We start from the raw sequence: 52,142 nt of genomic DNA, 5'->3' as shown, positions 1-52,142 counted from the left end.
CGGCGGCCGGGTAGTCGGCGCGATCCAGTGGGAGGCCGAGGAGGAGCCCGACTACCGGCACGCGAGCATCGACGTCTTCGTGGACCCCGCGCGGGGTCCGCCGTCGCCGATGGGTTCAGCGGATCAGCTCCGCGGCGAGCAGGTCCATGAGCAGGCCGTCGTGCCAGGCGCCGTCGGCGCCGCGCTCGTACTGCCGCATCAGCCCGACCGGCCTGAACCCCACCTTGGCGTAGCACCGGATCGCGGCCGCGTTGTCCGCCGCCGGGTCGATGGTCAGCCGGTGGAAGCGGTGCGCGTCGACCAGGTGGGCGGCCAGGGTGCGTACGGCGTCCGTGCCGACGCCGCGGCCGTGCACCGCCGGGTCCACGAAGACGTCGATGCTCGCGTGCCGGTAGTCGGGCTCCTCCTCGGCCTCCCACTGGATCGCGCCGACTACCCGGCCGCCGAGCACTATCGCGAGGTAGTGCAGCCCCTCCTCCTCGATCGACTCGACGATCTCCGGGGTGGGGTCGTCGGCGCCACGCCAGCGGGCGCGCACCTCGGGGGTGGCGCGGACGGCCGCCAGCGCCGGCACGTCCGCCGCCGTGGCCGGGCGCAGGGTGACGACCGCGCCGGTCAGCACGGGATCGTCAGGAGTGGCGGACACCGTGCTCGACACAGGTCGCCGTCCAGCCCGTGGGTGTGACCTGCACCTTCATCCGGCGGCGGCAGTCCGGGCAGAACCGCGGCGGCTCCAGCTCGCGGGCCGCGGCGCAGGCCGAGTGATCGCCCTCGGCGGCGGGTGAGCCGCAACGGTCGCAGTACACCAGGACCGTCACAGCGTCGCCGACAGCGCCTTGACGGGCATCTTCAGCTCCTGCAGCAGCTCCAGGTCGGAGGTTGCCGGGCGGCCCAGCGTCGTCAGGTAGTTGCCGACGATGACCGCGTTGATGCCGCCGAGCAGGCCGTCCCGGGTACCCAGGTCGCCCAGGGTGATCTCGCGCCCGCCGGCGTACCGGAGGATCGTCCTGGGCATCGCCAGCCGGAAGGCGGCGATCGCGCGCAGCGCGTCCTTGCCCTCCACTACCGGGCGGTCACCGAGCGGGGTGCCCGGCCGGGGGTTGAGGAAGTTGAGCGGGACCTCGTGCGGGTCGAGCTCGGCGAGCTGTGCCGCGAACTCCGCGCGCTGCTCGACGGACTCGCCGAGGCCGAGGATGCCGCCGCAGCAGACCTCCATCCCGGAGTCGCGCACCATCTTCAGCGTGCCCCAGCGCTCCTCCCACGAATGGGTGGTGACCACGTTCGGGAAGTAGGACCGGCAGGTCTCGAGGTTGTGGTTGTAGCGGTGCACGCCCATCTCGACCAGCTCGTCGACCTGCTCCTGGGTGAGCATGCCCAGGCTCGCCGCGACCTGGATGTCGACGGCCTCCTTGATCGCCTTGACGCCCTCGCGCATCTGGGTCATCAGCCGCGCGTCGGGGCCGCGGACGGCCGCCACGATGCAGAACTCCGTCGCGCCCGTCGCCGCGGTCTGCTTCGCCGCCTCGACCAGCGAGGGGATGTCGAGCCAGACCGCGCGCACCGGCGAGGTGAACAGGCCGGACTGCGAGCAGAAGTGGCAGTCCTCGGGGCAGCCGCCGGTCTTGAGTGAGACGATGCCCTCGACCTCGACCTCCGGGCCGCACCACTTCATCCGGACGTCGTGCGCGACCTGGAGCAGCTCCGGGAGGTCCGCGTCGCGAGTGCGGAGGACCTCGAGGATCCCCGCCTCGTCGAGCCCGGCACCGTCGGCAAGAACCTGGGCCCGGGCCCGGTCGAGGATCTCTGGCATGCCCGTACCCTACAAGGCGTTCCGGCCGCCGGGGTTGCCGGAGCCGGGTGATAGTTTGCCCGGCGAGCGGGTCGGACAGCGAGGGTGAGGGTGCTTTGGCGGGCTGGCAGGAGGCGCTGGAGCGCCAGGCCCGCACGCGGGCGAAGGCCGGGCTCACCCGGACGTTGCGGCACCGCGCCGCCGACGACTCCGTCGTCGATCTGGCCGGCAACGACTATCTCGGCCTGGCCGTGCATCCCGAGGTGATCGCGGCGTCGGTCCGGGCGCTGCGGGCGTACGGGCTGGGTGCCACGGGCTCCCGGCTGGTGCGCGGCTCGACGGACGCTCACGAGGCCCTTGAGACGGAGCTGGCCCGCTGGCTCGGCGCCGAGCGGGCGCTGGTCTACTCCTCGGGCTACCTGGCCAACCTCGGCGCGGTCCGCGCGCTGGCCGGCCCGGAGACGCTGCTGGTCTCGGACCGCTACAACCACGCCTCCCTGATCGACGGCTGCCGGAGTTCGGGCGCGGAGGTGGTCGTCGCACCGCACGCCGACCCGGCCGCACTGGCGGCGATCCTCGCGGCGCACCCCGGCCGGGCCAAGGTGTTCGTCACCGAGTCGGTGTTCTCGGTGGACGGTGACCTGGCGCCGCTGGCGCAGGTGCATGCGGTGACCTCGGCACACGACACCCTGCTGCTCGTCGACGACGCGCACGCGATCGGCATCCTGGGCCGGGCCGGCGCCGGTGGCGTCGCGGCGGCCGGGCTGGCCGGCCGGCCGGACGTCGTCGTCACGGCGACCCTGTCGAAGTCCCTCGGCGGCGCGGGCGGCGTGGTCGCCGGCCCGGCGGCGCTGATCCGGCACCTGGTCGACACCGGGCGCACCTTCATCTACGACACCGCGCCGCCGCCGGCCGTGGTGGCCGGCGTGCACGCGGCCCTGCGGGTGACCCGCGCGGCGGACGACCGCCGGGCCGTCCTGGCGGCCCGCGGCGAGCTGACGGTCCGCCGGCTGCGCGCGGCCGGGTTCACGGTGTCGGCGCCGGCGGCGGGCGTGCTCTCGGTGCACGCCCCGGGCCCCGAGGCGGCGCTGAGCTGGGCCTCGGACTGCCGCGACCGGGGCATCGCGGTGGGCTGCTTCCGCCCGCCGTCGACACCGGACGGCTCGTCGCGCCTGCGCCTGACTCTGAACGCGGGCATCGCGGCGGAGGACTTCGACCGGGCCCTGGACGTGATCGTGGAGTGCGCACCGTGACGAGCGACGAGACCGCACCGGCCCGCTCACCAAGGGACCCCGCGGTGCCCGTGCCGGTCTCGCCGGGGGTCGGGCCCGCCGCGCCGCAGGACGCCGGCATCCCCGCCGAGGCCGTCGAGGAGATCGTGGCGGAGCCCGCGCCCGTCGCCCGGGCCGCGCCGCGCCGTGCGGAGGCCGGCGAGTGGCGCGGGGTCGTGCTGGTCACCGGCACGGACACCGACGTCGGCAAGACCATCGTCACGGCGGCGATCGCGGCGGCGGCGCAGGCCGCCGGGCTGCACGTGGCCGTGGTCAAGCCCGGCCAGACCGGCACGGCCGGGGGCGGTCCCACCGACATCGACCTGGTGACCCGCCTGGCCAACCCGCACACCGCACGCACCCTGGCGTCCTACCCGGAGCCGCTGGCGCCGCTGGCGGCCGCCAAGGTCGCGGGGTGTGCGCCCCTCGAGCTCTACGAGGTGGTCGACGCGATCCGCGCGGAGGCCGAGAAGCACGACCTGGTCCTGGTGGAGGGCGCCGGCGGCCTGCTGGTCCCGATGGGCGTGCGGCCCTCGGGCGAGGCGTGGACCCTGGCCGACCTCGCGACGACGCTGGGCGTGCAGACTGTCGTGGTGGCCCGGGCCGGCCTGGGAACGCTGAACCACACGGCCCTGACGCTGGAGGCGCTGGACCGCCGGGGCGTGCCCGCCAAGGTGGTCCTCGGCGCCTGGCCGGCCGAGCCGGAGCTGGTCCACTGGGCCAACCTGACCGAGTTGCTCCCCCACCTCGTCGGCGCCCTTCCGGACGGCGCCGGCGGCATGGAACCGGGCGTCTTCCAGCGTTCCGCGCCCGGCTGGCTGACCCCGGCCCTCTACGGCGTCCTCGACGACTGGCGGGTGTGGGCCGAAGAGGTCAGCTGACCGAGTGGGGTTTGCTCGGCTTTACCCGCCTGCCGCCGCGCGGCCGTAACGGAACGTCGCTAGCGTGTGGGACTCGTGATCCGTTCGCCGAGGGGCTGGGACTGTCGTGGATGGCATAGGCGGGCAGCTGGCGCTGGTGCTGGTGCTCGTGCTCGTGAACGCGGCCTTCTCCGGCAGCGAGATGGCCCTGGTGTCCCTGCGCGACAGCCAGGTGCACAAGCTCGAGCGCACGTCGCGCCGCGGCCGGGTGCTGGCCCGGCTGGCCCGCGACCCGAACAGGTTCCTGGCGACCATCCAGATCGGCATCACCCTGGCCGGCTTCCTGGCCTCGGCGGCCGCCGCGGTGTCGTTGTCCAAGCCCCTGGTCGAGCCGCTGAGCTTCCTCGGGTCGGCAGCGGAACCGACCGCCATCGTGATCGTCACTATGGCGCTGACCTTCGTCACGCTGGTGATCGGCGAGCTGGCACCGAAGCGGATCGCGATGCAGCGCACCGAGGGCTGGGCGCTGCTGGTCGCCCGCCCGCTGGACATCCTCTCGACGATCTCGCGGCCGGTGGTGTGGCTGCTCAGCGTCTCCACGAACCTGCTCGTCCGGCTGGCGGGCGGCGACCCGACGGCGCAGCGCGACGAGGTCAGCACCGAGGAGATCCGCGACATGGTGGCGGCGCAGCAGGACTTCTCCATCGAGCAGCGGACCATCATCAGCGGCGCGTTCGAGATCGCGGACCGGATCCTGCGGGAGATCCTGGTGCCGCGCCGCGACGTGCTGACCCTGCCGGCCGGGCTGGCCGCGCCCGAGGCGCTGACCCAGCTGATCGCCGGCGCGCACTCCCGGGCGCCGGTCGTCGGTCCGGCCGGGCTCGACGACATCTACGGGGTGGTTCACCTGCGCGACCTCATCGGCGCGCACGGGCCGGTCGACGCGGTGGCACGGCCGGGGCTGTTCCTGCCCGAGACGCTGCGGGTCTCCGACGCGCTGCGGCAGATGCGGCTCGAGCGCCAGCAACTCGCGCTCGTGGTCGACGAGCGCGGCGCGATCGACGGCATCATCACGATGGAGGACCTGGTCGAGGAGATCGTCGGGGAGATCTACGACGAGACGGACAGCGACGTGCTCTCGGTGGTGAAGGAGGCGGACGGCGCGCTGCTGATGCCGGGCTCGTTCCCGATCCACGACCTGCCGGACATCGGCTTCGACGACGCCGGCCCGGACGAGGGCGACTACACGACCATCGCCGGGATGCTGCTCGCCGCGCTGGGGCACATCCCGACCACGCCCGGCGAGGTGGTGACGCTGCCGCAGTTCACGGCCGAGGTCGTCGAGATCACCGGCCGCGCGATCACCCGGGTCCGGCTGCGCGCCCTGCCCCGCGACGACGACGAGGACTGAGGCGGGGCCCGTCCGGCCGGGCGGTGGCTCCATACCCGACAGTTTGTGCGACATAGCCGCCCCACGACGTTGATCGCCGCGAATTTGGCTTACCTGGCCATTGCGGACGACCGGGTCGCTTTCACTAAGCTCACAGTGACCGCGAGCGATCATTGCGTGAGGTGGTTCACCCGTGACGAACAGCAGCCCGGTGTCGGGCGATGCCTTCGAATATCTGGACAACGTCGGACCCGAGGAGCAGCGTCGCCTCGACGCGGTGCGCCGGTACCGGCTTGTCGACCAGCCCGTCGAGGACGCGTACGACCGGATCGCGTTCGTCGCCGGCGCCATCTTCGACACCCCGATCGCGACGGTCTCGCTCGTTGAGCAGGACCGGGTGTGGCTCGCCGCCTGCCACGGGCTCACCGGCGTCCGCGAGGTCGGCAAGGAGCCGGGCCTGTGCGCGTCGGTCATCGCGCAGGACGACGTCTACGTGATCAACAACGCGGCGGTCGACCCCCGGACGCTCGAGCATCCGCTGGTCCGCGGCGAGCTCGGCCTGCGCTTCTACGCGGCCGCCCCGATCCGCACCCACGACGGCTACCGGCTGGGCACGGTAAACGTGATCGACAACCGCCCGCGCGAGGCGACGCAGCGGCAGCTCGCCGCCCTGGAGCACCTGGCGTCGATGGTCTCGGACGAGCTGGAGCTGCGGCTGATGGTGATCCGCAGCGCCGCCGCCGAGCAGCGCATGCGCGAGTCCGTGCACTGAGCCCACCCGCGGCGGAGGCTGCACCCGGGGGACGCGCGTAGGAATCGGCGGCATCGGGTACGCCGGATGACATGCGGACTCCCCGGAAAGTCGCCGTGGTCGCCCACCGGCGCAAGACCCTGGGCGGTGGGCTCGACGAGCTGCGCCGCCTCATCACCGACGAGGGCGTCGATGATCTCGCCTGGTTCGAGGTACCGAAAAGCCGAAAGGCCCCCAAACGGGTGCGTAAGGCGCTTGAGGGCGACATCGACCTGCTGATCGTGTGGGGCGGCGACGGCATGGTGCAGCGCACGCTGGACACGCTCGCCGGCACCAAGGGCGGGGCGAAGGTGCCGGTCGGCATCATCCCGGCCGGCACCGCCAACCTGCTGGCCACCAACCTCGGCATCCCGCACGACCTGGCGCAGGCGGTGCGGATCGCCTTCCACGGCCGCCGGCGCCGGCTCGACCTCGGCGTGCTCAACGGCGAGCACTTCGCGGTGATGGCCGGCATCGGCTTCGACGGCGCGATGATCCAGGACGCGGACGGCGGGTTGAAGGACCGGATGGGCAAGCTCGCGTACGTCTGGACGGGCCTGCGCCACGTGGACGACCCGGCACCGAAGGCGAAGATCAAGGTGGACGGCACGCGGTGGTTCTCGGACGAGGCGAGCTGCGTGCTGGTCGGCAACGTCGGCATGGTGACCGGCGGCATCACGGCGTTCGACGACGCCCGGCCGGACGACGGCTGGCTGGACGTCGGCGTGGCGACCGCCCGCGGCGCGACGCAGTGGGCGCGCACGATGGGCTGGATGGCGGTGGGACGGTCGGAGGACTCGCCGTTCGTGCGCATGACCCGCGGCCGCCGGATCGACGTGAAGCTGGCCGAGCCGCTGAGGTACGAGTTGGACGGCGGCGCCCGCGAGGCGGCGCGGAGGATCCGGATCGACGTGGCGCCGGCGGCCGTCGAGATCTGTGTCCCGGACGGCGAATCGGACGAGCGATAGAAGGTTTGCGTGGGGGTTCGGCGAAATCCGCGGCATGTCCCGGTTGCACAGGTCTGGCCCGCGGCGGGCCGACCTGACAGAGTGCCCGCATGATCTGGAAGGGACGGCCCGGCGAGGTCGCCGCGCTCGGGCTCCTGCTGGACCGCACCTACGCCGAGGTCGCCGAGGCGGGCGCGCATCCGCACCGGCTGGACCGGCCCTTCCTGCTCGGGCAGTTCGACCTGTGGGACCTGCACCTGCTGCCCGCCGTGGCCGCCGCGGCCGCACCGGTCCGGGTGCGGGGCCGGGCCGCCCGCGCGGTGTGGCGCAGCCTCGGCGCACGCGCGCGGCCGGAGCACGGCGACTGGCTGCGGGCGCACCTGACCGGGCTCGGCATCGAGCCCGGTCCGCTGCTCGACCCCGCCGCGGGCGGCACGCACCCCGGCACCGCCGAGCCGGCCGGCCCGGGCGCCGGACGCCTCGGCACGCTGGCCGTGCTGCAGCAGCGCATCCTGAAACGGCTGAGCGGCATGAGCGACCTCGGCCGGCTACGCCGCTGGGAGCTGGCCGCGGCGGGCACGGTCTGCGCAGGGCTGGGCACGGAGACGATCCGCATCGCCGGGGGTCTCGGCGGAACGGCACGCCGCGAGCGTTCGGCGGACCGCCGGCTCCGGGCGCTCGTCGAGGACGGCGACGGCTGGACGCGCGCGTTCCTGCGGACCGCGGCCGCCGGCATCGACGACCTGGCCGTGCCGGAGGCGGCCGGCGTGGCCACCCCGGCGCCCGAACGGATCACGGTCGGCAACGCCGGCCGTCTCCTCGACGGCCTCGACTTCACCGGCGCGCGGATCCGCGCGGTCGACGGCACGGACCCGGCGCTCATCCACCTCGACCTGCGCCGGGCCGATCGGGACCGGGAGGCGATCTGCCTCATCGTCCTCAACGTGCCGCGGTTCCCGGCGCGCCCCGACGTGCCGCCGGACGGTCTCGCCCTCGCCGGCAGCCCGCGCATCGAGGCGGGCGCCGACGACATCGAACTCACGATCCCGCTCGCCGGCGGCGACTGGACCGTCCGGGCCGCCGCCGGCACCTGGTACGCCGACTGAGCGCGCCCGCCCGGCCGTCGGCCGATCAGGCGATCTGCTGCCACCAGCCGTCGACGGCCGGCGGGTCGTCGACGTCAACCCGCTCGCCCGGCCTCGGAACCGCCAGGCGCACGTCGCGCGCCTTCGCCTCGCGCCAGGCCCGGTCGGCCGGCTCCGGCCAGTCGTGCAGGGCCAGGTTGAAGGTCGCCCAGTGCACCGGGATCATCAGGCCGCCGCGCACGTCGACGTGGGTCGCGACGCCGTCCTCCGGAAACATGTGGATGTCCGGCCAGGCGTCGCCGTAGGCGCCGATCTGCACCAGCGTCACGTCGAACGGGCCGTGCTCCTCGCCGATCTCGGCGAAGCCCGGGAAGTAGCCGGTGTCGCCGCTGTAGAACGCCCTGCGGTTCGGGCCGGCGATCACCCAGGACGCCCACAGCGTCTCGTCGCGGGAGAAGCCGCGACCGGAGAAGTGCCGGGCCGCGGTCGCGACGAACTCGATCCCGGCCACCGTGGCCCGCTCGTTCCAGTCGAGTTCGATGATGCGGGTCGCCGGGACGCCCCAGCGCTCCAGGTGCGCGCCGACGCCCAGCGGCACCAGGAACGGCGCCGCCTGCAGGTCGACCAGGTTGCGGATCGACTCCATGTCGAGGTGGTCGTAGTGGTCGTGCGAGATCAGCACGGCGTCGATCGGCGGCAGTTCGCGCAGGGCGATCGGCGGCTCGTGCAGGCGCTTCGGGCCGGTCAGCCGCGACGGCGAGCAGCGCTCGCTCCACACCGGATCGAGCAGGACCCGGCGGCCCTCGATCTCGATCAGGGCGGAGGAGTGGCCGTACCAGGTGACGTAGAGGCCGCTCGGGTCCGTCCCGCCCGGCTCCGGCCGGACCAGCGGGACCGGCGCGGACGGGTACCGGCGGTCACGGTCGGTCAGGGCCGAGGCCAGGATCCGCGGCATCGCGGCGGCGGTCACCTCGCTCGCGCGGACCGTGTTGCGGAACTTGCCGTCGGCGAACTGCGGCGACCGGAGGTACCGCGCGCCGCGCTCACCGTCGGCCCGGGCGCCGATCCTGCGGGCGCCGATCTGCAGCGGGATGTCGCGCGCGGCCCACACCGCGGCGGCCCCCAAAGCCAGGGCGATCCATGCCCCGGTACGCCCCCGACGGCCGTCTGCCTGTTTCGCCATGCGCGATTCCTCCGTGTCAGTTCTGTCCCGACTGCCAAGTCTGACCGCCCGCGGACGCAAAGCGCCACCGTGGTGCTGTGGATCTCCTCAGCTAGGGGACATCGACGCCTCGACCGTGACCGTCGACACCTTCCGGAGGTACCCGGGCCCGGATGCGCCACGGGCCGGCCGGGCCGGATGCATTAGCGTCGGGCACATGGACGATCCACGCGCCCGGCGCCTCTTCGGCGACCGGCTCGTCGCCCCCGGCGACCTCGCATCCAGCCCCTTCCGCGTGGACCGCGACCGGATCGTCAGCTCGCCGTTCTTCGCCCGGCTGGGCGGAGTCACCCAGGTGATCAGCCCCGGCGGCGGCGGCCTGCTGGTGCACAACCGCCTCACCCACAGCCTCAAGGTCGCCCAGGTGGGCCGGGCGATCGCCGAGCGCCTGCTGCGCGATGAGCGGTACGGCGACGTGCTGGAGAAGCTGGGCGGCTGCGACCCGGATGTGGTCGAGGCGGCCGCCCTGGCGCACGACCTGGGCCACCCGCCCTTCGGCCACCTCGGCGAGCGGGTGCTGGACCGGCTGGCCCGGCAGCGGCTGCGGCTGCGGGACGGCTTCGAGGGGAACGCGCAGTCGTACCGGATCGTGACGAGCACGGAGATCCGCAGCCAGGCCACGATCGGCCTGAACCTGACGGCCGCGACCCGCGCGGCGATCCTTAAGTACCCGTGGACCCGGCGTACCTTCCCGACACCGCACCCGCGCCACATGGACCCGCCGCCACGCGGTGCGGCGGCGCCGCCGGACGACCCGGACGGCGGATCGCTGAAGTTCGGCGCGTACTCGACCGAGGTCGAGGACATGGTGCAGGCCCGGCTCCCGTTCGCCGGCCTGGTCGCGGACTGGCAGCAGACCGCGGAGGCCTCGGTGATGGACACCGCCGACGACATCGCGTACGCGATCCACGACCTCGAGGACGTGCACCGGGTCGGTGTGCTGCAGCAGGGCGCGGTGGCGGCGGAGCTGATGGCGTGGCAGCGCTCGGCGTTCCGCGACGTGCCGGACGAGGAGCTCGCGTCGTTCGGCCGCCCGGGCAGCGCCATCGAGGCGCTGCGCCGCCAGTTGCACCGCAAGGACGGCTGGATCAGCGACGACGACGCCTTCGCCGCGGCGGTGGAGCAGGTACGCGCGGAGCTGGTCGACGGCCTGCTGAGCGCGCCGTTCGACGGCTCGCTGGAGGCGGAGGCGCAGGTCGCGGCGTTCTCGGCGACCTGGACCCGGCGGCTGGTCGAGTCCATCGAGGTCACCGAGTCGCCGGCGGTGCGCTCGGGCCACGTGCTGCTGGCCCCGGCGCAGTGGCACGAGGTGCAGGTGCTCAAGTTCGTGCAGAACCGGTTCGTGCTGGCCCGCCCGGACCTGGCGCTGCACCAGCGCGGTCAGGCCCGGCTGTTGAGCTCGCTGGTCGAGGCGCTGCTGGCCTGGCTGGCGGACCCCGACGAGACCGAGCGGCTCCCCCGCCGGATCCGCGACCTGGTGGAGCTGGCGGAGGCGGAGCTGCCGGAGGGCACCGGGGACCGGCTGGGCCGGGCCCGCGGCCGCGCGGTGATCGACTTCGTGGCGGCCCTGACGGACAGCCAGGCGATCGCCCTGATGGAGGCCCTGTCCGGCCGGTCACGTCAGCTCTGGACAGACGCCTTCGTCCTCTGACAGCTGAACCGCCGCCGTGGCGATTCTCCAACAACGGTGTAAGTATGTAATCAACACCGAAGTTGGAGGTTGCCATGCGCTTCCGTCCGCCCTCCGGGGCCCGTACCGAGCCGCCGCCCGCCGATGACGCCGCCGCCTGGATCACCGGCGCCTCGCCCGACGGGTGGTTCACCGAGCCGCCGCGGGTCGTCGTCGATCGCGACGAGATCATCATCTGGGGCCGGGTGCCGACGCCGGAACTGGGCGACGACGCCACCGACGCCGACCGGTCCGCCGCGCAGGCCGGGCGGATCCACCAGTTCCGGGAGGACACCCGGGACGACCGGATCAAGGTCGCCCTGCAGGTCGAGCACCGCTACCAGCGCAAGGTCAGCTGGGGTGCGCGCTGCGGCGACACCGAGGAGCTGTTCACCCACCTCTCCGCGCCGGTCATGACGCGGCTGCGCCAGCCGGAGCGGCAGGTGCTCGACACGCTTGTCGACGCCGGCGTCGCCCGCAGCCGGTCCGAGGCGCTGGCCTGGTGCGTGCGCCTGGTCGGCGAGCACACCGAGGACTGGCTCACCGACCTGCGCGACGCCATGACCAAGGTCGAGGACCTGCGCCGCCGCGGCCCCGGCACCGCCTGAGCAACCGCCGGGTCGTGCGGAGGGCCCCCGCACGATCCGGCGTACGCGTGTCCCGCTACCGGCACGCACTAGGGTGAGCGGCGTGCTGCCCGAGGTCAATGCCACCCGATATGTCACCCCGTTGCGTGAGGGCGGGTCGCTGCCCGGCATCGTCGAGGCCGACAACCTCGGCACCTACGTGGTGAAGTTCCGCGGCGCCGGCCAGGGCCCCAAGGCGCTGATCGCCGAGGTGATCGCCGGAGAACTCGCCCGGCGGCTCGACCTGCCGGTGCCGGAACTGGCCGTCACCCACCTGGACCCGGTCGTCGCGCGCGCGGAGCCCGACGAGGAGGTGCAGGAGCTCATCAAGGCGAGCGCGGGCGCCAACCTCGGCATGGACTACCTGCCCGGCGCGCTCGGCTACGACCCGGTGGCGCACCCGGTCGAGGCCGACCTCGCCTCGCGCACGCTGGCGTTCGACGCCTTCGTGGAGAACGTCGACCGCAGCTGGCGCAACCCGAACCTGCTGATCTGGCACGGCGAGCTCTGGCTCATCGACCACGGGGCGACGCTCTACTTCCACCACAACTGGTCGCGGGCCGGCAGCGTCGCGCACCGGGCGTACACCTGGGACGACCACGTGCTGAAGCCGTACGCGACGACGCTGGCGACCGCGGGCCCGGCCCTCGCCGCCGATCTCACGCCCCGGTTGCTCGAGGAGGTCATCGCGCTGGTGCCGGACGTGTGGCTGGCTGAGTTCGACTTCCCGAGCGCCGACGAGGCCCGCGCCGCCTACCTGGAACACCTGCGGACCCGGGCCGCCGGCTCCGCGGCCTGGCTGCCGGGGGCGGCCGCATGAGGACCCCCTACGAGTACGCGATAGTCCGCGCGATCCCCCGGGTCGAGCGGGGCGAGCTGATCAACGTCGGCGTGGTCCTCTACTGCCAGCGTCTCGACTTCCTGGCGGCCCGCACGCACCTGCACGAGGATCGGTTGCTCGCCCTCGATCCGCACGCCGACCTGGACGGCATCCGGGCGGCGCTGAAGTCCTGGGAGACCACCTGCGCCGGCGGCGCGGACGGCGGCGCGGCCCGGAAGATGAAGCCGGGCGAGCGGTTCCGCTGGCTGGTGGCGCCGCGCAGCACGATCCTGCAGGCCGGCCCGGTGCACATGGGCCTGGCCGAGGACCCGTCCGCCGAGCTGGACCGGCTGGTGGAGCTGCTGGTCCGGTAAGCACCCGTGCGTCTAGGTAGTGGTGCTACCTTCTGGCGCGTGGATCGGCGGACGCAGTGGCTGCGCGGGGTGCTCGACCTCTGCGTGCTCGGCGCGCTCGCCCGCGGCGAGTCCTACGGCTACGAGATCGCCCAGCGGCTCGAGGCCGGTGGCCTCGGCGTCATCGCCGGCGGCACGCTCTACCCCGCCCTGCTCCGGCTGGAGCGCCTCGGCCTGGTCGTCGCCGACTGGCGCTCCGGGGCCGGCGGACCGGCACGCAAGTACTACCAGCTCAGCGACGAGGGCGTCGCGACCCTACGGAGCGCCGGCGCGGACTGGGCCGTCTTCGTGGGCAACGTCAACGCAATCATGGAGGTCCCGTGACCGTCGATGACTGGCTCGCCGCGCTCTCGGCCGAGCTGCGCCGCCGCCGGATAGACCCGTCCGGCCCGGTCGGCGAGGCCGCCGCGCACCTGCGCGACAGCGGCCAGTCGCCGCTGGAGGTCTTCGGGCCGCCGGCCGCCTACGCCCTGGCCGTCGTGGTCAGCCTGCGGGACGCGACCGGGGAGCAGCTCCGGCCGCCGTCGGGCGAGCCGCGCCTGCGGGCCACCGGCATCACCAAGCGGTACGGCCGCAGAACCGTCCTGGACGGCGTCGACCTGAGCGTGCACGCCGGCGAGGTGCTGGCGATCATCGGCGCCAACGGCAGCGGCAAGAGCACCCTGCTGCGGATCTGCGCCGGGCTGCTCTCGCCCGACTCCGGTCACGTCCGGCTCCGCGGCACCGTCGGCTTCTGCCCGCAGAGCGGCGGCACGTCCGACTTCCTCACCCCCGACGAGCATTTCGTGCTGGTGGGCGCCGGACGCGGCGTCGGCCGTACGGAGGCGAAGGCGCGCGGCCGCTCGCTGGCCGCCGCCCTCGACTGGGCCGGGGCGCCGCGGGCCGGGGAGACCCGGCACCTGTCCGGCGGCACCCGGCAGAAGCTGAACCTGATCCTCGGCCGGCTCGGCGACCCGGACGTGCTGCTGCTCGACGAGCCGTACCAGGGCTTCGACAATGGCACCTATCTGGACTTCTGGCAGCAGGTGCTGCGGTGGCGCGACGCCGGCAAGGCGGTCGTCGTGGTCACCCACCTGCTCAACGAGCTGGACCGGGTGGACACGGTGCTGGACCTGACACCGGGCGGCATGCGATGAAGAAGACCCTGGTCGTGGCCGAGATGGCGCTGCGCGAGATCTCCCGGCGCCGCGGCGTGCTGATCCTGCTGGCGCTGCTGCCGCTGGCGTTCTACTACAGCCGCCGCGGCGAGGCCTACTGGCAGTCGGTGCGCTTCGTGTCGCTGGGCATCGGCTGGACGCTGAGCACCGCCGCCCTGTTCGCGGGCAGCGCGGCGCGCGCCATCGAGCCCCGGCTGCGGATCGCCGGTTACGCCACCCATCAGCTCTACCTGGGCCGGCTCGGCGCGCTGTGGACCGTCGGGCTCACCCTCGCGCTGCCGTACTTCCTGCTGATCCGCTTCGACCTCGACACCGTTCGGTACGACGCCATCGCGCTGATCCTCCTGCTGACCGTCGCGGTGGCGCCGCCGCTCGGCCTGGCCGTTGCCGCGCTGCTGCCGCGCGAGCTGGAGGGCATGCTGGTGCTGCTCACGATCGTCGCCATGCAGATGATGCTCGATCCGGACAAGACCGCGGCGCAGGCGCTGCCGTTCTGGTTCACCCGCGAGATCGGCACCTACGCCGTCGAGAGCGGCGCCGGCGCCGACCACGTGGGCCGCGGCCTCGTGCACGCCGCCGCGACCCTCGCCGTGTTCCTCGGCGTCGTGGCGCTGGCCACGACGCTGCGGCTCAGGCGCCGGTCGCACGTCTCCATCGTCTGAGGCTGCCCGCCCCGGCGGCCGGGGCGCGACCCCCGTCCCGCCGTACCGGCAGAAGCGTGCCGGTCCGGGCCCGACAATCGGCCCCGAGCAGGCACACTGTGCCGATGGACCTGCCGATCAACCCGCCCGTCAAGCCGATGCTGGCCAAGCCGATCGCCGCCATCCCGCCCGGGCAGCTCTACGAGCCGAAGTGGGACGGCTTCCGGTCGATCATCTTCCGCGACGGCGACGAGGTGGAGATCGGCAGCCGCAACGAGAAGCCGATGACCCGGTACTTCCCCGAGGTCGTCGAGGCGGTGCTGGCGAACTTCCCGCCGCGGTCGGTGATCGACGGCGAGATCATCGTCGCCGACACGGCCCGCAACACCCTCGACTTCGAGGCCCTGCAGCAGCGCATCCACCCGGCGGCCAGCCGGGTCAAACTGCTGTCCGAGCAGACCCCGGCCGGCTTCGTCGCCTTCGACCTGCTGGCGCTGGGCGACGAGGACCTGACGTCGCTCCCGTTCGCCGAGCGCCGGGCCCGGCTCGAGCAGTGCCTCGCCACCGCGAAGCCACCCGTCTATGTCACCCCGGCGACGGACGACCTGGAGACGGCCCGGCGGTGGTTCGCCGAGTTCGAGGGCGCCGGCCTGGACGGGCTCATCGCCAAGGGCAAGGAGCTCGGCTACGAGCCGGACAAGCGGGTGATGTCCAAGATCAAGCACAAGCGGACGGCGGACTGCGTGGTCGCCGGCTACCGCGTGCACAAGTCGGGCGAGAACCGGATCGGCTCGCTGCTGCTCGGCCTGCACGACGAGCGCGGCGTCCTGGTCTCGGTCGGCGTGATCGGCTCGTTCCCGATGGCGGTACGCGAGGAGCTGTTCGTCGAGTTGCAGCACCTGGTCACCACGTTCGAGGGGCATCCGTGGAACTGGGCGGCGCACGAGCAGGGCGAGCGCACCCCGCGCCGTAACGAGGTGAGCCGCTGGAACAACGGCAAGGACCTCTCGTTCGTGCCCCTGCGCCCCGAACGGGTGGTCGAGGTGCGCTACGACTACATGGAGGGCCCGCGCTTCCGGCACACCGCACAGTTCGAACGCTGGCGGCCGGACCGGGAGCCGGCCTCGTGCACCTACGAGCAGCTCGAGCGGCCCGTGCGCTTCAACCTGGCGGACGTGCTCACGAGCCGCTGACGCTCGCTGTCCGACCCCTCGCGTAGCCTCGTGCGAGCAAGAGCCGATCGAGAAAGGCCGCGCATCGTGCCGCGTACCCCCCGCCTGGTCCTGGCCGCACTGATCGCCGCGGTCGTCGCGACCGCCGGTTGCACGCTGCCGGTGTTCGCGCCCGATTCCGACGGCGCCGCGCCCGCCGCCACCGGCGGCAAGGCGCCGCCCGCGGTGCCCGGCACGCAGGCGCAGTGGGCGGCCTGCCCCGAGATCCCGCAGAAGCTGGTCGGCCGCGGCGCCTCGGGCATGACCTACGACTGCGCGTCCGTGGCGGTGCCGCGCGACTGGGCGGCGCCGCGGAGCGGCCAGACCTACGACGTCGCGATGATCCGGATCCGCTCGCGCACGCAGCGCGACCGGATCGGCTCGCTGCTCATCAACCCGGGCGGCCCCGGCGGCTCCGGCATCGACACCGCCGTCTACCTCTCCTTCGGCCAGGCGCTGGGCGGACTGCCCACCGAGGTCACCGACAGGTTCGACATCGTCGGCTTCGACCCGCGCGGCGTCGGCCGGTCCAACCCGGTCAAGTGCATCAGCAACGAGGACCAGGACGAGTCGTTCGCGGCCGAGCCGGACCCGAGAACCGAGGCCGAGTTCCAGGAGATCGTCGCGCTCAACAAGCGCGTCGCGGGCGGCTGCGGCGTCAAGTACGGCGAGCAGCTGCCGCTCTTCTCCACCGAGCAGGCCGCGCACGACGTGGACGCGATCCGCGCGGCCGTCGGCGACCCGAAGACGACCTACCTCGGCTACTCGTACGGCACGCTGCTCGGCGCGACCTACGCCCAGCTCTACCCGGACAAGATCCGCGCCCTCGTGCTGGACGGCGCGGTCAACCCGAAGCAGGACTTCGTGGCCGGCTCCGAGGCGCAGGCCAAGGGCTTCGAGCGCGCGTTCGCCAACTTCACCACCTGGTGCAAGACGAACCCCGCCAAGTGCCCGATCGGGCCGGACGCCCGCGGCGCGGTCACCGACGCAATGGCCAAGGCGGACGCGTCCCCGGTCGAGGGCGACGACGGCCGCACCGCCACCTCCGGCTGGATCTTCGTCGCGGTCATCTCGTCGCTGTACACCGAATCGGGCTGGCAGCAGCTCGCCAAGGCGGTCGACGACCTGCGCCGCGGCGACTCCTCAGGCATCTTCGACTTGGCGGACCAGTACGCGGACCGCAAGGCGGACGGCACCTACTCCAACCTGTTCGACGCGAACCTCGCGGTGAACTGCGCGGACACCGACGACGCGCCGACGGTCGAACGGATCCGGCAGCTGCAGAGCGACTGGCGCAAGAAGTACCCGCTGTTCGGCGCGCCGCTGGCGATCGGCATGATGCCGTGCACGTTCTGGCCGGGCGCCAAGGACCCTTACCCGGTCGGCCGGGCGGCCGGCGCACCGCCGATCGTCGTGGTCGGCACGACGGGCGACCCCGCCACGCCTTACGAGAACACGGCCGAGCTGGCCTCCATGCTGGGCACCGGCCGGGTACTCACCTGGGAGGGCGAGGGCCACACCGCGTACCCGAGCACGAAGTGCATCGTGGAGGCGGTGGACGGCTACCTCATCGATCTGACGGTGCCGAAGGAGGGTCTGCGCTGTCCACCGCAGTGACGCCCTCGCGGGCGGCGAGCTCCTCGAGGAGCCGGCGCACGTGCCGCAGGTTGTTCTTCAGCTCCTCCTGCTCCTCGTGCTGGAAGGCATCGTGATCGACGATGAGCTTGCTGGCGAAGTGCGCCGTGATCAGCGGCACCACGATCAGCACCATGACCGAGATGAGCAGGGCGGCCATGAACCGCCCCTGCAAGGTCTCCGGTGAGAAGTCCCCGTAGCCGACCGTCGAAGCGGTCACCACGGCCCACCACAGGGCATCGCCGTAGGACTCCTCCTCGAAGAAGTGGTAGAGCACGCTGCACGTCACGATGAGGAGCAGGTAGGAGAGGATCAGGTTCCGCGGGGAGTTGGCGAGCCGGACCAGCCCGCGGTAGATCGCCCGGAAGGGTGTCAGCAGCACACGCATCCGGACATCGTGCACCGGCCGGCCGGCCGGCGGCTCAGCCCGACGGGCGTGTCAGGATGGCCGGGTGGCCCAGACGATCTTCCGAACTGCGACCAGGGCGGACGTCCCGGCGATCCTCGACCTCCTGACAAACGACGACATAGCCCGCTCCCGCGACTCGGCGCCCGGCAGGTCCGCGTCCGGACAAACCGGGGTCTCCGAGGAGGCCGACGCGGCCTGCTGGGCGGCGTTCGAGGCGATCGACGCCGACCCCCGCAACGAGCTGATCGTCGCGGACGAGGCCGGCGCGGTGGTCGGGACCTGCCAGTTGACCTTCGTTCCGTCGCTGAGCCGCCGCGGCGCGGAACGCATGATCATCGAGGCGGTCCGGGTCCGCGATGACCTGCGCGGCCGGGGCGTGGGCCGGGCCATGATGCTGTGGGCCCTCGACCGGGCCCGCGAACGCGGCTGCGGGCTCGCCCAGCTGACCACGGACAAGCGACGGACCGACGCACACCGCTTCTACGCGGCCCTGGGCTTCGAACCGTCGCACGAGGGCTTCAAGCTGAGCCTCTGACCAGGGCCACGACCGCGGCTACCTACTCGCCGTTTTCCCAGTTCGCGGCGTTCTTGCGGCTTGGCTGGACCCGCGGGGGCTCCCCCGGCATCTTCGGGTGGTCGGGCGGATAGGGCAGGTCCCCGGACCCGGCCGCGGCATCGCGATCGGACCACTCGAGCAGCGGCGCGAGGTCATGGGCGACGTCGTCGATCGCCGCGTGCGGGTCCCCGGCGGCGGCGAACCGCGCGGGCACCGTACGCAGGTCGAAGTCGTCCGGCTCGACCCGGGTCAGCTCATCCCAGGTGACCGGCGTGGAGACCGTCGCCCGGGCGTTGGCCCGCAGCGAGTACGCGCAGGCGATCGTGCGGTCCCGCGCCATCTGGTTGTAGTCGATGAAGACCCGCTCGCCGCGCTCCTCCTTCCACCAGGCCGTGGTGATCCGATCGGGACTGCGCCGCTCGACCTCGCGGGCCAGCGCGATGGCCGCCCGCCGCACGTCGACGAACGGGTGTTCGGGCGCGATCCGCACGTAGACGTGCACCCCTCGGCCGCCGGAGGTCTTCGGGTACCCGGTCCAGCCGAGGTCGTTGAGGACCTCGCGGACCACGCCGGCCGTGGCCACCACGTCGCCGAAGTCGGTGCCGGGCTGCGGGTCCAGGTCGATGCGCAGCTCATCCGGGCAGTCCACCGCGTCGCCGCGGACCGGCCAGGGGTGGAAGACGACCGTGCCCATCTGCGCCGCCCAGGCCACGTGTGCGAGGTCCGCCGGGCACAGCTCGTCGGCCTGGCGGCCGCTCGGGAACGAGATCGTCGCGGTCTCGATCCAGGGCGGCACCCCGCGGGTCGGGATCCGCTTCTGGAAGAACGCCTCCCCCTCGATGCCGTCGGGGAAGCGTTGCAGGGTCGTCGGGCGCCGGCTCAGGGCGCGCATGATGCCGTCGCCGACCGCGAGGTAGTACTCGAACACGTCGCGCTTCGTGTAGCCCGGGCCGGGAAAGACGATCTTGTCAGGGCTGCTCAGCCGTACCGGACGACCGGCGACCTCGATCTCGACGGCGGGTGACTTGGCAGATGGGGCCATGCGATGACCTTAAGCCGGCAAGGGCGAAGGCCGCCCCCGGTGATGATCCGGGGGCGGCCTTCGGCCGGAGATACGTGGGGGCTGCCTTCGGGAAGCCCGCACGGGTCAGGCGCCGCGGCGACGCCGGCTGTAGTAGACGGCGGCCGCGCCGCCGGCCACCAGCAGGCCACCGATCGACATGGTGAGGCCCATCGGGGCGCCGGTGAGCGGGAGCGTGCCACCCGCGCTGACCCCGGCCGGCGTGCTGGGCGTGGCCGCGGGAGAGGTCTCCGGAAGCTCCCCGCCCGGCGGGACGGTCAGGGCGCTGGCGGGCGGCGTCGACGGCACGGGGCCGTAACCGCTGTTGCCGCGGGCCGGAGCGACATCGGCGTCGTCCGTGGCGACGGGCACGACAGCGGCCGCGCTCGGGTTGTCGCACTGCTCGCCCTGCTGCACATCCGAACACGGGGTGGTCATCACGGCGGGGTGCTTGGCCACGGCGGCGGACTCGTCGCCCGTCGCGGCGGCCGGGGACCCGGTAAGGGCCAGAGCGGCGATGACGGTGACGCCGGCCGCGGGTAGTCCAGCGGCCAACCGGCGCGTCAAACTCATGAAGGGAATCCGTTCTGTTGCGAAAAGTCGTCAAGGTCCGATGTGAGCTTAGCGGCTTATGCCCGAATTTGTCGCATCTTCCCTCAGCGGGTCTTTTCAGCTCGGAACGCCTCCGAAGCGATGACTGCGCCACAAGTGCGACAAAGCGAAGACCTTCAGCTCGAACTGCGGGTCCGCCGCGAAGAACTCGCCGCTGTACGGCGCGCGCAACTGCACGCTCGCCCCGGACTCGAGGTAGACGGAGACGACCGTGCGGCCACCGCGCCGCTCGGCGCGCAGATCGACGACCCGGCTCCACGGCTCGACGCCCTCGCGGAACGGCGTCATGGTGTGGATGCCGCCCGCGTCGACCGCGGTGCCGAGCCGGGGCCGCAGCAGGACCCCGGCCACCGCCCCGGCCAGCGGCGGCCCGAACGCCAGCAGCGGCCAGGCCCAGTGCGGTGGCGTCGCGCGAGTCCAGCCCAGCGCACCCAGCGTGACGAGGAGTCCCACCGCCGCGGCGAGAACGCCGAGGTACATGCCGTGGGCGAGGGCCTGCTGCCAGGTGGGGCGGAATCGCGTTGCGTCCATGTCTGTTCAACGGCGCGGGTCACGACCGGGCGCCGCACTGGCGGTGCGCCGCGATGCATCGACGTAACGTTGAGGGCATGGCAATCGACAAGACCACCCTGCCCACCACCGAGGACGAATGGCGGGTCCGCCTCAGCCCCGAGGAGTTCCGGGTGCTGCGCGAGGGCGCCACCGAGCCGGCCTGGCGCGGCGAATACGTCGACACCAAGACCGAGGGCATGTACGCGTGCCGCGCCTGCGGCGCCGAGCTCTACCCGAGCGACACGAAGTTCGACTCGCACTGCGGCTGGCCGTCGTTCGACGACGCCGTCCCGGGTGCGATCAAGGAGATCGAGGACCGCAGCCTCGGCATGGTCCGCACGGAGATCCGCTGCGCCCGGTGCGACAGCCACCTGGGCCACGTCTTCAAGGGCGAGATGATGACGGCGAAGAACACGCGGCACTGCGTGAACAGCCTGTCGATCAAGCTGGACCCGAAGTAGGGACCCGGGTGAGGTCCTCCACCGTGTAACGCACGCCGGTGCCCGGCGCCTGCGCGTCGGCACCGGCGGTGACCCGCCACTGCGGACCCAGCGCCGGTGCGAACGTGTCGCCCTCGACGGCCAGGTCGATGCGGGTCCGCACGATGTGGCCGGCCATCGGGAGGAAGGCGGCGTAGATCGCGCCCCCGCCCATCACCCAGAAGTCGTCGTGGACCTTCAGCAGGTCGTCGACCGAGCCGAAGACCTCCGCGCCCGCCGCGCTCCAGCCCGGCTGCCGGGTCAGCACCACGTTGCGGCGGCCGGGCAACGGCCGGAACCGCTCCGGCAGCGAGTCCCACGTGGCCCGGCCCATCACGACGGTCGAGCCCATCGTGCGCTCCTTGAAGATCTTCTGCTCGCCGGGCAGGTGCCAGGGGATCCCGCCGTCCGCTCCGATCACCCCGCCCCGGGCCTCCGCCCAGATCAGGTGGACGGTCATACCGCCACCGGGGCGCGCAGCGCCGGGTGGTGCTGGTAGCCGGCCAGCGAGAAGTGCTCGAAGGTGTAGTCGAACAGCGACTCCGCCGGCGCCATCTCCAGCTTCGCGAACGGGTATGCCGGCCGGCTGAGCTGCTCGCGCACCTGCTCGACGTGGTTGGAGTAGACGTGGCAGTCGCCCCCGACCCAGATGAAGTCGCCGGGCACCAGGCCGACCTGGGCCGCGATCATCTGGGTCAGCAGGGCGTAGCTGGCGATGTTGAACGGGACGCCGAGGAACATGTCCGCGCTGCGCTGGTACAGCTGGCAGGAGAGCCGGCCGTCGGCGACGTAGAACTGGAACATCGCGTGGCACGGCGCGAGCGCCATCTCCGGCAGCTGGGAGACGTTCCAGGCGGAGACGATCATGCGGCGCGAGTCCGGGTCGCTGCGCAGCGTGGCGAGCAGGTCGGTGATCTGGTCGACGTGTCCGCCGTCGGGGGTGGGCCAGGAGCGCCACTGCCGGCCGTAGACCGGGCCGAGGTCGCCGTTCTCGTCGGCCCACTCGTCCCAGATGGTCACACCCCGGTCGCGCAGCCACCGCGTGTTGCTGTCGCCGCGCAGGAACCAGAGCAGCTCGACCGCGACGGACTTGAAGTGCACCCGCTTGGTGGTGATCAGCGGGAAGCCCCGCGACAGGTCGTAGCGCAGGCGCTCGCCGAAGAGGCTGACCGTGCCGGTGCCGGTGCGGTCCGCCTTCGGGGTGCCGGTCTCGAGGACCCGGCGCAGCAGATCTTCGTACTGGGTGTCGACCATGACCGCCACGCTAGCGCCTCGGGGCGCCCGGGGCCGCACACGACCCCGGGCGTCGCGGGTCACATGCCTTAGTGCGCCCAGGACTCGCTCATCGCCGAGATCTGCTGGTTGAGCTGCTGGAGGTCGCGGTTGGGCTCCTCGCCCTTCTGCTTCGCCGGGTCGACCGCGGTGAAGCCGAGCTGGGAGCCGAGCTGTTGCCACCGGGCGAACAGGATCATCTCGATCAGGACGTCCTTGACGTCCTCGTGGGCGGCCTCGAGCTCCTTCACGGCAGCCTCGTACCGCTCCACCTTTTTCAGCAGGTCAGAACTATCGCGAGTGGTCATACCGGCAGGTTACCCAAATATGAACCTTTTTCAGGTTGATATCCGGAAAGACCGGCATGCCCCTGTTCACCACGCTACAGGTCGAACTCGCCGTCCTTGGCGCCCCCGACGAATGCGTCCCATTCGGCCGGGGTGAAGAACAGCACGTCCCCCTCGGGGTGGCGGGCATCCCGCACGGCAACGCCGACATCGAGCAGGGCGACCTCGACGGCGGCGGCACCCGCCTTCTCGGACGCGGCGCTGCGGCGCCACACGGCGTTGGACAGGTCGGCCTCGAACTTCTCCACGCGCACAGTCTGCCAAGCGACCGCACCGGACGGAAGGGAGGTAACCGGTACGAGTTCACGACGCGGCGCGGCCGCCGAGAGTCAGAGGACCAGTTCGCTGCCGTTCGGCCCGACGGCGTCGGCGTGCTCGTCGTCCATCCAGATGCCGTCGCTGGCCAGGTAGCGGAAGCTGTAGCGGCCCGGGTCCAGCCGAACGGTGACCGTGCGGGTGCCGTCCCGGCGCACCTTGAGCTCGTGCAGCCCCGGCTCCCAGTCGTTGAAGGTGCCGACCACGCTCACCTGGCCGGAGGGCGCATCCTTCGGCAGGCAGAACGTCACCCGGGTCTTGTTGCCGAAGAGCTTGCTTCGCTTGATCATTTTACCCTCCAGACTCCGCGTCACCTCCTGTCCCAACCGCCCGAGGGCGCGTTGGGTGACGCATAAAATCTGATTCATGTATCCGGAGCCCCGCGAAGAGATCCGGGTGGCGTCGTTCCGCGATCTACCCGCCACCACCCTGTACGCGATCATGAAGCTGCGCGTCGACGTCTTCGTCGTGGAGCAGAAGTGCCCGTACCCGGAACTGGACGGGCGCGACACCGAGCCCGGCACCCGGCACGTGTGGCTGGCCCGCGGCGACGAGGTCCTCGCCTACCTGCGGATCCTCGACGACGGCGAGACCGAGCGGATCGGCCGGGTGGTGACGGCGCCGAACGCCCGAAAGGACGGTTACGCGAGCCGGCTCATGGAGCACGCCCTCACGGTGATCGGCGCCCGACCCAGCACGCTGGAGGCCCAGGCCCACCTGTCCGGCTTTTACGCCCGGTTCGGCTTCACCGTGGCCGGGCCGGGCTATCTGGAGGACGGCATACCGCACGTACCGATGCGGCGGGCTTGGCCGGACCGGTGCCGGTCCGGCCAAGCCCGGCGGTGACGCATCATGCAAGCGCTAGCTAGCCGACCAGGGGAGCCCGGTCGACGTACGCAGCCGCACGTGCCCGGCTGAGCGCCAGGACCGTGAGCGCGCATAGCAACGAGGTGGCCGTCGCTGTCGCGATCAGGTGTTGCGGGCCGAAGCTGAAGTATTCGACCGGCTTGAGCGGGGCGTGCAGGACGTGAACGGCGAAATCGGAGTCGTCGAGATGGCTCAGCAGTAGCCGGGTGTTGGCGGCGAAGGCGATCACCGGCAGGGCCGCGCCCGCCAGGCCCGCCCCGGCCAGGAGGCCGACCGCCGCGCGGCGCAGGGTCGACAGGTTCCGCATGCGGTACGAGACACCCGCGGTCAGCAGCCACCCGATGACGGCACCGACGAACGCCCCGGCCACAGTCGATGGCAGGTAGGCGCCGCCGCGCTCGGCGAAGATCGTGGTCTTGACGGAGACGCCGTCCTCGCCGCGGCACTCATCGGCGCGCAGGACGAGGCCGTCGTTGCGCGCGGCGACGAATCCGCCGGAGCAGCCGAGCTCCGTGACCGCGGCCGGTTTGCGGGAGCGTAGCTCCCATCCCTGGTCCGCGAGCCGTGCCAGTGCCTGCTGCGCCGTCCAGCCGGGCGTGGAGATCAGGCCGGTGCCGCCACCGACCATCTCAGCGGTCGACGAGGTCAGCACCGGGCCGGCGGGCAACTTGTCGGACGCGCCTTCAGGCCCGCCCGCGATGACGTCCGAGAGCCGGTCCACCTGCACCGTGGACGGCAGGGCGGCGAACGTCCGCTCGCCCAGCCACGATCCGGCCGCCGCGCCGAACCCGCCAAGCGCCAGCACCGCCAGCACCGCCGCCAGCAGGACCGCCGGTCGCTCACCCGGCAACCGGAACCGCTGGCGCAATCCGCCGAGGAGCAGGTCCGTCATCTCGGCACGGCTCGGGCGCCGACGCTCCGGCTCGGACGTCTCCATCAGGGTCGTGAGGATCTCGACGCCGTGCTGACGCCGGTAGTAGCCGGGGTAGGCCAGCAACAGCCGGCGATACCAGTTCTCGAGGGAGGCGTTCGGGGCGGGCCAGGCAGCCTGGGTCATGCGACCGCCTCCGCCAGGGCCGACATGCCCGGAGCCAGTCGGCGGCGCAGCTGCGTCTCGGCTGCCGCGGCGTGCCGCCGCAGCCGCTCGGCCTGGTCGGCGAGTGCGGCGGCGCCGCTGTCGCTGAGCCGGTAGTAGCGCCGCAACCGCCCGTCGACTTCCTCGCTTCGGTCGATCTCGATGAGGCCCTGGCCGGTGAGGCGGTCGAGGGCGCCGTAGAGCGTGCCGGCCCGCAGTCGCACGTCTCCGTCCGACAGGTCGGCCACGGACTGGATGAGCCCGTAACCATGAAGCGGCTGGGCCGCCAGAGCGGTGAGGATCAAGAAGGTTGGCTCTTGCATGATCGACAACATACGCCTGCCGATATATATCGTCAACCGTACTATGGCGCCGGGCTGAACCGCCGGGCGCTACGGGAGCGAGGCGACGATCTCGGTGAGCGAGCGGCGGCGGCCGGTGTAGAACGGCACCTCCTCGCGGACGTGCCGGCGCGCGGTCGAGGCCCGCAGGTCGCGCATCAGGTCGACGATGCGGTGCAGTTCGTCCGCCTCGAACGCCAGCATCCACTCGTAGTCGCCGAGCGCGAACGACGCGACCGTGTTGGCCCGCACGTCCGGGTAGCCGCGCGCCATCCTGCCGTGCTCGGCCAGCATGGAGCGCCGCTCCTCGTCCGGAAGCAGGTACCACTCGTAGGACCGCACGAACGGGTAGACGCAGACGTACGGGCGTGCCTCCTCGCCGGCCAGGAAAGCGGGCAGGTGGCTCTTGTTGAACTCGGCCGGCCGGTGCAGCGCCATCTGCGACCAGACGGGCTCGAGGTGGCGCCCGAAGGCGGTACGCCGCAACAGCCCGTACGCCTCCTGCAGCGCGTCCGGCGACTCCGAGTGCCACCAGACGAGGAGGTCGGCGTCGGCGCGCAGGCCGGAGACGTCGTAGGTGCCGCGCACCACCACGTCCTTGCCGAGCAGCTGCTCGAACAGCGCGTCGACCTCGCGGGCCAGATCCTCGCGCAGCGCGGGAAGCGGCGACACGGCCCGGAAGACCGACCACATCGTGTAGCGGATCGTCGCGTTCAGCTCCTTGACCCGCGCGGCGTTGCTCTGCGGCTGATCGGTCATCGCTCCTCCAGGTGTCTCAGGACGTCATCTGCGGCGCTCTCGCCGCTGGCCACGCAGGCCACGATGCCGACACCGTCGTACGCGGCACCGGCCAGGGCCAGTCCGGGACGGTCGGCGAGCGCGGCCCGGGCCCGGGCGACCCGGTCGAGGTGGCCGGGCGCGTACTGCGGCAGCCCGCCGCCCCAGCGCTGCACCCAGGAGGCGACCGGCGGCGGCAGCGGGCCGCCGATCAGCGCGCCCAGCTCGGCGTGCGCGGTCGCGGCGAGCGCCGCGTCGTCGTGCTGCAGCCGCGCCTCCTCGCCGGCCCGCCCGAGCGACGCCCGGACGATCACCGGACCACCGGCGCGGCGCAGGTGCGGCCACTTGTGCGTGACGAACGTGGCCGCCTTGACCAGGGTGCCCTCGGTCGGCGGGACCAGGAACCCGGACAGGTCGGGCAGCGGTGTGCCGGGCGGCAGCGCGAACGCGACCAGGGCGACGCTCGCGTAGTCGAGCGACTCGACGCCGGCGGCCGCGGCGGCATCGAGGCCAGCGAGCAGCCGCGCGGCCGGACGGGCGGGCACGGCCAGCACGACGGCGTCGAACTCCTCGGTCCGCGGCGCCGGCACCGGGCCGAGCAGCAGCCGCCAGCCGCGCGGGGTGCGCTCCAGCTCACGGACGGGCAGGCCGAGGCTGATCCGGGCGCCGGCGGCGTCCTCGGCGGCGTCGATCAGGCGGCTCATGCCGCCGTCGACCGCGGCGAAGACCGGGCGGCCGGGCACCCGCACCGCCGCGGCCTGTGCGGCACGGACCGCGCCGGCCAGGGTGTGCTCGGTGCGGGCCGCGCGGGCCAGCGCGGGCATCGTGGCGGCCAGCGAGAGCCGGTCGGCTCGGCCCGCGTAGACCCCGCCGAGCATGGGGTCGACGAGCCGGTCGGCGACCTCGTCGCCGTACCGGGACCGGACCAGGGTGCCGACGGCGACGTCGGCGCCGGGTGCCAGCAGCGGGCGGCCACCGTCCCGGTCGGCGTCGGCCGCCGGCCGGGCGACCGGGCCCAGCGTGCGCAGGTCACCGGGCACGCCGACGAGCGTCCCCTTGGGCAGCGGCTCGAGGCGGCCCCCGATGGCCAGCGCCGCTGGGACAGCGGCCGGGTGCACGAGGGCGTCGCCGAGGCCGACCGCCCGCGCGAGGCGCACCGCCGCGGACTCGCCGCCGTCCGGCCCGCCGGCCAGGAAGGACTCGGCGCCCCGCTCGACGAGCGTGCCGGAGAGCTCACCGGTGCGCAGCTTGCCGCCGAGGCGGTCGGACTGCTCGAACACGGTGATCTCGGTGCCGGCGGGCGCCCGGTCCCGAATCCGGACGGCGGCGGCCAGCCCGGCGATACCACCGCCGACCACCGCCACCCGCTTGCGCACGAACCCGAGCCTAATGGCCGCGCCGCGCGCGGCCGGATCGCGCCCCCGCGGCAGTTGTCGATGTCACCGAAGCACCCGCGGGCGTCCGGCGATCAGCCGCCGTGTACGAGTTCGACCAGGCGGGTCAGGACGTCGGGGTCGGTCTCCGGCATCACGCCGTGGCCGAGGTTGAAGACGTGGCCCGGTGCCGCGCGTCCCTCGGCGACCACCCGCCGGGCCTCCCGCTCGACCACCTCCCAGGGCGCGAACAGGATCGCCGGGTCGAGGTTTCCCTGCACGGCCCGGCCCGGCCCGATCATCGTCGTGGCCCGGTCCAGCGGCGTACGCCAGTCCACCCCGACGACGTCCGCACCGGCCTCACCCATCGCCTCGAGCAGGACGGCGGTGCCGACGCCGAAGTGGATCCGGGGCACCCCCGCGTCCTCAAGGCCGCGCAGCACCCGCGTCGAGTGCGGCAGGACGAACCGGCGGTAGTCGGCCTCGGACAGCGCGCCCGCCCACGAGTCGAAGAGCTGGATCGCGCTGACCCCGGCGTTCACCTGCACCCGCAGGAACGCCAGCGTGATGTCGGCCAGCCGCGAGCACAGCGCGTTCCACAGGTCCGGTTCGCCGTACATCATGGCCTTGGTCTTCAGGTAGGTCCGTGAAGGGCCGCCCTCGATCAGGTAGCTGGCCAGGGTGAACGGCGCGCCGGCGAAGCCGATCAGCGGGATCGGGCCGAGCTCGGGCACCAGCATCCGCACGGCCTCGTCGACGTATCCGACGGCGCCGGGCTCCAGGGTGCGCAGGCCGGCGACGTCCGCGGCCGTGCGGATCGGCGAGGCCACCACCGGGCCGGTGCCGGCCACGATGTCGAGGTCGACGCCCGCGGCGGCCAGCGGCACCACGATGTCGCTGAACAGGATCGCGGCGTCGACGCCGTGCCGGCGCACGGGTTGCAGGGTGATCTCGGTGACCAGGTCGGGGCGGCCGCAGGATTCCAGCATCCCGACGCCCTCGCGGATCTTGCGGTACTCGGGCAGTGAACGGCCCGCCTGCCGCATGAACCAGACGGGCGGGTGCGGCACCGGCAGGCCGCGGCAGGCCCGGACGAACACCGAATCGTGGAGAGACTTGGTCACTCGCGACATCGTGCCATGTGAGTGAACGGCGCCGTGCGGCGCGCCGCGCGGCACCGGATCGAGGTGATCGGCATAGGCTTCGTCCCATGGGGCCCACGTCCGCTGCACCCGAGGCGTTCACCCGCGCCGTCGCCGGGCTGCGGGCCGCCGCGCCGCGCGAGGAGATCCTGCTCGAGGAGATCGCCGCGCCGCAGCGGCTGGCCCCGTACGGCTTCGCGCTGAGCGCGACCGTGCTGCGCGAGGGTGACGAGGTGGCGAGCGGCCGGCTGATCCTGCTGCACGACCCGGCCGGGCACGACGCCTGGCAGGGCAACCTGCGGCTGGTCACGCTGATCACGGCCGAGCTGGAGTCCGACATGGCCGGGGACCCGCTGCTGCCCGCGGTGGCCTGGACCTGGCTCACCGACGGGCTCGACCTGCACTCGGCGCTCTACACGGCGATCGGCGGGACGATCACCCAGACCACGTCGACCCGCTTCGGCGAGCTGGCCGGCCCGGCGCCGACCGCCGACCTGGAGATCCGCGCGTCGTGGACGCCGACCTCGGACGACCTGGGCGCACACCTGCAGGGCTGGTGCACGATGCTGGCCTCGACGGCGGGCCTGCCGCCCCCGGGCGTGACGGCCCTCAACAACCGCCAGCGCGCGGGAGCGAACTAGCAGACCTTGAAGGCCTCGCAGGCCGTCTTGATCGGTACGCCGATGCCGATGCCCTCGGCGTCGCGGGCCTTGGCCGTGGCCAGCCCGATCACCTCGTCCTTGCTGTTGACCACCGGTCCGCCGGAGTTGCCGGGATTGATGGGCGCGTCGAACTGGATCGTCGGTCCGCCCGCGTCGTCCGGCCGGTAGGCGCTGACCACCCCGGTGGTCACGGTGTCCTCGAGCCCGAGGGGCGCGCCGACGACCACGACCTGTTGTCCGGGCTTGACCGTCGCGGGCGCCGTGTCCAGCCCGGCGATCTTGCGGTTGGCCCGCAGCAGCGCCAGGTCACTGCCCTTGTCGACCTTGATGATGGTCGCGGAGAGCTCGTCCTTGCCGCGCTCCAGGAAGACCTTCCGGGCGCCGGACTCCCACACCGTCTCGATCACGTGGTAGTTCGTCAGCAGGTTCGCCTGCCCGTCCGCGGCCTTGTCGCCGACCGAGAACGCCGTACCCGTGAAGTTGCCGGCCCGGACCCGGAAGACGCTCGGCAGCACCGTCCGCGAGATGGCCTCGGGGTCGAAGACCCCGGCGAGCTGCTTCTCCAGCCGGTCGGCCCGGTCGGCGAACTGGTCCTGGCGGTCGAGCGCGGTCGCGAGCTGATCGGTGCTGGCGGCCAGCCGGCGGTCGACCCGGTCGAGGCGCCACGCCTGCCACCCGGCGACCAGCAGCAGGACGACGACCAGCAGCATGGTGGCCAGCCGGCTGCGCCCGCGACCGTTGAGCACGGCCGGTTCGCTCGCCGGCTCGGCGACGAGCGGGTAGGGCGCGCCGCCGGTCGGCGACGCCAGGTGCGGCCCGGCGCCCTCACGCGCCGGGCGCGGGTGCCCGATCCGGGGCACGGCCCGGGAGGCGGTGGCCCACTCACCGGACGGGTGGTCGGGCAGGCTCAGGAGCGGATCCCGTGGTTGCCTGCGCGGGATCGGCGCCCCGAAGGGGTCGTAGGCGGTCGTCATGCGGCGCAGGCCTCCCGGGTATCGACGCTCCGGCCGGTAGTACGGACGAAACGGGGTCCGCGGACGGGCGCCGAACGGCTTTCTTGAAACAACCGGTCGGATTTATGGAAACGGCCGAGTGGATCGAGCGCCGACGCGCCGGGACCCGGCTGCGCGCCAGGGAGGCGGTACCCCCGTACGGTTACGGAGTGACCGACGAAGAACCCCTGCGCCGTCGGGACGCGCCGGACCAAGCAGGGGACGGACCGCACTCCGTGCCGCCCGACCTGACGTCTGGCGGTCCCGAGCCCGAACCCTCCCGCACGTCGATTCCCCTCACGGCGCCCAGGGAGGGCACGCCGCGGCCGGTGGAGACCGCCGCGGAGCTCGCCGAGATCGTCGCGCGGATGGCGGCGGGATCGGGCCCGGTGGCCGTGGACGCCGAGCGCGCCTCCGGCTACCGGTACACCCAGCGGGCCTACCTGGTGCAGCTGCGCCGGGCGGGAAGCGGCACGGTCCTGATCGACCCGATGCCCCTGGACGACCTGCACACGCTGGACGAGGCGCTCGCCGAGACGGAGTGGGTGCTGCACGCGGCGAGCCAGGACCTGGCCTGCCTGGCCGAGATCGGCATGAAGCCGAGGAAGCTCTTCGACACCGAGCTGGCGGCGAGGCTCGCGGGCTTCGAACGGGTGGGCCTCGCGGCGCTGACGGAGCAGCTGCTGGGCTACTCGCTGGAGAAGCACCACTCGGCGGCGGACTGGTCCACCCGGCCCCTGCCGGAGTCCTGGCTGACGTACGCGGCGCTGGACGTGGAGCTGCTGACCGACCTGCGCGATCTGCTCGCGGCGGAGCTGGACCGGCAGGGCAAGTCGGCCTGGGCGGCCGAGGAGTTCGCGGCCCTGGTGGCGAGCGCGGACCGCCCGCCGCGCACCCGGCCCGACCCGTGGCGGCGCACCTCGGGAATCCACCGCGTCCGCGGCGCCCGCGCGCAGTCGCGGGTCCGCGCCCTCTGGCAGGCCCGCGACGCGGTGGCGGCCCGCCGCGACTCGGCGCCGGGCCGCGTCCTGCCGGACTCGGCCATCATCGCGGCGGCCGAGCTGGACCCGAAGGAGGAACGCACCCTGCTGGGCCTGCCGGGCTTCGGCGGCCGGTCGGTGCGCCGCCTGGCCCGCGTCTGGCTGGACGCCCTCGACGGCGCCCGCGCCCTGTCCGACGACGAGCTGCCGGTGAACGTGCCGGTCGACGGCCCGCCGCCGCCGCACCGCTGGGCGGAGCGCGACCCGATCGCGGCGGCCCGGCTGCAGCGCTGCCGGCAGGTGGTGATCGGCACGGCGGAGGCGCACAACCTCCCGCCGGAGAACCTGATCAGCCCGGACTTCATCCGCCGGCTGGCCTGGTCCCCGCCGCCGGAGGTGACCGAGAAGACCGTGTCGGACACGCTGAAGGAGTTCGGCGCCCGCGACTGGCAGATGGGCCTGATCGCCGACAAGATCGCCGAGGCCCTCCCGGAGCCCTCCGACGACTGAGCGGTTCCCGATCGGGGCACGACACCCAGGTCAAGATCGACGACCGGGTGCCGTGCCCCTTTTTCGTGCGGCCTGGGCGGAACCCGCCACCAGGCACGACATCCCGATTCGGCGCCCGCGTCACGGGTCCTTCGCCAAAGATGTGAGAACGAGGACCCCGCACCCGGCTGGGCAACAAAGTTACCGACGAGTAGCATCAGGGCTCTAACTCCCTGGGTTCGCCTGCAAGGAGGCTTGTTGTGCCCCGAGTAAGCCGCGAGGTCGTCTTCGTTGACGGCGTACGCACCCCGTTCGGCAAGGCGGGCGGCATGTATGCCGAGACCCGCGCCGACGACCTGGTGATCCGCTGCATCCGAGAGCTGATGCGCCGCAATCCGCAGCTGCCGCCCGAGCGCGTGGACGAGGTCGCCATCGCGGCCACCACGCAGACCGGCGACCAGGGCCTGACCATCGGCCGGACCGCCGCGCTGCTGTCCGGCCTGCCCAAGACCGTGCCCGGCTACGCCATCGACCGGATGTGCGCCGGCGCCATGACCGCGGTGACCAACGTCGCCGGCGGCATCGCCATGGGCGCATACGACGTCGCCATCGCCGGCGGTGTCGAGCACATGGGCCGGCACCCGATGGGCGAGGGCGTCGACCCCAACCCGCGGATCCTGGCCGAGAAGCTGGTCGACCCGTCCGCCCTCGTGATGGGCTCCACCGCCGAGAACCTGCACGACCGCCTGCCGAACATCACCAAGGCGCGCGTCGACGCGTTCGGTCTCGCCTCGCAGGAGAAGACCGCGAAGGCGTACGCGAACGGCAAGCTGCAGCCCGACATGGTGCCCGTCGCCGTCCGCAACGCGGAGGAGGGCTGGGGCCTGGCCACCGTCGACGAGGCGCCGCGCGCCACGTCGCTGGAGAAGCTCGCCACCCTCAAGACGCCGTTCCGTCCGCACGGCCGGGTCACCGCGGGCAACGCGGCCGGCCTCAACGACGGCGCCACCGCCGCCATCCTTGCCGACGAGGACACCGCCCGCGAGCTGGGCCTGCCGGTCGCCATGCGGCTGGTCTCGTACGGCTTCGTCGGCGTCGAGCCGGAGATCATGGGCTACGGCCCGATCCCGTCGACCGAGAAGGCGCTGCGCCTCGCCGGCCTGACCATCGACGACATCGGCCTGTTCGAGCTCAACGAGGCCTTCGCCGTCCAGGTGCTCGCGTTCCTCGACCACTACGGCATCGCCGACGACGACCCGCGGGTGAACCCGTGGGGCGGCGCGATCGCCATCGGTCACCCGCTGGCCAGCTCCGGCGTCCGGCTCATGACCCAGCTGGCGCGGCACTTCGAGGAGCACCCCGAGGTCCGGTACGGCATCAACGCCATGTGCATCGGCATCGGCATGGGCGGCACGGTCATCTGGGAGAACCCCCACTGGGAAGGTGCGGACAAGTGACGGCTCTGCCTGCTTACCCGAACGAGGTCGTGACCAAGGCGCTCGTCCGCCTGGTCCGGGTGCCCGGGCTGGACAAGCCCGCCGCGATCATCACCCTCGACAACGGCCTGGACTACAAGAAGCCGAACAGCTTCGGCCCGGCCGGGCTGCGCTCGCTCGACGAGGCCATCACCAAGGCCACCGAGGCCGACCCCGCGTTCATCGCGCTGACCGGCAAGCCGTACATCTTCTGCGTCGGCGCCGACATCACCGGCATGCCGTTCATCACCGAGCGGGACCAGGCTGTCGCGCTCGGGGAGCTGGGCCACGCGGTCTTCGCCCGCCTGAAGAACTCCGCCATCCCGACGTTCGCGTTCATCAACGGCGCGGCGCTCGGCGGCGGCCTCGAGTCCGCCCTGCACTGCCACTACCGCACCGTCTCCAGCGGCGCGGCGGCCCTCGGCCTGCCCGAGGTCGCGATCGGCCTGGTGCCCGGCTGGGGCGGCAGCCAGCTGCTGCCCAACCTCATCGGCCTGCCGGGCGCGGCGCAGGTCATCCTGCAGAACCCGCTCACCCAGAAGGTGCTCCGGCCGAAGCAGGCCGCCGAGCTGGGCCTCGCCGACGCGCTCTTCGAGGCGGCCGACTTCCTCGAGCACTCGCTCGAGTGGGCCGCCGGCGTCGTCAAGGGCGAGATCACGGTCACCCGCCCCGAGGTCGACAAGGACATGTGGGAGGGCGTGCTCTTCTTCGTCAAGCAGCAGCTCGACGAGAAGCTGCACGGCGCGGTCCCGTCGGCCAACAAGGCCCTCGAGCTGCTCGCGCTGGCGAAGGACGCGTCGTTCGAGGACGGCACCGCCGCCGAGACCGAGGCGCTCGCCGACCTGATCATGGGCGACGAGTCCCGCTCCAGCCTGTACGCGTTCGACCTGGTGCAGCGCCGCGCGAAGCGCCCGGTCGGCGTGCCGGACAAGTCGCTGGCCCGCAAGGTCACCAAGGTCGGCATCATCGGCGCCGGCCTGATGGCCTCCCAGCTCGCCCTGCTCTTCGCCCGCCGCCTGCAGGTGCCGGTCGTGCTGACCGACCTGGACCAGACCCGGGTCGACAAGGGCGTCGGCTACGTGCACGGCCAGATCGACAAGCTGGTCGGCAAGGGCCGGATGGACGAGGGCACCGCCGCCAAGCTGCGCGGCCTGGTCAGCGGCTCGGTCGACAAGTCCGTCTTCGCCGACGCCGACTTCGTGATCGAGGCCGTCTTCGAGAACCTCGACCTCAAGAAGCAGATCTGGGCCGAGCTGGAGAAGATCGTCACTCCCGAGGCGATCCTGGCGACCAACACCTCGTCGCTGTCGGTGACCGAGATGGCCGCCGACCTCGAGCACCCCGAGCGGGTCGTCGGCTTCCACTTCTTCAACCCGGTCGCCGTGCTGCCGCTGCTCGAGATCATCAAGGGCGAGCGGACCGACGACGCGGCGCTGGCCACGGCGTTCGCCGTCGGCAAGGAGCTGCGCAAGTCGTCGGTGCTGGTCAAGGACGCCCCGGCGTTCGTGGTCAACCGGCTGCTGACCCGCTTCACCAGCGAGGTCTTCAACGCCATCGACGCCGGCACGCCGCTGGCGGTCGTCGACTCGGCGCTGGACCCGCTGGGCCTGCCCATGCGCCCGATCGCGCTGCTTCAGCTGGTCGGCCCCGCGGTGGCCTACCACGTGGGCGGAACGCTGCACGCGGCGTTCCCGGACCGCTTCGGCGACAGCCCCAACCTCAAGAAGATCGTCGACGCCGGCCTGCCGCTCATGGTCGATGACGAGATCAACCCCGAGGTGGTCAAGCTGGTCGAGGGCGGTTCCGCCCCCCTGACCGCCGAAGAGGTACGCACCAAGGCGCTCGAGGCGCTGGCGCAGGAGATCCGGCTGATGCTGGACGAGGGCGTCGTCGCCGAGGCGCAGGACATCGACCTGTGCATGATCCTCGGCGCCGGCTGGCCGTTCCACCTGGGCGGCGTCACGCCGTACCTGGACCGCAGCGGCACCTCGGAGCGGGTCACCGGCAAGCGGTTCCTGCCGCGCGGCGTGGCCAGCCTGCCCGCCTGACCGGTTTTCTCGGCACATCGTCCCCGCGTCGGTCCCGGCGCGGGGACGATGGTCTTTACGGCACTCGGTTCCTCGAGTGACGGGTTCGCGACGCCATGGGTCGTCCGGGGTCGGTAGGCTCCGGCGGCTGACGTCTTTAGTTCTGGAGTTTCCATGTCACAGCCGCCGTACCCGCCGCCCTCCCCGGGAGAACCCGGGCCCGAAGGTGGCTACCAGCCGCCGGCGGCCCCGGGCTCCTACCCGGCCCAGCCTTCCTACCCGCCGCCCGCCGACCAGGGCGCATACCCGCCGCCGCCCGGCCAGGGTTCCTACCCGCCGCCCGGCCAGCCCTCGTACCCGCCGCCGCCCGGCGAGCAGGGCGCATACCCGCCGCCCGGCGAGCAGGGCGCATACCCGCCGCCCGGCGAGCAGGGCGCGTACCCGCCGCCCGGCGACCAGGGCGCGTACCCGCCGCCCGGGGGCGGAGTGCCGCAGTACGGCATGGCCCCGCCCCCGAAGAAGAAGTCGTCGGCGCTGAAGATCGTGCTCATCGTGGTGGGCGTCATCGCGCTGCTCTGCGTCGGCGGTAGCGTCGCCGTATTCTTCGCCGCCAAGGACAAGATCACAGAGGTCGTCGACGCCTCCAAGATCACCGTGGTTGAGCCGGAGACGCTGGGCGGCCGCCCCAAGACCACCAACCCCGGCCTGCAGGACAGCGTCGAGGGCCTCGACGGCCAGATGGCCCAGATCCCGGGCGCCACCGGCTCGGTCGGCGCGGTCTACGGCGACCCGGTGGAGCAGGACCTCGTCATGGTCGCCGCCGCGTCCTCGATCAACGGCTCCGCGCAGAGCCGCTTCGACGACTTCACCTCCGGCCTCAGCGCGGGCGGCATCAACATCGACACCATGACCGACACCGACCCGGGCCCGCTCGGCGGCATCGCCAAGTGCGGCGACAGCGACACCGCGGGCGTGCCGATGGCGGTCTGCGTCTGGTCCGACAACGGCAGCGTCGGCATGATCACGATGATGTTCAAGAAGAAGGCCGACCTCGAGAAGGAGTTCGTCGCGATGCGCGGCGAGATCGAGCAGAAGTCCTGACCCGTGCCGCGAGCCCGCCGGACCGAGAGGTCCGGCGTGGCGCAGATCGCGGAAACGCGGACGCCACGGCGGCCGGCGGCGGTTTAGGGTCGGTGCTACCGATCGAGTCGTCGCCGGAGCCGGGGCCCGAGGTTTCACGTCACGCGCGTGACGAGGTCGGCTAACGGTGTCATGTCCGGCATGTCTGCACCACGCGGGCCGGGCCCGGCGCAGCCCCCTGCCGTTGCCCGATCGATGGAGCGTTGATGTCGCAGCCCCCGAACCAGCCCTACTCCGGGCAGCCCCACCCCGAACAGCCCGGCGCCGGCCAGCCGGGCCCGCCGGACCATGCACCGACCCAGCCCTATCCGAGCCAGGCCGGCGAGCCTTACCAGGGCCGGCCTAACCCGGACGTGCCGACCTCGGTCCCGCCACAGCCCGGCTTCCCGCCGCAGCCGCCGGACGCGCAGCCCACGTCCGGCCCGCCCGACTACACCCAGCCCGGCTATGCACCGCCCGGCTACGCACCGCCCACGCAGGCACAGCCCGGCTACGGACAGCCCACGCAGGCACAACCCGGCTACGGGCAACCCGCGCAGGCACAACCCGACTACGGACAGCCCGCGCAGGCACAACCCGGCTACGGACAGCCCGCGCAGGCACAACCCGACTACGGACAGCCCACGCAGGCACAACCCGGCTACGGGCAACCCGCGCAGGCACAACCCGACTACGGGCAACCCGCGCAGGCACAACGCGGCTACGGACAGCCCACGCAGGCACAGCCCGGCTACGGACAGCCCACGCAGGCACAACCCGGCTACGCGCAGCCGGGCTTCTCGCAGCCCGGTTACCCGCAGTCCGGGTCGCCGATGCCGGGCTACCCGCCCCCGCCGAAGGCGAAGTCGAGGGCGTTGCCGATCACCCTGATGTCGATCGCCGTCGTTCTGGTGCTCTGCGTCGGTGGCAGCACGGCCATCTACCTCGCGAGCCGCAACACCGCCAAGGACATCGCGGACGCCCTGGCGACGCCGACGCCCACGCCGACCGAGACCACCGCGCCGCCGCCGTCGTCCACGATCACCGTGGTGGAGCCGAAGACGCTCGGCGGCCGGCCCAAGCTGACCGACCCGAAGTTCTCGGGCGCGGGCGAGCAGCTGCGGCAGGGCCCCGCCAACGTCCGGGGCGCCACGCAGACGGTCGGCGCTCTCTACGGCACGCTGAAGAAGCGGGACATCGTCATCGTCGCGGCCGCCGCGGCCCCGGTCGAGGACCCGGAGCGCGACCTGGAGGCGTCGTTCGCCGACGCGGACGCCGACGAGCTGAAGCTGACCGGCATCACGATCGCCGACCCGGGCCGGCTCGGCGGCGTGGCCAAGTGCGGCAAGGGCGAGGCCGGCGGCGCCCCGATCGTCATGTGCGGCTGGGCCGACGAGGGCAGCGTCGGCTGGGTGATCTGGTACTTCACGTCGATGAGCAAGGCGAAGGGTGAATTCCCCAAGCTCAGGGCGCAGGTCGAGAAGAAGTCAAACTGACACGCCGCACGGCCACGTCACACGTTGGCCTCACTCCCGATACGAACGTGACGCGGTCAGTGGCGATCGCCTCACCGATGCCGTAACGAAACATCAAGCCGACAGGATGGTTCGCCGGGTCCCCACCGGGGCCCGGCTATCGGTTCGACTGGCAGAGGAGCGTCCGGTGTTACTCCCGCAACTTCGCCGTGTCCGCTGGGCCGTGCGAGCGACCCTCGTCCTGGGCGTCGCGGCCTCCGTGGTCGCGAACATCCTGCACGCACAGGACAACCCGATCAGCCAGGCCATCGCCGCCTGGCCGCCGCTCGCCCTGCTGCTCACGGTCGAGCTGATCTCGAGGGTCCCGGTACACCGCCGCTCCCTGGCCTTCGCCCGGCTGGTCGCGACCGCGACGATCGCGGGCATCGCCGCATGGGTCTCCTACTGGCACATGGCCGGCGTCGCCGCCCGGTACGGCGAGACGGGAGCGTCGCCGTACCTGCTGCCGCTGTCGGTCGACGGGCTGATCGTGGTCGCGAGCATCTGCCTGGTCGAGCTGGGCGGACGGATCTCGTCGCTGGAGGCCGAGACGACGAAGGCGGCCCGCGAGGGCACGCGGCCGGCCGCGACGCCCGGTGCCGCCGAGAGCGTCGCGCCGGGCCTGGTCCCCGTGCCGGCTCAGGCGGCTTCCGCCGCCGGCGGGCCGGCGGCAGCCGGTGTCCGGCGCAACCGCGCCACGGCGGCCGCGCTGGCCGAGGTCGCCGCCGCGCTCCCCCGGACGGGTCTGCCCAAGACCCGGGGCGCCGAGGTGTCCGCCTTCGCGCCGACGCTGACCCGCCAGACCGCCCGCGTCACCGCTCCCGCGCAGTCCGCGAGGGCGACCGGCCCGGGCCGGGCCGCCGTCGCGGGAACGGCCGGGGCCAAGACCGCCAAGGGCCCGGCACCGGCGAAGAGCGCCGGCAAACCCGCCGCGAGGACCCGCCGGACCCCCGCCGAGACGATAAAGGCCGCAGTGGAGATCAAATCCCGCCGCCCGGAGATCACCGAGGCGGAGCTGGCGACGGAGCTGGGCATCAGCGCCTCGCGCTGGCGCACCATCCGCCGCGAGGCGGGCCACGGCGACGACCTTCGCCTGGCGGCGTAGCCGGCTCAGCCGGGAGCGACGCCGAGTCCCTTGGCGCGAGGCACGGTAGCCGTGGCCGCCACCACCGGCGTCTTGTCCGCCGCCGGCAGGCTCACCGTCACCTCCAGGCCGCCGCCCTCCTGCGCCACGGCCGAAACGGTCCCGCCGTGCGCGTCGCAGACGGCACGCACGATCGACAGGCCGAGCCCCGACCCGCGCGATCCGGTCCGCTCCCAGCCACCGCGGCGGAACGGCTCGAACAGGCCCGGCACGTCGGCCGGGTCGACCTCGTAGCCGGTGTTACCCACCACCAGCCGGGCGTGGCCGTCCACGTTCTCCGTGCGCAGCCAGAGCCGGCCCATCAGGTGGTTGTAGCGGATCGCGTTCTCGATCAGATTTCCGGCCAGCCGGTCCAGCAGGCTCGGGTCGCCGACCACCGGCGCCGCCCGCAGGTCCGTGGTCACCTCGAGCTTCATCCGCTCCGCCTCGGCCTTCACCGCCGACAGCGCGTTGTAGACGCTGGTCGCCAGGTCCGCCGGCACCTTGCGCACCAGCCGCCGGCCGGACTGTGCCTCGCTGCGCGCCAGCACCAGCAGCGCGTCGACCAGGCCGTTCGCGCGTTCGGAGGCGTTGCGCACGACCTTGGCCATGCGGCGGTACTCGGCCACGTCGGCCTCGTCGTCGGTCAGCGTCACGTCGATCTCGGTGCGCATGACCGCCAGCGGCGTGCGCAGCTCGTGCGACGCGTTCGCCACGAAGCGCTTCTGCGACTCGAACGCACCGGCCAGCCGGTCCAGCATCGCGTCGAAGGTGCCGGCCAGCTCCGCCACCTCGTCGTCCGCGCCGGAGTAGCGGATGCGCTGGTCCAGCGTCTCCTCGCCGAGGCGCTGCGCGGTCGCCGTGACGAAGTGCAGCGGGCGAAGGGCCCGGCCGGCCACCGCGTACGCGCCCGCGATGCCGATCAGGCCGATGACGAAGAGCGCGATCAGGCCCTTGAGCAGCAACTCCCGCGAGGCGCGGTCGACCAGCTCGGTCTGCCAGGTGAGCGCTTCGACCCGGCTGCCGTCGGTGAGCACCACCTGGGTGCCCGCCTGCAGCTGGACCGCCGGGTGCAGGGCGTCGCCGACCAGGAGCCAGGCCAGCAGCACCAGGATCGCGCCCGCACCGACCAGCAGGATGCCGTTCAGCAGGGTGAGCCGCAGCCGCAGCGTCGGCCGCAGCCGCAGCCGTTCGCGCCGGCTCGCGTAGACGGTCACGCCCCGCCACCGGCGGGCATCACGACGACCGGTTCGGGGACGCGGTAGCCCGCGCCGACCACCGTCTCGATGAGCGGCGGGTCGCCCATCTTCTTGCGCAACGTCATCACCGTCACCCGGACCGTCGTCGTGAACGGGTCGGTGTTGGCGTCCCAGACCCGCTCGAGCAGCTCCTCGCTGGACACCACGCCGCCGCGGGCTTTGAGCAGCTCCTCGAGGACGCCGAACTCCTTGTTCGTCAGGTCGATCGGCACGCCGCCGCGGGTCACCACCCGGCGGGCCTGGTCGAGGATCAGGTCGCCGACGGTCAGCACCGGCGGCGCCGCCGGGGTGGCCCGCCGGCCCAGCGCCTGCACCCGGGCCACCAGTTCCTCGAAGGCGAACGGCTTGGGCAGGTAGTCGTCGGCGCCGAGCTGCAGGCCCTCGACGCGCTCCGCGACGGTGACGCTGGCCGTCAGCATCAGCACCCGGGTCAGCGCCCCGGAGGCGACCAGCGCCGCGCAGATCTCGTCGCCGTGCATGCCGGGAAGGTCCCGGTCCAGCACGACGACGTCGTAGCGCGTCACGTACGCCATCTCGTGGCCGGCCAGGCCGTCGTACGCGACGTCGACCGCCATACCCTTGCGGCGCAGCCCCCGCGCGATCGCATCGCAGAGGTTCCGCTCGTCTTCCACCACCAGCACGCGCACCCGCGGTCCTCCGAAGTCACAGTCAGTTCGCCGCCAAGCCTCCCCGCCAGTGTGTGAAGAGGCCGTAAGTGCAGGCTACCGGTCGGTCACGACTCGGTAAGGGGCCAGACCGCGACGGATGCATCGATGCGCCGGCAGACGAGCACCTCGGTGGTGGGCCGGCAGTCGCCGGAGACGAAGGTGGCCGAGCCCAGCACCCGCACGGCCAGCGTCGCCGGGTCGAGCAGCGCGTAGAAGACCACGTCGTCGGCGATCCGCTGGCGCAGGCCGACGACGGTGCCGTCGGCCCGGACCTCGCCGGCCGGACGCCACTGTCCGAAGTCGCCGTGCGGCACCCCGGTCTCCGGCTCGACGACGGTGAGCGGGTACCGCCCCTCCAGCCCCTCGTTGCGGTTGACCAGCAGGTAGCCGCCGGCCCGGTCGGCCGCGGTCCAGTGGTCGGCGGCCCAGCGCACCCGGCCGGTGACCGGGTCGAGCACCTGTACGCCGCCGCGGTACCCGAACACGCAGATGGCGACGCAGTCCTGAACCCAGCGGCCGGACAGGTCGACGCTGCTGTGCCAGCGCCGGCCCAGGTCGGCCATCGCGTACGCGGTGATCCCGCCCACGCCGCCCACCAGCACGAGATCGCCGGCGGGCCAGACGCCGACGCTGCGCCGCGACCACTCGGCCGGCGCGCGCACGTCGACCGCGGAGACCGGGGCGCCGGTGGTGGTGTCGCGTACCTCGAGGTGCCCGGCCGTGGTGGCGGTGATCAGCCGGTGCGGGAAGCCGGCGACGTACCCGGCCTCGGTCGTGTAGCCCTGCGCCGGCTGCTCGAAGGTCCACCGCGGGCGCCCGGTGGCCAGGTCGACGCCGTACCAGCGCGGGTCGCCGAGGTACGGGCGGTTCTCCCGCAGCAGGACCAGGCCGGCCCGCGGCGAGACGCTGAGCAGCCGGGCTGGCGCCCGCCAGAGGGCCCGGTCGGAGCCGGCCGCCAGGGCCACGGTGGCCTCCGCGCCGACGGTGTCGACCTGGTACGAGACCAGGACCGTGTCTCCCGCCGACGTGACCTGGAAGATCGCGCCGGTGACGGTGACGGTGGTGCGGGAGAGCAACCGCCCGGCGGGCAGCGCGTACGTGCTGACGATCTTGTTCTGCACGGCGACGCCGCGCGGCCCGGGTCCGGCGCTGACCAGGTACAGGCGGCTCTGCTCGACGAACATGTTGTCGCCGAGCCGGGCGGGCACGATGACCGGCGCGGCCGGGGCCGGGTACGCCGCCGCCCCGGTGAGAGTGGTCAACAGGGCGGCGGAGAGGGCGGCGAGGAAGGCCCGGAAGCGGTGCGGCCGGCGGCCCGGCCCGGCCGGGTCCGGCGGCCGTCCGTGCTGCTCACCCAGGTCGATCAGGACGTCACCCACGCCGTCATTGTGCGCCGGGGCGACGATGATCGGGCAGATCAGCCGCGGTACGCCCAGACCTCCAGGTGGTCCCGCGCCTGACAGGCGATGACCCCCGGAACGGGCTGGCACTGCTGGACGACGCCGGACAGCCGGCCGAGCGGCTGCACCGTGGCCCGGCCCGGCAGCAGCAGGCCGAAGGCGGTGCTCCCGTCCTTCTCCGGACGCCTCAGCACGTATGCGGAGCGGCCGTTGACCTGGTAGTACTCGCGCCACCCGGCCAGCTCGGCCCGGGTACGCCCGGTGTCGAGGCTGACGGTGCGCAGCGGGGTGCTCAGATTCCGCACCTCGAACGCCGCGCCGGTACCCAGCGACAGGACGTCGGTCCCGGTGACCCGCCAGCGGGGCGCCCCGGTACGGGGGTCGAGCACGGTGAGATCGTCGCGGCCCACCGAGCACGTCAGGCCGTAGCAGTTGGCGGAGTTGCCGGCCGGGTCGGACTGCTCGCGCCGCCAGCGCTCGTCGAGCGTGTCCGACGCGTACGCGATGACCCGGCCGCCCTCGCCGAAGACGCCGTAGTGGACCAGCACCATGCCGTCGGCGACCTCGCCCCTGGCCGGGCCCTGGCCGCCGACCCGGGGCACCGCCCGCTCGCGCAGTACCGCGCCGGTATGCGGCGACAGCAGGGAAAGTCTCTGCGCCGAGAGGACCACCAGGCCGGACCCGGGCGCGTCGGGCCACGCGGTGTACACGGAGCCGGGGACCGTGACGGACCAGAGCCGGCGGCCGCTGGCGAGTTCGACGCCGCGTAGCTCCGTGCTGAGCGCCGGCTCGGTGTGCAGCGAGCCGCCGTTCACGCCGTAGAGCCGGCCGGGATCGCCGGACTCCGGGTCGTACTCGGTGCCGGGCCGGAAGTTCTCCTGCCGGATCACGCCGACCCCGTCGGTGAGCCGCTGCACGCCGACGGCCGACGCCCAGCGGACCGCACCCGTGCGGGAGTCGCGCACCGTGACGCCGCGCCCCTCCTGCACGAGGACGAGGTCGGCGGTCGCGTCCCGGACGACGAACGGGTCCTCGTCCCCGGCGGCCGTGATGCTCCAGAGCCGGCGCACCGGGTCGGCCTGCCAGGCCGTGAGCACCCGCGGGACCGCCTCGAGATCCATGGTGTAGATCCGGTCGGCGGTCAGCTGGAAGTCGCCGCCGGCCGGCAGGGGCACCGCGCCGATGCGCCACCAGAGCGCCGACGAGGCCGGCGCGGCCCCGCCGAGCGCGAGCACCAGCAGGGCGGCGAGCGCCAGACCGAAGCGGCGATAGGAGTACGGGGGCGGCGGGGTGGCTGCTGCGGGCGGAACCGGCGTCTGCGGGCTCAGCTCGATCAGCGCCACACTCATCCCTTCCGTCGATACGACCAGACGACCAGGTCGCCGGAGGTGGAGCGGCAGACCAGCCGGCCGGGGGCGGCCTGACAGTCCCCGGTGCCCGCGGGCAGGTCGGCCAGCAGCTCGGGTCGCGCGTCGCCGGGACCGACGACCGCGACCATGGTACGGGCACCGGCGTCGACCAGCCTGGTCACGAGCATCCGGTCACCGCCGCCGGGTGCCGGGACGGGCCGCCAGCCGTGCAGGCCGGTCAGCACCGCACCGGTCGCCGGGTCGATCACGCCGACCGGATCGGTCTCGCCGGCCGCTGTCCCGTACGCGACGACCAGCCCGTTGCGCTGCTCGACGCTGCGCCACCCGGCCCTGAACCAGCGCTGCACGCCGGTGGACGGCTCGATCGCGCGGACGCCGTCGGGGCCGGTGAGACAGGCGAGTTCCCCGCACGGGGTCACGCCGAACGCGAAGCCGGCCGGCCGGGTCCAGCGCTGTTCGAGGGTGACCGGGTCGAAGGCGCTGACCATCCGGCCGCCGGGCGTCGGGTGGCGCAGCAGCAGGAACCGGCCGGTGACCACCGGGTTGTCCGGCCCGTAGTCGGCGGGCGGCAGCGGGGCCGTGGCGAGCAGGGCACCGGTGCCCAGGTCGTGCACGGCCGCGGTCCGGTCGTCGTGCATGAGCAGCATCCGCGACCGCTGCCCGGCCGGACCCGGGACGCCGAGCAGCACCGCGGTCGAGGGGACGTCCACCTGCCAGCGGGTGGTGCCGCCGACGGGGTCGACGGCGTCGACGGGCCCCTGCACCCGGCGGCCCGATCCGGAGATGCTGCGCACGCCGGACACGGCTAGCAGGGTGGTCGAGCCGGCGATCGTGACGACGTTGCCGGAACGCCGCCACTGCGCCGCGCCGCTGGCCAGGGAGAGGGCCGTGGTGCCGGGGTCGGCGCGGTCGGCGCTCCACGGGCGCAGCAGCACGAGGCCGCCGCCGGTGCGGAGCCGGTACGTGGGCGACGCCGACCCGGCCTCCCACCTCAGCCGGCCGTCGCTCAGCGCGTACGCGCTGAGGCGGCCGTAGGTCTGCGCGAGCAGGTCGCCGCCCTCGGTCAACACGAACGGGTCGCCCGGTCCTACGCGCAGGGTTAGCAGCGGCGACAGCGCCGGTGGCGGCGGCGCGGCCGACGCGGCGGACGACAGCAACACGAGCATGGCGATGATCATCGGGGCGAACCAGGCCGGCACGGTGGAACGCGCGGGCCGGGCGTATTCGTCCGGTTCGCCCCGGGCCAGGCCGAGGTCGATGACTACAGTCGCGCCGCCGAACGTCTCCGCCGCCATCCATCAAAGATAACGGATGGATAACGAAACGGCTTGTCGGCCATCAGCCCTGCGGCTGATGCTCCGCGGCGGGGTCCTCCAGCTGCGAGACCCACTCCGTCACGTCGCGGGCGATGTCCTGCGCCGTGAGGCCGAGCGCGGTCAGGATCTCGGCCCGGCTGCCGTGCGGGTGGAAGCCGGCCGGGACCCCGAAGTCGCGCAGCGGCACGGCCACGCCGGCGTCGCGCAGGGCGCTGGCCACCGCGTCGCCGACGCCGCCGGCCCGGATGCCGTCCTCGAGGGTCACCACGAGGCGGTGCCCCCGGCTCAGCGCGGCGAGCTCGATCGGGACCGGACGGACCCAGCGCGGGTCGACCACGGTCACGCCGTAGCCCTGCTCGGCGACCCGGTCGGCGACCTCCATGCCCAGCTTGGCGAAGGCACCCACCGCGACCAGCAGGATGTCCTTGCGGTCGTCCTCGCGCAGCACGTCGACCGGGCCGACCCGGCGGACCGCGGGCAGGTCCGCGGCGACCGAGCCGGTCGGGAAGCGCACGATGGTCGGGCCGTCGTCGACGGCGACCGCCTCGCGCAGCTCCTCGCGCAGGGTGGCCGCGTCGCGCGGGGCGGCGATCCGCAGCCCGGGCACCGCGCCGAAGACGCTCATGTCCCAGATGCCGTAGTGACTCGGGCCGTCGGGGCCGGTGATGCCGGCCCGGTCGAGCACGATCGTCAGCGGCAGCCCATGCATCGCCACGTCGAGCAGGACCTGGTCGAACGCGCGGTTGAGGAAGGTCGCGTACACCGCGACGACCGGGTGCAGGCCGCCCATCGCCAGGCCGGCCGCCGACGTGATGGCGTGCTGCTCGGCGATGCCGACGTCGTAGGTGCGCTCCGGGTATTTCTTCTGCAGCGCGGCGATGCCGGTCGGCTCCGCCATCGCGGCGGTGATGCCGACGACGTCGGGCCGCTCGTCGGCGATCGCGACGAGCTCCTCGGCGAAGACGTGGGTCCACTTGACGCTCGGCGCGGCGAGCAGCTTGCCGGTCTCGATGCTGAACGCGCTGCCGGGGCCGTGCAGGCAGTCCGCCTCGTCGTCCTCGGCCGGCCGGTAGCCGTAGCCCTTGCGGGTCACCGCGTGCACGATGACCGGGGCGTTGAAGCCCTTGGCCCGGCGCAGCGCGGACTCCATCGCCTGGATGTCGTGCCCGTCGACCGGGCCGATGTACTTGATGCCCAGGTCCTCGAACATCGGCTGCGGGCTGACCGCGTCCTTGATGCCCTTCTTGACCGCGTGCAGCACCTCGTAGACCGGCTTGCCGACCACCGGCGTCGAGCCGAGGGCGTCCTTGACCAGGTCGAGGACGCGCTCGTAGCCGGGGTTGAGGCGCAGCGTGGAGAGGTGGTCGGCCAGGCCGCCGATGGTCGGCGCGTAGGACCGGCCGTTGTCGTTGACGACGATGACCAGGCGGTTCTTCGCCGACGCGATGTTGTTGAGCGCCTCCCAGCACATGCCGCCGGTCAGGGCGCCGTCGCCGACGACCGCGACCGTGTGCCGGTCCTCGCCGCGCAGCGCGAAGGCCTTGGAGATGCCATCCGCGTAAGACAGGGCGGTGGAGGCGTGCGAGTTCTCGATCAGGTCGTGCTCGCTCTCGGCCTGGCTCGGGTATCCGGAGAGCCCGCCGCGCTGGCGCAGCCGCTCGAATCCGTCCTGCCGGCCGGTCACGATCTTGTGCACATATGCCTGGTGGCCGGTGTCGAAGAGAATCCGGTCGCGCGGCGAGTCGAAGACCCGGTGCAGCGCGAGGGTCGTCTCCACGACGCCGAGGTTGGGGCCGAGGTGGCCGCCGGTGCGGGACACCTTGGCGACCAGGAAGTCGCGGATCTCCGCTGCGAGCAGGGTGAGCTGATCGGGACCGAGGCTCTTGAGGTCGCCGGGAGTCTTGATGCCCGGGAGGATGCCGGCCGTCGTCTGATCACTGCGCTCGCTCATGAGGAGTCAGTCTATCGGCGGAACGCTCCCCCGCATCTGGCGCGAACGGATACAGAGACCTCCTCCACAAAATCTCCACACCCGCGCACATGTGTCCCAGGTCACCACCCGGGGTAGGGACAGGCCATGACCGTCGATGCATCGAAAGCGGGGCGCCGCGACCGCAGCCACTACCTCTACATCGCCGTCCTGATCGCCATGGCGCTCGGCATCGCGGTCGGTTTTCTCTTCCCGGAGGTCGGCAAGGCGCTGCGCCCGCTGGGCACCGGCTTCGTCGCCCTGATCCAAATGATGATCGCGCCGGTGATCTTCTGCACGATCGTGCTGGGCGTCGGCTCGATCCGCAAGGCCGCGCAGGTCGGCCGGGTCGGCGGCTTGGCCCTGGCCTACTTCCTGATCATGTCGACCGTGGCGCTGGCGATCGGCCTGGTGGTCGGCAACCTCCTACACCCGGGCGCCGGGCTGAACCTGGACGAGGAGCTCGCCGCCACCGGCGCCGCCCAGGTGAGCACGGAGGCGGAGTCGGGCGTCGACTTCGTGCTCGGCATCATCCCGGAGTCGCTGTTCGGCGCGATCGCCACCCAGGAGGTGCTGCAGACCCTGCTGGTCGCGCTGCTGGTGGGCTTCGCGGTGCAGTCGCTGGGCGAGAAGGGCGAGCCGGTCATCCGGGTGGTGGCGGTCCTGCAACGGCTGGTCTTCAAGATCCTTTCGATGATCATGTGGCTGGCGCCGCTCGGCGCGTTCGGCGCGATGGCCGCCGTGGTCGGCGCGACCGGCTTCGACGCGCTCAAGAGCCTCGCCGGGATCATGGTCGGCTTCTACGTCACCTGCGTGCTCTTCGTCTTCGTCGTCCTGGGCCTGCTGCTGCGCCTGGTGGCGCACATGTCGATCTTCAAGCTGTTCCGCTACCTGGCCCGCGAGTTCCTGCTGATCCTGTCCACCTCGTCGTCGGAGTCGGCGCTGCCGCGGCTGATCGCCAAGATGGGGCACCTGGGCGTGAGCCGCCCGGTCGTCGGCATCGTGGTGCCGACCGGCTACTCGTTCAACCTGGACGGCACGGCGATCTACCTGACCATGGCGTCGCTGTTCATCGCCGACGCCATGGACGACCCGCTGTCGGTCGGCGAGCAGATCTCCCTGCTGCTCTTCATGATCCTCGCATCCAAGGGCGCCGCGGGCGTGACGGGCGCGGGCCTGGCGACCCTGGCCGGCGGCCTGCAGAGCCACCGCCCGGAGCTGGTGCCCGGCGTGGGCCTGATCGTCGGCATCGACCGGCTGATGTCCGAGGCGCGGGCGCTGACCAACTTCTCCGGCAACGCGGTCGCGACCGTGCTGGTCGGCACCTGGACCGGGGAGATCGACCAGGAGCAGGCCCGGGCGGTGCTGTCCGGCGCGGCGCCGTTCGACGAGACCACCTACGACGACGATCCGCACGACGCACACCGGCCCGAACCCGAGCCGGAACCCGAACCCGAGCCGGCGCGCTAGCCCTCGGGCAGCAGAAGTGCGACGCACTCGATGTGCTGCGTCATCGGGAAGCAGTCGTACGCCCGCAGCTCGGCCAGCCGCCAGCCCTCGGCCGCGAAGGTCTGCACGTCGCGGGAGAGCGCCGCCGGGTCGCAGGCCACGTACGCCACCGCCCGGGGGCGCGCCGCCGCGATGGCCCGCACCACCTTGGCGCCCGCGCCCACCCGCGGCGGGTCCAGCACGACCAGATCCACCGGGGCGGTGATCCGGCGCCGGCTCAGCGCCACGTCCACCTTCGCCGCCACGACCTCGACGCCGGTCAGGTCGGCCAGGTTGCGCCGCGCCGCGGCCACCCCGCCCGGCGACGACTCGACCACCGTGGTGCGTGCGCCGGTCCGCATGTTCAGGGCCGCCGCGAAGAGGCCCGCGCCGCCGTACAGATCCCAGGAGATCTCGCCGGTGGCCGGCCGCAGCAGCTCCAGCACGGCCGTGACCAGGGTGTCGGCGGCGGCGGGGTGCACCTGCCAGAAACCCTCCGGCGGCAGGCGCCACTCCCGGCCCGCCGCGAGCTCACGAACCTCGGCGGGGCCGTCGACCAGCACGCGCGACCCGCTGTGGTCGTCGTCCACCAGCGGATCCCCGGCCGCCGGGTCCAGCGCCGGGGCGTCGGCCGGCCGGGCCAGGACGCTGACGTCGCCACCGGTCGACGCCACCACCTCCACCGCCGCCGCGTCGGGCCAGAGCCGGGCGGTCACGCCGAGCTCCTGCAGCTCCGGGCGGGCGATCAGGCAACGGTCCACCGGTACGACCTGGTGCGAGCGGTGCTGCAGCAGGCCGGGTCGCCCCGCGGCGTCGACCGCGTACCGGACCCGGGACCGCCAGCCGAGCGGGCCGCCGGGCAGCGGCTGCACCCGCACGTCCAGCTCGTCGATCCGCTCGGTGCTCAGGCCGCCCATCCGGCCGAGCAGCTCGCGCACGACGGCGGCCTTCCACCGCAGCTGGGCGTCCGGAGCCACGTGCTGAAGGTCGCAGCCGCCGCAGCCGCCGGGGTGCGCGAAGGCGCACGGCGCCGCCACCCGGTCGGGCGAGGCCTCGTGCACCTCGACCGCGTCCCCGCGCAGGTAGCCCTTGTGCAGCTCGGTCAGCTCGACCGTGACCCGCTCGCCCGGCAGCGCGTGCCGGACGAAGACCACCCGGCCGTGCGGCCCGCCGATGCGGGCCACGCAGTGTCCGCCGTGCGCCGGCGCGCCGACCGTCACCTCGACGCGGTCACCCTCGATCGGTTCGTCGGTCACTTCGGTTCTTCCTCGGCTTCTGCGGCCGGCTCCGGCCGGTGCGGCGCGGCGACCGCCGCGAACGGCGAGTCGGTCCGGCGGGTACGCGGGCCGCGGGCCGGCGCGCGGCTCAGGTCGCGGTCCAGGCGGTCGAGGTCGCGGTCCTGGCTGGACTGCAGCTGCCACGGCACGCTGGTGACCATCACGCCGGGCTCGAAGAGCAGCCGGCCCTTGATCCGCAGGGCGCTCTGGTTGTGCAGCAGGTGCTCCCACCAGCGGCCGACCACGTACTCGGGCACGAAGACCGTGACCACGTCGCGCGGCGAGCTGCGGCGCACGCTCTTCACGAAGTCGATGATCGGGCGGGTGATCTCCCGGTACGGCGAGTCGACGACCGTCAGCGACACCGGGATCTGGCGGCGCTCCCACTCGTCCTGGATCTTGCGGGTGTCCTTGTCGTCGACGTTCACCGTGACCGCCGTCAGCGTGTCCGGCCGGGTCGCCTGCGCGTACGCCAGGGCACGCAGCGTCGGCTTGTGCACCTTGCTGACCAACACCACGGCGTGGTTGCGCGAGGGCAGGATCGGTCGCTCCTCGCTCGGCTCCAGCTCCGCCGACACCCGGTTGTAGTGCTTGCGGATGCCCAGCATGAGCACGTAGATCACGAGCATCGCGGCGATCGCGATCCACGCGCCGAGCATGAACTTGGTGATCAGCACGACGATCAGCACCGCGCCGGTGAGCACCATGCCGAAGCCGTTGATCGCCCGGGACCGGAACATCCTGCGCCGCACGTCCGGGTCCCGCTGGGTCCTCAGCAGCCTGTTCCAGTGCCGCAGCATGCCGGCCTGCGACAGCGTGAACGACACGAACACGCCCACGATGTAGAGCTGGATCAGGCGGGTGACCTCGGCCTCGAACGCCACGATCAGCACCATCGCGGTGGCGGCCAGGAAGATGATGCCGTTGCTGAACGCCAGCCGGTCGCCGCGGGTGTGCAGCTGGCGCGGCAGGTAGCGGTCCTGGGCCAGGATCGAGCCCAGCACCGGGAAGCCGTTGAAGGCGGTGTTCGCCGCGAGGAACAGGATCAGGGCGGTGACCGCGCCGACCAGGTAGAGCAGGACCGAGCCGCTGCCGAAGACCGTCTCACCGAGCTGGGCGGTGACCGTCTTCTGCACGTAGTTCTCCGGGCCGCCGATGATCTGCGTCATCGGATCCTCGACGTACTGCAGGTGGGTCGCCTTGGCGAGCATGACGATGCCGACCAGCATCACGATCGCGGTGCCGCCGAGCAGCAGGAGCGTGGTGGCGGCGTTCCTGCTCTTCGGCGGCTTGAAGGCCGGCACGCCGTTGGAGATGGCCTCGACACCGGTCAGCGCGGCGCAGCCGGACGAGAACGTCCGCAACAGCAGGAAGGCGAAGGCGAAGCTGGTCAGATGGTGTTCCTCGGCATCGATGACGATGTCCGCGCTGGGCGCGCGCAGGTCCTGGCCGAGGACGAAGACGCGCACCAGGCCGGTGATGATCATCCCGACGATGACGACGATGAACAGGTAGGTCGGCACGGCGAACGCCGTGCCGGACTCCCGCAGGCCGCGCAGGTTGAGGGCGGTCAGAATCCCGATCGCGGCCAGCGCGATGCCGATCTTGTGCTCGGCCACGAACGGCACCACCGAGCCCAGGTTGGAGACGCCCGCGCTGACCGACACCGCCACGGTGAGGATGTAGTCGACCAGCAGGGCACTGGCCACCGCGACGCCGAAGCGCGGGCCCAGGTTGACGGTCGCGACCTCGTAGTCGCCGCCGCCCGAGGGGTAGGCGTGCACGTTCTGCCGGTAGCTGGCCACGACGGTGACCATCACGACCGCGACCGCCAGCGTCACCCAGGGCGCGAAGACGAACGCGCCCGCCCCCGCGATGGAGAGCGTCAGCAGGATCTCGTCGGGCGCGTACGCGACGCTGGACAGCGCGTCCGAGGCGAAGACGGGCAGCGCGATGCGCTTCGGCAGCAGGGTGTGCTGGAGCCGGTCGGAGCGGAAGGGCCGACCGAGGAGCAGCCGCTTCGCGAGGGACGTCGAACTTGCCACAAGCGCCAAGGGTACGGGCGCGCCCGCCACGCCGCCGGGCGCCCCGGCCACCGCCACTCGCGATCGCATGGCACGCTCTGCTAGGTACGCATCCAGCGGGAAGGGCGCAAAACCTTGCACGTGGTGATCATGGGCTGCGGTCGGCTCGGCTCGACGCTGGCCCACAAGCTCGACGCCCGCGGCCACTCGGTCGCGGTGATCGACCAGAACGCCGACGCCTTCCGCAGGCTGGGGGCGGAGTACGGCGGCGTCACCGTCACCGGGAT

Annotated in this window: 54 protein-coding genes (1 of these 54 cut by a window edge); 27 read left to right on the top strand and 27 right to left on the bottom strand. The window is 72.8% G+C overall.

Translation table 11 applies throughout. The annotated features are described in order from the left end of the window. Nucleotides 1-115: 115 nt before the first annotated feature. The 3 genes from AB0B58_RS04725 to bioB are packed head-to-tail and all read right to left on the bottom strand — an operon-like array spanning nt 116 to nt 1,810. On the bottom strand, nt 116-622 hold the full coding sequence (locus tag AB0B58_RS04725) for a GNAT family protein (RefSeq protein ID WP_360217535.1): 507 nt from the start codon (nt 620-622) through the stop codon (nt 116-118). A 7-nt stretch (nt 623-629) separates the two neighbouring features. Further along, nucleotides 630-818: a hypothetical protein gene (locus AB0B58_RS04720; RefSeq protein WP_360217423.1), complete on the bottom strand. Its 189-nt coding sequence runs from the start codon at nt 816-818 to the stop codon at nt 630-632. Further along, nucleotides 815-1,810 (bottom strand): biotin synthase BioB, encoded by a 996-nt coding sequence (bioB, locus tag AB0B58_RS04715; protein WP_360217420.1) that lies wholly within the window; start codon nt 1,808-1,810, stop codon nt 815-817. Before bioB ends, AB0B58_RS04720 begins: the two co-directional genes overlap by 4 nt. 95 nt (nt 1,811-1,905) lie before the next feature. Between bioB and AB0B58_RS04710 the strand changes: the two genes are divergently transcribed. The 6 genes from AB0B58_RS04710 to AB0B58_RS04685 all read left to right on the top strand — a co-directional run bounded on the left by AB0B58_RS04710 (nt 1,906) and on the right by AB0B58_RS04685 (nt 8,153). Next, nucleotides 1,906-3,042, top strand: coding sequence for an 8-amino-7-oxononanoate synthase (locus tag AB0B58_RS04710; protein WP_360217417.1), 1,137 nt, complete (start codon nt 1,906-1,908; stop codon nt 3,040-3,042). 194 nt (nt 3,043-3,236) lie between these two features. Beyond that, a complete protein-coding gene (bioD, locus tag AB0B58_RS04705; RefSeq protein ID WP_360217532.1) occupies nt 3,237-3,941 on the top strand; it encodes a dethiobiotin synthase in 705 nt (234 codons plus the stop codon). Nucleotides 3,942-4,047: 106 nt separating this feature from the next. Beyond that, nucleotides 4,048-5,331 (top strand): hemolysin family protein, encoded by a 1,284-nt coding sequence (locus AB0B58_RS04700; protein ID WP_360217414.1) that lies wholly within the window; start codon nt 4,048-4,050, stop codon nt 5,329-5,331. A gap of 172 nt (nt 5,332-5,503) precedes the next feature. Continuing rightward, complete coding sequence (locus tag AB0B58_RS04695) at nt 5,504-6,082, top strand: GAF domain-containing protein (RefSeq protein WP_360217411.1); 579 nt, start codon at nt 5,504-5,506, stop codon at nt 6,080-6,082. A gap of 71 nt (nt 6,083-6,153) precedes the next feature. Continuing rightward, nucleotides 6,154-7,068, top strand: a complete 915-nt coding sequence (locus AB0B58_RS04690; protein WP_360217408.1) for a YegS/Rv2252/BmrU family lipid kinase — start codon at nt 6,154-6,156, stop codon at nt 7,066-7,068. Between the two features lie 89 nt (nt 7,069-7,157). After that, nucleotides 7,158-8,153 carry a hypothetical protein gene (locus AB0B58_RS04685; protein ID WP_360217405.1) on the top strand — a complete coding sequence of 332 codons (996 nt, stop codon included), beginning with the start codon at nt 7,158-7,160 and terminating at the stop codon, nt 8,151-8,153. 25 nt (nt 8,154-8,178) lie between these two features. On the opposite strand, the gene AB0B58_RS04680 is transcribed toward AB0B58_RS04685, so the two are convergent. Further along, complete coding sequence (locus AB0B58_RS04680) at nt 8,179-9,315, bottom strand: MBL fold metallo-hydrolase (RefSeq protein WP_360217402.1); 1,137 nt, start codon at nt 9,313-9,315, stop codon at nt 8,179-8,181. A 196-nt stretch (nt 9,316-9,511) separates the two neighbouring features. Between AB0B58_RS04680 and dgt the strand changes: the two genes are divergently transcribed. The 9 genes from dgt (at nt 9,512) to AB0B58_RS04635 (ending at nt 17,508) form a co-directional block, all read left to right on the top strand. Continuing rightward, nucleotides 9,512-11,005: a dGTP triphosphohydrolase gene (gene dgt / locus AB0B58_RS04675; RefSeq protein ID WP_360217399.1), complete on the top strand. Its 1,494-nt coding sequence runs from the start codon at nt 9,512-9,514 to the stop codon at nt 11,003-11,005. 74 nt (nt 11,006-11,079) lie between these two features. Next, nucleotides 11,080-11,631 carry a hypothetical protein gene (locus tag AB0B58_RS04670; protein ID WP_360217396.1) on the top strand — a complete coding sequence of 184 codons (552 nt, stop codon included), beginning with the start codon at nt 11,080-11,082 and terminating at the stop codon, nt 11,629-11,631. Between the two features lie 82 nt (nt 11,632-11,713). Continuing rightward, nucleotides 11,714-12,469: a HipA family kinase gene (locus AB0B58_RS04665; protein ID WP_360217393.1), complete on the top strand. Its 756-nt coding sequence runs from the start codon at nt 11,714-11,716 to the stop codon at nt 12,467-12,469. Next, entirely contained in the window at nt 12,466-12,843 is a 378-nt protein-coding gene (locus AB0B58_RS04660; RefSeq protein ID WP_360217390.1) for a DUF3037 domain-containing protein, read from the top strand. The genes AB0B58_RS04665 and AB0B58_RS04660 overlap by 4 nt, the downstream gene beginning before the upstream one ends. Nucleotides 12,844-12,882: 39 nt before the next feature. Then, nucleotides 12,883-13,206 carry a PadR family transcriptional regulator gene (locus AB0B58_RS04655; RefSeq protein ID WP_360217387.1) on the top strand — a complete coding sequence of 108 codons (324 nt, stop codon included), beginning with the start codon at nt 12,883-12,885 and terminating at the stop codon, nt 13,204-13,206. Further along, nucleotides 13,203-14,018 carry an ATP-binding cassette domain-containing protein gene (locus tag AB0B58_RS04650; RefSeq protein ID WP_360217384.1) on the top strand — a complete coding sequence of 272 codons (816 nt, stop codon included), beginning with the start codon at nt 13,203-13,205 and terminating at the stop codon, nt 14,016-14,018. Before AB0B58_RS04655 ends, AB0B58_RS04650 begins: the two co-directional genes overlap by 4 nt. Beyond that, on the top strand, nt 14,015-14,701 hold the full coding sequence (locus AB0B58_RS04645) for a hypothetical protein (RefSeq protein WP_360217381.1): 687 nt from the start codon (nt 14,015-14,017) through the stop codon (nt 14,699-14,701). Before AB0B58_RS04650 ends, AB0B58_RS04645 begins: the two co-directional genes overlap by 4 nt. Before the next feature lie 104 nt (nt 14,702-14,805). Continuing rightward, complete coding sequence (locus tag AB0B58_RS04640) at nt 14,806-15,873, top strand: ATP-dependent DNA ligase (protein ID WP_360217378.1); 1,068 nt, start codon at nt 14,806-14,808, stop codon at nt 15,871-15,873. Nucleotides 15,874-15,939: 66 nt separating this feature from the next. Then, a complete protein-coding gene (locus AB0B58_RS04635; protein WP_360217375.1) occupies nt 15,940-17,508 on the top strand; it encodes an alpha/beta hydrolase in 1,569 nt (522 codons plus the stop codon). On the opposite strand, the gene AB0B58_RS04630 is transcribed toward AB0B58_RS04635, so the two are convergent. Continuing rightward, nucleotides 17,459-17,914, bottom strand: a complete 456-nt coding sequence (locus AB0B58_RS04630; RefSeq protein WP_360217372.1) for a potassium channel family protein — start codon at nt 17,912-17,914, stop codon at nt 17,459-17,461. The genes AB0B58_RS04635 and AB0B58_RS04630 overlap by 50 nt on opposite strands. A 64-nt stretch (nt 17,915-17,978) precedes the next feature. Here AB0B58_RS04630 and AB0B58_RS04625 point away from each other — a divergent pair, with 64 nt between their 5' ends. Beyond that, nucleotides 17,979-18,470, top strand: coding sequence for a GNAT family N-acetyltransferase (locus AB0B58_RS04625; protein ID WP_360217369.1), 492 nt, complete (start codon nt 17,979-17,981; stop codon nt 18,468-18,470). 22 nt (nt 18,471-18,492) lie between these two features. Here AB0B58_RS04625 and ligD read toward each other — a convergent pair whose 3' ends face one another. From ligD to AB0B58_RS04610, 3 genes are all read right to left on the bottom strand, one after another. After that, nucleotides 18,493-19,533, bottom strand: coding sequence for a non-homologous end-joining DNA ligase (gene ligD, locus AB0B58_RS04620; protein WP_360217366.1), 1,041 nt, complete (start codon nt 19,531-19,533; stop codon nt 18,493-18,495). A 105-nt stretch (nt 19,534-19,638) separates the two neighbouring features. Next, the gene (locus AB0B58_RS04615) at nt 19,639-20,124 is read right to left on the bottom strand and encodes an LPXTG cell wall anchor domain-containing protein (RefSeq protein ID WP_360217363.1); all 486 of its coding nucleotides are present in this window, start codon (nt 20,122-20,124) and stop codon (nt 19,639-19,641) included. A 96-nt stretch (nt 20,125-20,220) separates the two neighbouring features. Continuing rightward, nucleotides 20,221-20,694 (bottom strand): hypothetical protein, encoded by a 474-nt coding sequence (locus tag AB0B58_RS04610; protein ID WP_360217360.1) that lies wholly within the window; start codon nt 20,692-20,694, stop codon nt 20,221-20,223. A gap of 77 nt (nt 20,695-20,771) precedes the next feature. On the opposite strand from AB0B58_RS04610, the gene msrB reads away from it, so the two are divergent. Beyond that, nucleotides 20,772-21,176 carry a peptide-methionine (R)-S-oxide reductase MsrB gene (gene msrB, locus AB0B58_RS04605; protein WP_360217357.1) on the top strand — a complete coding sequence of 135 codons (405 nt, stop codon included), beginning with the start codon at nt 20,772-20,774 and terminating at the stop codon, nt 21,174-21,176. Here msrB and AB0B58_RS04600 read toward each other — a convergent pair. The 5 genes from AB0B58_RS04600 to AB0B58_RS04580 form a co-directional block, all read right to left on the bottom strand. Then, a complete protein-coding gene (locus AB0B58_RS04600; RefSeq protein WP_360217354.1) occupies nt 21,157-21,654 on the bottom strand; it encodes a dihydrofolate reductase in 498 nt (165 codons plus the stop codon). The two genes, msrB and AB0B58_RS04600, sit on opposite strands and share 20 nt — an antisense overlap. Further along, nucleotides 21,651-22,448 (bottom strand): thymidylate synthase, encoded by a 798-nt coding sequence (locus AB0B58_RS04595; protein WP_360217351.1) that lies wholly within the window; start codon nt 22,446-22,448, stop codon nt 21,651-21,653. The genes AB0B58_RS04600 and AB0B58_RS04595 overlap by 4 nt, the downstream gene beginning before the upstream one ends. 68 nt (nt 22,449-22,516) lie before the next feature. Beyond that, nucleotides 22,517-22,774: a hypothetical protein gene (locus AB0B58_RS04590; RefSeq protein WP_360217348.1), complete on the bottom strand. Its 258-nt coding sequence runs from the start codon at nt 22,772-22,774 to the stop codon at nt 22,517-22,519. 74 nt (nt 22,775-22,848) lie between these two features. Further along, nucleotides 22,849-23,061, bottom strand: coding sequence for a DUF397 domain-containing protein (locus tag AB0B58_RS04585; protein WP_360217346.1), 213 nt, complete (start codon nt 23,059-23,061; stop codon nt 22,849-22,851). 81 nt (nt 23,062-23,142) lie between these two features. Continuing rightward, complete coding sequence (locus AB0B58_RS04580; RefSeq protein WP_360217344.1) at nt 23,143-23,418, bottom strand: isoamylase early set domain-containing protein; 276 nt, start codon at nt 23,416-23,418, stop codon at nt 23,143-23,145. A 76-nt stretch (nt 23,419-23,494) separates the two neighbouring features. Here AB0B58_RS04580 and AB0B58_RS04575 point away from each other — a divergent pair, with 76 nt between their 5' ends. After that, nucleotides 23,495-23,974: a GNAT family N-acetyltransferase gene (locus AB0B58_RS04575; protein ID WP_360217342.1), complete on the top strand. Its 480-nt coding sequence runs from the start codon at nt 23,495-23,497 to the stop codon at nt 23,972-23,974. Between the two features lie 19 nt (nt 23,975-23,993). Here AB0B58_RS04575 and AB0B58_RS04570 read toward each other — a convergent pair whose 3' ends face one another. From AB0B58_RS04570 to hemE, 5 genes are all read right to left on the bottom strand, one after another. Further along, entirely contained in the window at nt 23,994-25,052 is a 1,059-nt protein-coding gene (locus AB0B58_RS04570; protein WP_360217339.1) for a hypothetical protein, read from the bottom strand. After that, nucleotides 25,049-25,393, bottom strand: coding sequence for a PadR family transcriptional regulator (locus tag AB0B58_RS04565; protein ID WP_360217336.1), 345 nt, complete (start codon nt 25,391-25,393; stop codon nt 25,049-25,051). The genes AB0B58_RS04570 and AB0B58_RS04565 overlap by 4 nt, the downstream gene beginning before the upstream one ends. A 69-nt stretch (nt 25,394-25,462) precedes the next feature. Beyond that, on the bottom strand, nt 25,463-26,170 hold the full coding sequence (gene hemQ / locus AB0B58_RS04560) for a hydrogen peroxide-dependent heme synthase (protein ID WP_360217333.1): 708 nt from the start codon (nt 26,168-26,170) through the stop codon (nt 25,463-25,465). Next, a complete protein-coding gene (hemG, locus tag AB0B58_RS04555) occupies nt 26,167-27,564 on the bottom strand; it encodes a protoporphyrinogen oxidase (protein ID WP_360217330.1) in 1,398 nt (465 codons plus the stop codon). Before hemG ends, hemQ begins: the two co-directional genes overlap by 4 nt. Nucleotides 27,565-27,656: 92 nt before the next feature. Beyond that, nucleotides 27,657-28,685, bottom strand: coding sequence for a uroporphyrinogen decarboxylase (hemE, locus tag AB0B58_RS04550; protein WP_360217327.1), 1,029 nt, complete (start codon nt 28,683-28,685; stop codon nt 27,657-27,659). Between the two features lie 86 nt (nt 28,686-28,771). Here hemE and AB0B58_RS04545 point away from each other — a divergent pair, with 86 nt between their 5' ends. Continuing rightward, nucleotides 28,772-29,344 (top strand): DUF3000 domain-containing protein, encoded by a 573-nt coding sequence (locus AB0B58_RS04545; RefSeq protein WP_360217324.1) that lies wholly within the window; start codon nt 28,772-28,774, stop codon nt 29,342-29,344. Here the strand turns inward: AB0B58_RS04545 and AB0B58_RS04540 are convergent. Then, on the bottom strand, nt 29,341-30,339 hold the full coding sequence (locus AB0B58_RS04540; RefSeq protein WP_360217321.1) for a S1C family serine protease: 999 nt from the start codon (nt 30,337-30,339) through the stop codon (nt 29,341-29,343). The two genes, AB0B58_RS04545 and AB0B58_RS04540, sit on opposite strands and share 4 nt — an antisense overlap. A 188-nt stretch (nt 30,340-30,527) precedes the next feature. Here AB0B58_RS04540 and AB0B58_RS04535 point away from each other — a divergent pair, with 188 nt between their 5' ends. The 6 genes from AB0B58_RS04535 to AB0B58_RS04510 all read left to right on the top strand — a co-directional run bounded on the left by AB0B58_RS04535 (nt 30,528) and on the right by AB0B58_RS04510 (nt 39,066). Beyond that, nucleotides 30,528-31,847: a ribonuclease D gene (locus tag AB0B58_RS04535; RefSeq protein WP_360217318.1), complete on the top strand. Its 1,320-nt coding sequence runs from the start codon at nt 30,528-30,530 to the stop codon at nt 31,845-31,847. A 239-nt stretch (nt 31,848-32,086) separates the two neighbouring features. Next, a complete protein-coding gene (locus tag AB0B58_RS04530; protein WP_354722217.1) occupies nt 32,087-33,283 on the top strand; it encodes a thiolase family protein in 1,197 nt (398 codons plus the stop codon). Nucleotides 33,284-33,288: 5 nt separating this feature from the next. After that, nucleotides 33,289-35,349, top strand: a complete 2,061-nt coding sequence (locus tag AB0B58_RS04525) for a 3-hydroxyacyl-CoA dehydrogenase NAD-binding domain-containing protein (protein WP_360217529.1) — start codon at nt 33,289-33,291, stop codon at nt 35,347-35,349. A gap of 153 nt (nt 35,350-35,502) precedes the next feature. Next, entirely contained in the window at nt 35,503-36,429 is a 927-nt protein-coding gene (locus tag AB0B58_RS04520) for a hypothetical protein (protein ID WP_360217314.1), read from the top strand. Nucleotides 36,430-36,674: 245 nt separating this feature from the next. Further along, entirely contained in the window at nt 36,675-37,943 is a 1,269-nt protein-coding gene (locus AB0B58_RS04515) for a hypothetical protein (RefSeq protein WP_360217311.1), read from the top strand. Between the two features lie 166 nt (nt 37,944-38,109). Beyond that, a complete protein-coding gene (locus AB0B58_RS04510) occupies nt 38,110-39,066 on the top strand; it encodes a DUF2637 domain-containing protein (RefSeq protein ID WP_360217308.1) in 957 nt (318 codons plus the stop codon). A 5-nt stretch (nt 39,067-39,071) separates the two neighbouring features. Here the strand turns inward: AB0B58_RS04510 and AB0B58_RS04505 are convergent, their stop codons facing one another. The 6 genes from AB0B58_RS04505 to dxs all read right to left on the bottom strand — a co-directional run bounded on the left by AB0B58_RS04505 (nt 39,072) and on the right by dxs (nt 47,048). Continuing rightward, entirely contained in the window at nt 39,072-40,301 is a 1,230-nt protein-coding gene (locus AB0B58_RS04505; RefSeq protein ID WP_360217305.1) for a HAMP domain-containing sensor histidine kinase, read from the bottom strand. After that, nucleotides 40,298-40,990, bottom strand: a complete 693-nt coding sequence (locus AB0B58_RS04500; protein WP_360217302.1) for a response regulator transcription factor — start codon at nt 40,988-40,990, stop codon at nt 40,298-40,300. The genes AB0B58_RS04505 and AB0B58_RS04500 overlap by 4 nt, the downstream gene beginning before the upstream one ends. 86 nt (nt 40,991-41,076) lie before the next feature. Then, nucleotides 41,077-42,390, bottom strand: coding sequence for a hypothetical protein (locus AB0B58_RS04495; RefSeq protein ID WP_360217299.1), 1,314 nt, complete (start codon nt 42,388-42,390; stop codon nt 41,077-41,079). A 38-nt stretch (nt 42,391-42,428) separates the two neighbouring features. Next, a complete protein-coding gene (locus AB0B58_RS04490) occupies nt 42,429-43,760 on the bottom strand; it encodes a PQQ-binding-like beta-propeller repeat protein (protein ID WP_360217296.1) in 1,332 nt (443 codons plus the stop codon). Then, on the bottom strand, nt 43,757-45,076 hold the full coding sequence (locus AB0B58_RS04485; RefSeq protein WP_360217293.1) for a PQQ-binding-like beta-propeller repeat protein: 1,320 nt from the start codon (nt 45,074-45,076) through the stop codon (nt 43,757-43,759). The genes AB0B58_RS04490 and AB0B58_RS04485 overlap by 4 nt, the downstream gene beginning before the upstream one ends. Before the next feature lie 43 nt (nt 45,077-45,119). After that, a complete protein-coding gene (dxs, locus tag AB0B58_RS04480) occupies nt 45,120-47,048 on the bottom strand; it encodes a 1-deoxy-D-xylulose-5-phosphate synthase (RefSeq protein ID WP_360217290.1) in 1,929 nt (642 codons plus the stop codon). 126 nt (nt 47,049-47,174) lie between these two features. Between dxs and AB0B58_RS04475 the strand changes: the two genes are divergently transcribed. Beyond that, nucleotides 47,175-48,536, top strand: coding sequence for a cation:dicarboxylate symporter family transporter (locus AB0B58_RS04475; protein WP_360217287.1), 1,362 nt, complete (start codon nt 47,175-47,177; stop codon nt 48,534-48,536). Here AB0B58_RS04475 and AB0B58_RS04470 read toward each other — a convergent pair. Together AB0B58_RS04470 and AB0B58_RS04465 are read right to left on the bottom strand one after the other, a co-directional pair. Continuing rightward, nucleotides 48,533-49,810 (bottom strand): TRAM domain-containing protein, encoded by a 1,278-nt coding sequence (locus tag AB0B58_RS04470; RefSeq protein WP_360217284.1) that lies wholly within the window; start codon nt 49,808-49,810, stop codon nt 48,533-48,535. The genes AB0B58_RS04475 and AB0B58_RS04470 overlap by 4 nt on opposite strands. Continuing rightward, nucleotides 49,807-51,876, bottom strand: a complete 2,070-nt coding sequence (locus AB0B58_RS04465; RefSeq protein WP_360217281.1) for an APC family permease — start codon at nt 51,874-51,876, stop codon at nt 49,807-49,809. Before AB0B58_RS04465 ends, AB0B58_RS04470 begins: the two co-directional genes overlap by 4 nt. Nucleotides 51,877-51,990: 114 nt before the next feature. Here AB0B58_RS04465 and AB0B58_RS04460 point away from each other — a divergent pair, with 114 nt between their 5' ends. Further along, a protein-coding gene (locus AB0B58_RS04460; RefSeq protein ID WP_360217278.1) for a TrkA family potassium uptake protein crosses the window boundary here: on the top strand, nt 51,991-52,142 show its start. 523 nt of this gene lie beyond the right edge of the window; the window shows 152 of its 675 coding nt (coding positions 1-152); it begins with the start codon at nt 51,991-51,993; its stop codon lies off the right edge, out of view.

Origin of the sequence: Actinoplanes sp. NPDC049118, from assembly GCF_040648555.1 — a bacterium.
Classification (GTDB): Bacteria; Actinomycetota; Actinomycetes; order Mycobacteriales; family Micromonosporaceae; genus Actinoplanes.
The sequence above is the reverse complement of the archived record's forward strand: the minus strand, read 5'-3'. Positions and strand labels throughout refer to the sequence as shown.

What these genes read in the sequence shown, in the direction of transcription:
- bioB (WP_360217420.1), bottom strand. Translation starts at nt 1,810, where the DNA reads ATGCCAGAGATCCTCGACCGGGCCCGGGCCCAGGTTCTTGCCGACGGT.
- AB0B58_RS04690 (WP_360217408.1), top strand. Translation starts at nt 6,154, where the DNA reads ATGCGGACTCCCCGGAAAGTCGCCGTGGTCGCCCACCGGCGCAAGACC.
- AB0B58_RS04685 (WP_360217405.1), top strand. Translation starts at nt 7,158, where the DNA reads ATGATCTGGAAGGGACGGCCCGGCGAGGTCGCCGCGCTCGGGCTCCTG.
- AB0B58_RS04680 (WP_360217402.1), bottom strand. Translation starts at nt 9,315, where the DNA reads ATGGCGAAACAGGCAGACGGCCGTCGGGGGCGTACCGGGGCATGGATC.
- dgt (WP_360217399.1), top strand. Translation starts at nt 9,512, where the DNA reads ATGGACGATCCACGCGCCCGGCGCCTCTTCGGCGACCGGCTCGTCGCC.
- AB0B58_RS04670 (WP_360217396.1), top strand. Translation starts at nt 11,080, where the DNA reads ATGCGCTTCCGTCCGCCCTCCGGGGCCCGTACCGAGCCGCCGCCCGCC.
- AB0B58_RS04660 (WP_360217390.1), top strand. Translation starts at nt 12,466, where the DNA reads ATGAGGACCCCCTACGAGTACGCGATAGTCCGCGCGATCCCCCGGGTC.
- AB0B58_RS04645 (WP_360217381.1), top strand. Translation starts at nt 14,015, where the DNA reads ATGAAGAAGACCCTGGTCGTGGCCGAGATGGCGCTGCGCGAGATCTCC.
- AB0B58_RS04640 (WP_360217378.1), top strand. Translation starts at nt 14,806, where the DNA reads ATGGACCTGCCGATCAACCCGCCCGTCAAGCCGATGCTGGCCAAGCCG.
- AB0B58_RS04630 (WP_360217372.1), bottom strand. Translation starts at nt 17,914, where the DNA reads ATGCGTGTGCTGCTGACACCCTTCCGGGCGATCTACCGCGGGCTGGTC.
- ligD (WP_360217366.1), bottom strand. Translation starts at nt 19,533, where the DNA reads ATGGCCCCATCTGCCAAGTCACCCGCCGTCGAGATCGAGGTCGCCGGT.
- AB0B58_RS04615 (WP_360217363.1), bottom strand. Translation starts at nt 20,124, where the DNA reads ATGAGTTTGACGCGCCGGTTGGCCGCTGGACTACCCGCGGCCGGCGTC.
- AB0B58_RS04610 (WP_360217360.1), bottom strand. Translation starts at nt 20,694, where the DNA reads ATGGACGCAACGCGATTCCGCCCCACCTGGCAGCAGGCCCTCGCCCAC.
- msrB (WP_360217357.1), top strand. Translation starts at nt 20,772, where the DNA reads ATGGCAATCGACAAGACCACCCTGCCCACCACCGAGGACGAATGGCGG.
- AB0B58_RS04600 (WP_360217354.1), bottom strand. Translation starts at nt 21,654, where the DNA reads ATGACCGTCCACCTGATCTGGGCGGAGGCCCGGGGCGGGGTGATCGGA.
- AB0B58_RS04595 (WP_360217351.1), bottom strand. Translation starts at nt 22,448, where the DNA reads ATGGTCGACACCCAGTACGAAGATCTGCTGCGCCGGGTCCTCGAGACC.
- AB0B58_RS04590 (WP_360217348.1), bottom strand. Translation starts at nt 22,774, where the DNA reads ATGACCACTCGCGATAGTTCTGACCTGCTGAAAAAGGTGGAGCGGTAC.
- AB0B58_RS04580 (WP_360217344.1), bottom strand. Translation starts at nt 23,418, where the DNA reads ATGATCAAGCGAAGCAAGCTCTTCGGCAACAAGACCCGGGTGACGTTC.
- AB0B58_RS04575 (WP_360217342.1), top strand. Translation starts at nt 23,495, where the DNA reads ATGTATCCGGAGCCCCGCGAAGAGATCCGGGTGGCGTCGTTCCGCGAT.
- AB0B58_RS04570 (WP_360217339.1), bottom strand. Translation starts at nt 25,052, where the DNA reads ATGACCCAGGCTGCCTGGCCCGCCCCGAACGCCTCCCTCGAGAACTGG.
- AB0B58_RS04565 (WP_360217336.1), bottom strand. Translation starts at nt 25,393, where the DNA reads ATGCAAGAGCCAACCTTCTTGATCCTCACCGCTCTGGCGGCCCAGCCG.
- hemQ (WP_360217333.1), bottom strand. Translation starts at nt 26,170, where the DNA reads ATGACCGATCAGCCGCAGAGCAACGCCGCGCGGGTCAAGGAGCTGAAC.
- AB0B58_RS04545 (WP_360217324.1), top strand. Translation starts at nt 28,772, where the DNA reads ATGGGGCCCACGTCCGCTGCACCCGAGGCGTTCACCCGCGCCGTCGCC.
- AB0B58_RS04540 (WP_360217321.1), bottom strand. Translation starts at nt 30,339, where the DNA reads ATGACGACCGCCTACGACCCCTTCGGGGCGCCGATCCCGCGCAGGCAA.
- AB0B58_RS04520 (WP_360217314.1), top strand. Translation starts at nt 35,503, where the DNA reads ATGTCACAGCCGCCGTACCCGCCGCCCTCCCCGGGAGAACCCGGGCCC.
- AB0B58_RS04515 (WP_360217311.1), top strand. Translation starts at nt 36,675, where the DNA reads ATGTCGCAGCCCCCGAACCAGCCCTACTCCGGGCAGCCCCACCCCGAA.
- AB0B58_RS04490 (WP_360217296.1), bottom strand. Translation starts at nt 43,760, where the DNA reads ATGAGTGTGGCGCTGATCGAGCTGAGCCCGCAGACGCCGGTTCCGCCC.
- AB0B58_RS04485 (WP_360217293.1), bottom strand. Translation starts at nt 45,076, where the DNA reads ATGGCGGCGGAGACGTTCGGCGGCGCGACTGTAGTCATCGACCTCGGC.
- dxs (WP_360217290.1), bottom strand. Translation starts at nt 47,048, where the DNA reads ATGAGCGAGCGCAGTGATCAGACGACGGCCGGCATCCTCCCGGGCATC.
- AB0B58_RS04475 (WP_360217287.1), top strand. Translation starts at nt 47,175, where the DNA reads ATGACCGTCGATGCATCGAAAGCGGGGCGCCGCGACCGCAGCCACTAC.